Here is a 55,535-nt window from a genome sequence, read left to right as displayed (position 1 = left end):
CCATCCGAGCGGTTCCGGAGGCCCTGTTGTCGTTGTTGTACGTGCCCGAGCCCCTTCACTTCAACTTGCCCGCCGTGTCGTGCGATTGCCTCGCGCACGTGTACGGCAACGCGGCCGACCATCCGGACCGGGTGCGCCGCTATCCGTCGGACATGACGGACGCGGAGTGGGCGGCTGTCCGGCCGTTGCTGCCGGTGCCGACCTGGCTTCAGGGCAGGGGCGGGCGGCCTGAGGGCTACTGCCACCGCCAGCTGCTGGACGCGATCCGCTACCTGGTCGCGGGCGGGATCTCGTGGCGGGCGATGCCCGCGGATTTCCCCGCCTGGGGCCGGGGCTATGCCTTCTTCCGCCGCTGGCGTGAGCACGGGCTGATCACCGAGTTCCACGACCGGCTGCGCGGGAGGGTGCGTGAACGCGAGGGCCGTGAGGCCTCCCCCACGGCGGGGATCATCGACGCGCAGTCGGTGCGGGCCGCCGCGACGGTGCCGGCCGCCTCACGTGGCTACGACGGCGGGAAGAAGGTGCCCGGGCGCAAACGGCACCTCGTGACCGACACACTCGGCCTGCTCCTGGTCGTCGCGGTGACCGCCGCGAACATCGGCGACCGGGACGCCGCAACGGGCCTGCTGAGGCGGCTGCGGCGCCTGCACCGCGACATCACCCTGGTCTGGGCTGACGGCGGCTACACCGGTGGCCTGGTCGACTGGGCACGGGAGAAACTCGCCCTGACCCTGGAGATCGTCAGACGCACCGACGACATGACGGGCTTCGTGGTGCTGCCCAGGCGGTGGGTGGCAGAGCGCACGTTCGCGTGGCTGATGCATTCACGTCGGCTGGCCCGGGACTACGAGACGTTGCCGGCCAGCAGCGAGGCGATGATCCATTGGTCGATGGTCACGCGGATGAGCCGGCGTCTGGCACGGCCACGGGCCGCCGGCCGGCACTGAATGCCCCGGACGCCTCGAGCAGGAGCCACCCGCGCTCGGCCAGCCGCCGGGCTTTCGAGCGCACCCCCTCGACCTTCGCCGACGATGTCTCCAAGCCCAGCCGAGCCGTGATCTCCCTGGCCTTCAGCGGCTGCTGGCCCGCGGACTGCCGCTCCTCCAGCACGCCCAGAATCCCCTGGTAGTCCGGCGCTAGCACCGTCACCGGCAGTCCTTCATGCCAAGGCGGCACGATCGAGCCCGGCACCGGCGCGGGCGCGGATTCCGCCGCGGCCTCGGTCACGGCAGTGGTCTCGGCAGCCGAGGCCGCCAGGGCCTCCATCAGCTCCTCCCGCGCGATCACCCGCCGGTCCAGCTCGATCTCTGCGGCCTCCAGCACCCCAGCCAGCCGGGCGGCTTCCTCCGGCAGTCCCTCCACCCGCACTCGGGCCGCTGTCTCCCGCTCCTCCAGCATTCCCAGCACCGACGCCATCGCGCACCCCTCGATCACGAAGCCAAAACAAAACGCCGCATGCATCCCTCACGCTGAGCTAGACCATGCCTGACCAGCGAAAATCAAGCGATCGCGTTCGGTTGAGATACGGCTTCTAAGGGCTGTCCCGCAAAGATCTTGGATCCGGGTGCGGAGCAGTCTGAAGAGCTGGTGGGTGCTCAGCTGGTGGTTCGTGAAGTGCTCAGGGACCGGGCGAAGTCGGCGAGCGTGCGGAAGTCGTTCTCTCGTAGGCCGATCCGTGGGTTGACGTGGTGCAGGAGCCCGGTCCCTTGGTGGTGGGCGGTCACGTACGTCTGGTCCAGATCGCTCTGCTCGTCGTCCACCCAGGCGAAAGGGCGGCCGTGTGCGTAGTTCACCAGCGGTCCGGTCTTCCAGTGAACTCCATCGGGGCGTTCGTGAAGTAGGACGTCGCCGAAGTCGACGAAGGGCAGTTCCGGAAGACCGAGGACCGGTGCGATCCACCGGTTGGCGTCGTCCATCCATGTGGTGGCCCAGCACAGCTCGAAGCCGAGTTCGAGCAGGATTCGCCCGTGCTCTGGGTTGAGCCAGACCCGCAGGGGGCGCCGTCGGGACGAGAGGCCCCGGTCGTCCTCGTGGGCGTCGTTCCTGGGAACTCGGAGTGTGGTGTAGCCGTCGGGACGTCTCTCCGGCTTGGCTGCGTAGGGGTTGAGTGGCCCATCCACGTCGAGGAACAGCAGCGGTCGGTTCACGGTTTCCCCCGGTCTTGCTCACTGTGGACTGCCCCGATCAGCGTAGCTGTGGGATTGTCGCGGCATGGAACCGGCCTGAGTGATGATCATGAAATGGCGAGTGCGATCACGGCGTCGGAGCCGTCCTGGATAGCCCAGTTCGCGGGGCTGAGCCCGCGCTGCTTCGGCAAGCTGCTGACCGCGCTGCGGCGCGATGGAGCAGATGCGGTTCACCGGGGCCGGCCGTGGAGTCTGCCGCTGGAGGACAGGGTTCTGCTGGTCACGGCATATTGGCGCACCAATCTGACGTTGCGGCAGCTCGCCCCGCTGTTCGGGGTCTCGAAGTCCACGGTCGGCCGAGTCATCGACCACCTCGGACCCCTGCTGGCGCTCCGGCCCCGCGAGCGGTTCGCCAAGGACACCGTGCTCATCGTGGACGGCACCCTGGTCCCCACCCGCGACCACACCATCGCCGAGCGGTCGAAGAACTACCGGTACTCCACCAACCACCAGGTCGTCATCGACGCCGACACCCGCCTGGTCGTCGTGGTCGGCCGGCCGCTTGCCGGGAACCGCAACGACTGCAAGGTATGGGAGGAATCCGGCGCTAAGGCCGCCGTCGGCAAGACCCTCACGATCGCCGACGGCGGCTACCCGGGCACCGGACTCGTCATCCCACACCGTCGCAAGCGCGGCCAGACCGAACTGCCGGCCTGGAAAGAGGAACACAACAAGTCCCACAAGCAGGTCCGAGCCCGCGTCGAGCACGTCTTCGCCCGCATGAAGACCTGGAAGATCCTCCGCGACTACCGCCTCAAGGGCGACGGCGTCCACCACGCCATGCTCGGCATCGACCGGATGCACAACCTCGCCCGCACCGGATAGGTCGCACGTGGCACGGCGGGCCGCTATGCCCGAGGCGACTCCAAGATCTTTACGGGACAACCCTTAGGTGGGTTCCTCGGCTCAGGCTTGGGTGCCGGCGAGGCGGTAGAAGTCGGTGCCGGTCTTGATGATCGTGCCGTTGAACGTGAGCAGCTCCGGGCGCCCAGTCGCGCATGCTGCCGCGGAGATGGGCATATCCCGGCCCACGGCCCACAAATGGCTCCGCCACTGCCACACCGCACTCAACGGACACCCGCCCATCAACCGCGTCAACCACCCTGCGGGTCAATACACCTAGGGGGTGACTTCTGGATCAATTCGGGCGGAGTGATGCACTGGTCTGGGGGAGGCTAAGGGCTGTCCCGTAACTGAATCTTTGGCACGAGAGCGGTCGACTGAGGTCGGATCCTGGGTCCCACCCTTTGGGAGAGGCGCCGACCTCGGTTCAACCCTGTGACCGCACGACACAGCAGCGGATGGCAGGGGCCGTCCTCCCGGCAACGTGTGGATCCACCCGCCCGGGGAGATGGGCAGGGCTCCTGTTATCGTGCGCCGATGTCAATGATCAAGCAGTTCCAAGTGACCTTCGACTGCGCTGAACCTGCGCGTCTCGCCGCCTTCTGGTGCGAGGTGCTGGGGTACGTCGTACCGACAGTCCCGGAGGGCTTTGCCACGTGGGAGGAGTACCACCACTCGCTGCCGCCTGAGGACGAGGTCTACTTCGCGTGCGCTGATCCCTCGGGTGTGGGCCCGCGCGTGCTCTTCCAGCGAGTTCCCGAAGGCAAGGTCGTCAAGAACCGGGTGCATCTTGATGTGCGGGTCGGCACAGGGCTCGTGGGTGACGAGCGCCTGGCCACACTCGAGGCCGAATGCGCACGGCTGATGGCGCTCGGCGCGAAACACGTGCTGACGCAGCGCGCCGATGGCGTCAACGAGTCGTGCATCACGATGCAGGACATCGAGGGCAACGAGTTCTGCCTCGCCTGATTCTCCTCCGAGACTGCGAGGGGGGGAGCCGTCTTCCGGGGCCTCTCACGTCTCGCATGCGGCAGAAGCTATCCCGTGAGAGCGAGGTTGTGCAGTCGGGCGATGCCGAGCATGGCGTGTCGGGCCCCGTCGCCCTTGAGACGCAGTCGCGGAGGATCTTCCAGGTCTTCATGCGGGCGAAGTCGTGCTCGACGCGGGCCCGGACCTGTTTGTGCGAGCGATTGTGCTCGCGCTTCCAGCGCGGCAACTCTTCGCCCGGGGTGCGGCGGTGGGGAATGAGGAGGCCGGTGCCCGGATAGCCACCGTCGGCCATCGTGCGGGTCGTGCCCACGGCGGCCTTCGCGCCAGACTCCTCCCATGCCCGGCAGTCGTTGCGATTGCCGGGCCAAGGCTCACCGACCACAACGACCAGGCGGGTATCCGCGTCAATGACGACCTGGTGGTCGGTGGAGTACCGGTAGTTCTAATAGCTCATCGGTGAGCCCGAGCACGGCAGTGCAAGGGCCCCGATGCGAGGTGGAAGACTGCCGCCGTTCTGGTGCTTCGACCCCTGTGTTCAGACCGGCTCTGCCTCGCCCGCGCCCTGCCGGGCGGAGACCTTCGGTAGTTCCGGGATCTTGATCTGTCGTCAAAGACTGGTCCTGCCCGGCAGGAGCTCGGATCCAGGTTTCATGTCCTCAGCCCGCCGACAGGGGCCACATCTCAGCAGTTCGCGAGCCATGAGCTCTCCAGCAGACCGAGGTCCCTGTCGGTCGCTGGAGACACGAACGGCTCATGAGATGGCGTGCCTTGAGCACTTCTATTAGAGCGCCGCGTGCTCCGCACAGGTCCAACCTGCAGATTCATACGGAGGCACAGGGTTGAACAAGATCTTCTGCGGCATTGACTGGGCGGAAGGGCATCACGACATAGCCCTGGTCGACCAGGACGGAACCCAAGTTGCAAAGCTAGGGATCAGCGACGACAGCGCCGGCTTCCACGCACTGATGGAACTTCCGGTCGCTATCGAGACGCTCCGCGGGCTTCTCGTCGCCGCCTTGCGGGCCACCGGCCGCCAGATCTACGCAATCAATCCATTGGCCGCGGCCCGATATCGCGACCGCGCCAGCGTCTCCCGAGCCAAGTCCGACGCAGCGGACGCCCGGGTTCTGGCCAACATCCTCCGGACCGACCGGCATGCCCACCGGCCTCTGCCCGACGACAGCGAAGCGGGGCAGGCCGTCGCCGTCCTGGCCCGCGCTCACCAGGACGCCATCTGAGACCGGCAACAGATGATCAACGGGCTTCGGTCACGCCTGCGCGAGTACTATCCAGCCGCCCTCACTGCCTTTCACGGCGCTGGAAAACCCGGACTCGACTCGCCGCGCGCTCGCGTGATCTTGACTGCCGCACCCGCGCCGGCCGACGCCGCCAAGCTCACCCGCAGCCAGCTGCGCGCGTTGCTCAAGCGCGGTGAGCGTCCACGTTGTGGGATCGAAGCCGAGGTCGAGCGATTTCGGGCAATCTTCCGCGCGGACTCCCTGCGGCAGCTGCCGCAGGTCGAACAGGCTCTGGGACAGCAGGCAGTGGCACTCATCCGGCAGGTCGACGCCGCTTGCGTCAGCGTGGCCCAGTTGGCGGTGGCGACGGAAGAGGCATTCCTCGCGCACCCGGATGCCGAGAGCATCACCGGTTTCCCAGGGCTCTCCGTGCTCTCTGGAGCACGCGTTCTCGCCGAGATCGGCGACGACCGCGAACGCTTCGCGGACGCCAGAGCCATGAAGGCATACGCCGGCGCGACTCCTGTCACACGGGCCTCCGGCCGCAGCGACGAAGTGGATCTTGGTGGTTAAGCCGCCGCGGGAGCATCCGAGGGCATGATGCTCCGGCTCGCCGGCCGGGGCCCTTTTGACGGGCCCCGGCGGTGCTGATGAGCGCGGACGCTCGTGGAGTCGACCGCGACGACCCAGTCGAGGTCGCCTTCGTCATCGGCCTGGGCAGGCAGGGCGGTGAAGACCTTCTCCCAGGTGCCGTCGGCCGCCCATCTCCGCAGGGGGTTGTGGGCGCCTTTCCACGACCCGAAGTGCTCGGGCAGGTCCATCCACGGCGTCCGTGAACGCGATCGCGTCGATCACCTGTCGGTGATCCCGCCAACGGCCATCCCGCTTCGGCGTCCTGTCCGGCAGCTACGGCTCGATCCTCGCCCACTGGGCATCAGTCAACGACAGACATCAACCAACGATCGGATGATCCGAAGGAAACGACCTAGGCGCTGATGACCGCGAGGAGATACGTCGCGGAGCTCTCCCGTCCGGCGAAGATGGCGGCCAGGTCGTGGTGCAGTGCGCGCCAGGCGCCGTCGGCTTCGAGGCGGGCGCGCTCGGCCTGCAGGTGGCCGGCTGTGCGGACCCAGAACTCGGCGGCGGCCATCGGGGCCGCGAAGACGAAGGGCACCTGCTCGACGGTCGTGGCGACCTCGTGGCCGGCGAACAGCCCGCGTACGTACGCCTCGTCGCCCCACCGGGCCGGCGGCGGGCCGCCGGGCGGCGGGGCCGGCAGATAGGGCGCGGCCGCGCGGTTGGCGGCGGCCATCAGGCCGTCCGGGGTCCAGGCCGCGGACACGATCCGCCCGCCGGGCGCGCAGGCGCGGACGAGAGTGGCGGCGGCCCTGGTGTGGTCGGGGGCGTACATGGCGGCGAAGACGGAGAGGACGCGGTCGTACGTCCCCGAGGCGGTGTCGCCGTCCTGGAAGGTGACGGGCAGGGCCTCCTCGGCCGCGCGGCGTTCGGCGATCGCGAGGAGCTCAGGAGTCGGGTCGACGGCGGTGACGGTCGCGCCGGCACGGGCGGCGGCGAGGGCGGCGTTGCCCGTGCCCGTACCGACGTCCAGGACGGTCGTGCCGGGGCCGGGCGCGGCCGCGGCGACAGCGCGGTCGGCGGCGGGGACGAGGAGGCGGGCCATGGCGGGGTAGTCGCCCGCGGCCCAGGTCGACGTGTTCACGTTATTCACACCGTCGAGCGTCCTATGCTCGGCCGTGCCGGGCCGGTACAGAACCTGGACCGGGGGACTGGGGGACGACGCATGCGGGGGACGGGACAGGGAGTACGGCGGGGGATCGAGTACTGCCCGGTGAACGCGGGCGTGGAGGCTGTCGGCGACCGCTGGACGCTGCTCGTGCTGCGCGAACTGCTGCTCGGCTCCGAGCACTTCAACGACCTCCACCGCGGGCTCCCCGGCATCAGCCGCACCCTCCTCTCCGCCCGCCTGCGCCGCATGCGCGCCCACGGCCTCCTCACCCGCACCCCCGACCCCACCGGCCGCCCCGCCTACCGCCTCACTCCCGCCGGGGCCGCGCTCGAACCCCTCGTCTGGCAGCTCGGCGACTGGGCCCGCCGCTGGTCCTTCGGCGACCCGGAGCCCGGTCAGCTCGACGCGGGGCAGGCGGTGTGGCGGCTCCGCCAGTACGTGCGGACCGAGGCGCTGCCGGAGCGCCGCGTGGTCGTCGAATTCGCGCTGGGCACGGAGCGGGGCTGGCTGGTGCTGCCCGGCCGCGCCTCCGGCGACGACGCCAGCGCGTGCCGGGTGCATCCCGGGTACGAGGTGGACCTGTGGGTGAGCGGGGACCTCGCTGAGCTGCACCGTCTGGTGGCGGGCACGACGACGATCGGGGCGGTGCGCCGTGCGGGGGCGCTGCGGGTGGATGGGGACCCGGAGCTGACGGCGGGGTTCGAGGGGTGGTTCGCGTGGCGGACGTCGGGCGCGGGTGGCGAGGCCCTGCCCGGCGGATCAGGGCCGGACACCCTCTAGGCTGTGCCACGATGGCCGCCAGGAGGCGGGATGCAGTATGTGGGGCTGGGGGCGCTCATCGCGGTTTCTCTGGCGGTGGCGATAAGCGGTGTGGTCGAGCTTCTCACCGGCTGGATTCATCCCTGGGAGCGAGCCCGGGTCCTGCGTCCTGTGCCTCATGCGCTTGGGCAGGTGTTGACGGGGAGCGGTCTCTGCTGTTTCTCCAGTGTTTTCACCTTCACTCCGGCAGGGAACGCCCTCCCCACGCTCATGGCAGTGGGCGCTGGGCTCTTCCTCGCTGGAACCGTCCTGGTCGGTGTGTCCCGTTTTCCAGGCCGCTAGGGCGTGTCCGGCGGATCAAGGCAGAGGCTCATGGCTCCGGCCCGTACTCGACGATCCGGACGTCCTTGGCGATCGGGTCCTCCGCCACCCTGGCCTGGTACTGCTCGGCGCCGGGCAGGTCGTACGTGTCGTACGACGCCATCGCGCTTCCCTCATAGGTCCACTCCACGCGGTATCGCTCGACCACCACATTCCCCTTCCCCTCGCTCCGCCACCGGGGCCTCGTCCGCTCCGGACGGTACCCGTGACCGGCCGGACAGGTCCTAGGGAGCGTCTGTCCGATCATCGGATCGTTGGCCAGGTGGCGAGGGATGGGGAAATCTCTGACGCCGCTTGGGCGGTGATCGCGCCGTTGTTGCCGCCGGTGGGACGGGCTCGTGGCCGGTGGCCCGCGATCACCGGCAGGTCGTTGAGGGCATCGTGTTCAAGTTCCGTACCAGTCTGCCCTGGAGGGACCTGCCCGAGCGGTTCGGCCCGTGGCAGACCGTCCGCGGACGGTTCGCCCGTTGGGCCGCCGACGGTACCTTCGACCGTCTCCTGGCCATGGCCCAGACGCATGCCGACGTGGACCGGCTGGTCGCGATCGATTCCACGATCGTGCGAGCCCACCAGCACGTGGCTGCCAAAGGGGGCTCGAAGAACAGGGCCTCGGAGGCTCCCGAGGCACAGTGGAGGCGCGAGCACGCTCTGGCGGTAGAGGCGCGGCCTGCCCGCGCCTTTCGTACGCCGGAGCGAAGCAGGCACACACGCAGTCGGCAGGGCCGGAGGCCCGCCGCCACTCCAGGCAGCGGGCCTCCGTGATTGATGGCCGGCGGGGGAGTGCGCATCGGCCTGGATGGCTACGCGCCCGGCGCTCGGTACTGGACTCGTTCGGCTTTGCGCAGGGCATCCATGGTTTCATCGACGGTCAGGAGAACCGTCGTCTCGAACGAGCTCAGCGCGCCCCCTCCACTGATCGCCAGCGCAACCGCGGCCATGGACACGTTGTCGGGGGCTTCCCACAGGTTGTAGCCGTCGTGCGTGCCGAAGGCGTACCAGAAGCCGTGGAGCTCCCCGCCGACGGACTCGATGTACGCCTGAGCGGCCTTTGCGCGGTCCTCGGGGTGGACGGTCAGCCTCGCCCACGTCTCCGGTGTGTAGCTGAACCTCGATAGATAGAGCGGCATCATGTCTCCCTTTCGTTCCACCAAGGAATGCCCGACGGGGAGGAAAACGCGTCGGAAGCGGCCCGCGTGTCCCCTAAACGGCTGGGGACAATGACCGGCATGGCCATAGCCAACGGATGGACGACCTGCCCCGGCCCTGCTGATGGTTTGCGAGGAGTCTCAGTGAAGAGTCGTCATCTGGTTGTCAGCGGTGTAGCCCGAGAGCCCTGGTAGTTGGTGCTGACAGACCGTGGCCGAAAGGAGCGCACATGCCCAGTGAGGGCGTCGAGTTCGGGACAGGCAGTCCTTTCGGGTCAGTAGTCCGGCCTTGCGGTTGCGGACACGAGTCCCCTACCGGGTGAGGGGGGTGAGCGCCGCGTTTGCATGACACCCCATCCAAGATTCTTTCTCACCTCCGGCCGCAGGGCCCCAGGAGCAGGGCTCCACACTGAAAGTGCACGGGCCGTGTCATGCAGACGTCGCTCCCGCACCCCTTCCCTGGTGAACAGCTCGCACGGAACCGCCGCGCGAGCCCCACCGGAAGGAACACAATGGAGCTCCTCATCGCCGCGGTCCTGGTCGTCCTCGTCCCCATGACAGACAAACTGATCAAGATCATGCAGGACCGCAACCACACCCGGGGGGAGGCCGAGGTGATCCACGCACACGCCCTCGCCGACCTCGCCCGCGCCCACGGCGAAGCCGAAATCATCCGCGCCCACGGCGAAGCCGAAATCATCCGCGCCCAGGCCACTCTCCCCACCGCCCGCACAGCCCCGAACAAGGGCGTCGGCCGTGCCTGACACCTCCACCCCATTCAACGAACAGCTCCTCGCCGTCCACCACGACAAGGGCCGGGCACTCCTGCGCCTGGCCCGGCGCGAACTCCGGGACGAGGGCCTGCCCTCCTCCCGCGCCGGCGCCGAGGACATCGTCCAGGACGCCCTCGTCACCATCCTCACCAACAGCGAGAAGACGGAGATCGGCGACCTCTACGGCTATCTGTGCGCCGTCATCCGTAACCGGGTCAGGGACGTCGGTCGCCGCAAGGCGGCCGAGCCTGTCGACACCACGGCCTCGACGTCTGAAGGCCACAAGGCTCTGTGGGTCTCCGACCTCGAAGAGGACACCGACGCCGTCCTCGACGCCGGGCGAGCCCTCGGGAAGCTCTCCCCGCAGCAGCGCCGGCTCGTCCTGCTCAACGAGGGCTGGGACTACACCCACGCCGAGATCGCCCAGATCACGGGTATCCACCGGGGAACCGTCGCCACCCACATCCGGCGTGCCAAGGTCGCACTCACCGCGGCATTCGTCGCCGTCATCGCGGCCTTCGTCGGCTGGGCACCGCAGATCACCACCCGGCTCCGCTGGAACGACGCCGCCTCCGGGCGCTGGATCGACGAAGTCTCCCCTGCCTCCCCCGGCCTCGCTATCGGGGTGGCAGCGTTCTCACTCGGCGTCGGCTACTTGTACTTCGCGTTCCAGAAGGCGAGCCCGAAGCTCGCACGCGCCACCCAGGTACTCCACGCCATGATCGACGCATCCCCCGAACTCTCGGATGGCGGGGACCTGCCCACCCCCTCCGACTACGCCGCCCACCTGGGAATCCCCGAGGAATGGATCACCCTGGACACGCTCCGGCTCGGACGCGTACCCGAACCAGTCGGCACAAGGAGGCTCGTGAACTGCGAGTTCGACACGCAGACGGTCAACGCCATCATCGTCAGCCGCGGGGACAACGAGATCGTCTCCGGAACCCGCACCTACTTCCCCTCGAACCGGAACGCAGACCAGCCGGACTCCGGTCGGGGCTACGCCGGCGACAGCGGCGAAGGAGCACCATAGGAACAGGGCCGGATGGCCTTGGGCGAGGATCGCAACGGCCAGGAGCGGCGGCGGTCGGCTAGCGGCGAGCGGTTCGGAACGCGGGCCGGAGGCGAGCGGGTGTCTCTGGGCGTGCCACCAGGCCGTGGATCGAGCGGGTCGTGTCGGACGGCCAAGGGTGCCATCAGGACGCACCTCAGCAGCCGTCTACGCTCTCGCCATGCAGCGCAGCGATGTCACGAGGGACGACGGCACGTGGGTGGGCCTGTCCCTGGACGTACAGGACCGCCACCAGCCGGGGCTGCGCGTGCGCAGTGCCGGTCCGCACCTGCTGGTCTCCCAGCTGTCGCGGCTCGTAGTGCTCGCCGTTGTCGACGAGCAACTCCAGGGCGTGGACTTCTGGCGCACCGATGAGTACCGCTCCTTCGTCCCGCCGTTGCGCGCCGATGCCGGGCGCGCCCTGGCAGGCAGCCCGGAACGATGGGCTCACCGCTTTGCGCAGTACCTCGCCGACTCGCCGGACGGCCCCCTGCATGAGGGTCGGTGGCTGCTCTCGTGCGACAGTCCGCTCCGGCGTTGGCGCTACGCCGACACCTCGCATGCCGAGTACTGGCGCTCGATGCTCGTCGACGGGCATCCGGACGGATACATCGACTGGTTCCTCCATTCTCATTCGTGGGAGGTCTTTCCGCTGCGGCCCATGCCCGATGCCGACGACAGCCGGGTCAAGGCGTACCGCAAGCAGGCCCGTGAAGGGACGCTCCCACCCGTCCTGTTGTGGTGGGTCAGTGGCCTGGACTGCCATCTGATCCTGGACGGTCACGCGCGGCTCGCCGCGGCGATCGCCGAATCCGTCGAGCCTCCGCTGCTGCAGTTGCACCGCACGGTGCCGCGCGATGACCTGGCCGCGCGCATCAATGAGGCCGTGGGCTTCTACGAGGGCGAACTGGCACGCTTCGCCGAACTCCGCACCGTTCACGGCCCCACCGTCCCGGATGGTGCCGCCAGCGCAGGCCCGCAGCTCGTCCGCCTCCTTCACGACCTGAACACCGCGGAACGGCTGACCTGGGCATGGCCCCTGCCCGGGGGAGAGGACCAGTGGCGTCGCATCGCACGCGAGGTGACAGCCAGCCAGGACTGGCCCCGTATCTGAGCCCTGCTCCATGTCGCCCACTGGCCGTTACGTGCGGGAGTACCGCCGTACCGCCAAGATCGCGCGCACCGCGGTGAAGGACCACCTCCGAGGTGCGAGCTCTCACGCTGACGCGGACTCTGGCGCAAGCCGTCTTCAGCAGGGGTCAGCGGCCGAGGCCCGCCCCGCCCCTGGCACCGGCTGGCTATCACGCGATGAGGGGAGTGTGTGGACGAAGTGGTGGTGCTGGCCGATGCCGGGGACGGTGTACTGGTCGCCGACCGCTGTGAAGCCGTGGTGCCGGTAGAAGCCGGCTGCGGCGAGCCGGCCGCTGCACCAGACGAGCCGGCCTCCACGTGCGGCGCACGCGTCGAGGCCCGCGGCCAGTACGGCCTTGCCAAAGCCCTGCCCGCGTACCGTCGGGTCACTGGCCAGTTTCCGCAGCCGCCACACTCCCTCGGCGGGGAAGGGGGCCAATGCGGGGGTGTCGGGCAGGGGTTCGGTGCTGAAGGTGGCGCAGGCCCCGAGTTCGCCGCTGTCGGTGCGGGCGGCGAGGTGGAAGGTGTCCGGGAGCAGGTCGACGTCGGTGAGGGCGCTCTCGCGGGGCTGCCCGGGACGCAGGACCCGCTGGCGAAGGTCCAGGATCTCCTCGACCGAGGCGAAGGCGACGAACACGGTGCTCCCTCTCGTGGCATGGTGTGCGGCGCCCCACCCGGCCGGGCGCAATCCGTACGTGCTGAGTCTCTCAGCAAGGAGGCCGGAACGGACTGCCATCCGCAGGCGCCCGGGATCTTACAGCGTCGTCCATGGCCATGCTTCCGCCACCGGATCCTGCGGCCCCGGACGCGTCTACGGCGGTGGGGGTTTGGCGTGTCGGGCAAGGTGTCTGCTGCCGCGTCGGGCCAGACCTGCTGAACTGCTGACTCTCGGCATTCGGCGTCCCCACGTACGGTGGCGAAGACGGAGGACCTCACCGGGCCCCATAGCACCAAAGGGTGCCGGCGCTGCTGCTCCATCCCCGGCTTACCAGCAGGACGTGTTCCGCCGACTGGTCGTAGCCACCGTTGTGGACGAGAGCAGCCGTGGGCCGGGCATGCGCCCACCTTGGTGTGGGGCGGCCGCGGGACCGATCACGGAGGGCGGATCCGCCGGCGCGGCTCATATCAACGACCTCGTCGGCGGTCAGCCGCTCGCGGAGTGTCGTCAAGACGCGCCGCACATCGTCGACGCTGATGAAACCATCGCTGTCCTTGTCGTGCTCCTTGAACGCCGTCGCCATCGAGATCGGCGTGCTTGAGCAAGCCCTGGAGTTCAGCCCCTGTCGAGTTGTGGCCCAGCGCTCTCAGGGCGCTCACCAGTTCCTGAGGAGAGAGAGCTTCTCGTCGTTGTCGCGGTCAAAGAGCCTGAACGCCTCGTCGATCTCGGCCAGCCCCTAAAACCAGGTGCCCCAGCCGCGGCCCCTTCCTATGCTCCCCGCCATGGACAGCACCTGGCCCGAGCACCTCGTCAACGTCGTGGACGTCGAAGCGACCTGCTGGGCTGGTTCCCAGCCGCCTGGCGCGGTGAGTGAGATCATCGAGATCGGACTGACCGTCATCGACCTGGACGCCGGTAAGCGCCTCGCCCGGCACCGAATCCTGGTGAGGCCCGCCCGGTCCACCGTCAGCGACTTCTGCACGGAGCTGACCAGCCTCACCCAACACGAAGTCGATCAGGGGGTCAGCTTCGCCGAGGCGTGCCGGCTGCTGGCGACCGAGCACCGCGCAGGGACCCGGCCGTGGGTCAGTTGGGGCGACTACGACCGCCACCAGTTCACCCGGCAGTGCCGGGCCACACGGACGCCCTACCCCTTCGGCCGCCACCACACCAACGCCAAGGCGGTCTTCACCGAGGCATACGGCCTGCGCAAACGCCCCGGCATGGCACAGGCCCTGGAGACGGCCGGGCTGCGCCTTGAAGGCCGTCACCACCGGGGCGAGGACGACGCCTGGAACATCGCGGCTCTCGTGCTCCACCTGTCCGAACGGGGCGCCTGGCCGGCCACGGCCGGACACCCCGCCTGACGCACCGGCCTGGGCCGAAAATGCGATGACCGGCGGTGATGGACCGTGGCACAGTCCCCTCATGTCCAACGACATCGCCTATCCCGTCTTCCGTAGCCCCGACCCCGTACTCGCCCTGAGCCTCGCGCGCCGCCTCATGGAGTTCGGCCGCTGCGAGTACACCAACGTCTCCCTCTACGCGGAGCTCCGCTCGGTCGACGAGGTGCGGCGGGGTGCGAAGGAGCTACCTGAGGGGTGGTTCCGGGGACAGGAGCACTACGGGGAGTTCGACGACCGGGTGCCGTTCGAGGACCTCCCCGCATGGCTCGTAGGCGTCCGCGGGGCAGGCCTGCCGACCGACCCGACCGCGTACGAAGGGCGGCTACCGGTGGACTACGAGTTGCTCGACCAGGCGGTCGGCAGCGTCGAGGACGCTTTCACGGCGGCGATCGGCCCTAGCGTGGGCGAGATCAACTGGCAGGACCTGTGCTGGCCGGACGCGCCCGAGGTGGGTTTTCGCGGCGAGTCCAAGCACGCAGAGGTCACGCTCCTCCTCAACACCAGCACCCGCGAGTGCGACCAGCCTGCCGACGACCACACCGTCCTCGTCCACGTTCGCAGCGTCGACGTCGACGGCCGTCAGATGAGGGAGCCGTACGCGCACTGGCTCGCCGGGCAGGTGGGACTCACGGTCATCGGGCCCGGGCAACGGTGCTGAAGCCCGGCGGCCGCCTCGATGCAACGGCAACGCCCCCCCGCAGGCCGGCATGAGAACGTCCGGAGTCACGCGGCCTGTGCCCGGCGCCCGGGGTTACGTGGCTGCACCCTGGTCGTCCGTTGGTTCGCACCCCACTGAGCCGCCAGGCCTACGCCCCGCCGGTGCCGTTCCCCGCGGCCTGTCGTAGCGGTGCCCAGCCACGGTGCTCTCCTTCAGCGCCGCAGAGCCGCGAAGGCTCGCTCCGCTGCGGCGCAGTCCTGCCCGGGAAGGGACAACGCGATGTCCTGACGAGTAGCACGCCGGCCGCCGTCACGGTTGTGCTGGAGCTGGGTGCGGATCGTGGATGGCATGGAGCCGGTGATGCTGGTGCAGGGGGTGGTCGCGTGCGGCTGGTAGAGGTGAACGAAGCTGCAGAAGGCGCCTGGTCCGTAGGTGTCGGCGATCTGTTTGTAGTCCGTCGGCAGCGACATGCCGAGGGACTGCTCAGCCGAGGGCCAGTCCGTCGACGGGGCGGTGAGCGGCGGGGGCAGAGGTTGGTGAGGCGGTCGATGCTGGTCATGGGAGCAGTTGGATGTTCGCGGCGACGGGCACGGGCTTGGCCAGGTCCGCGCGGGCGCAGACCTCGGCGCCCTGCCCGGAGGTGGGGCGTCCCTCTGAGTTTTGCTCAGGTCGACGAGCAGTTCGTGGTCCGCACATCAGAACCTCGCGCTGCTCATTCACGACGGCGGCCACGGCCAGGTGCCGCAGCTTGACGACGTGGTGCTCCCCGGCGGCCGGCGCTCAGGTTCGTGCCCAGTGCCCTTCGCTCTCGCGGTGGGTCCCCTGATGGGACGAGCAGGAGACCACCGGCCGCGGGCGATCTGTCCCGCACGCCTGATGGCGACCGCTGCCGGTGCTCGCCTAAACCGAAGGCGTCGCAGCGCCCCTACGTCTTTACATCGAAGGTAGACAAGGAATTCTGGTACGGAATTTCAGGCAACGACTCTGGTTTCCTGCTCCGCTGAGGGCGGCTGCGGCGATCTTGTGAAGTCGGGGGATGAGGAAACAACAGGCCCACGACGTCAGGAGTGTGGGTCCCGGTGGATCAGGTTGATAAGGCGGAGCCAGAAACCGCCGAGGGTGTTGCCACGTTGACAGCGTCGCTCCCCCAGGCGAGATCGACGTCGGCGTCCGTTGTACGCGAAGGACGTGCCCGAGCGCGCCGCCACGGCCGACCAGCCGACCGGCTCGCCCCGTCATAGACGATCGCAGCGCGGGCGAGCTTCGATGGTCACGGGGCGCTGCGATGTCACGCGCACGCGGCGACGCGCCGCGCCAGAGGCGATCGTGGTCCGGGAGAGGCCCGCGGCCCCTGGCATGTCACGTTCCAGGGGCACCGATTCGTCCATGTGGTGAACACCCAGCAGTCGTTTCGCGCGCAGAATGAAGGAGACCCACGTGTTCGCCACCTACCTCGTCGCCACCCTCCTCGCTTCGGTCGTCAATGGCGCGGCCGCCGTCGCCAACCTCATCGGACACGACTACCCGAAGAGCCAGGCGGACAAGTTGGGCGTGCCCCACTCCTGGATGCGACCGCTCGGGACACTGCTGGGGGCGGGCGCCCTGGGGCTGCTGGCCGGGTTTGCCGTGCCGGTGCTGGGGGTGCTCGCCGCTGCCGGTCTCGTGTTGTACTTCATCGGCGCCCTCTGGGCCCATCTCCGGGTCCGCGACTATGTGTTGGGCCCCTGGTTCGTGTTCTTCTGCCTGCCCACGGCCGCTCTGGCCGCGAACCTGGCCTATCACGGCCACCGGTGACCGGTCGCGTCGGCGGGTCAACCGCCATACGGCTGCCCGGCACACCTACTGCCGCCCCTCGCTGCAAAGCAGGAGCCGCTCGGCGTCGACGCCGCGAACGTGATGAAGCCGCCGACGTCTCTGACGGCGAACCGATGACGCCAGCGTCGCCAGACCCGACGCCACTCGCACCCATGGAGGTCCGGAACTGCCCGCACTGCGACAAGCCCGTCACCATCGTCGCTCTGCTGGCCACTCCCGAGGCCGCGCGACCCACTATCCCAGCAGCAAGCCGGGACGTGATCCCCATGCGTAGAAGCTGACACCGTCCGAGGAAATCGGCAGGGCACGATCAGCGGCCGTTCACTCATGGCACATGGGAAAGGATGTGAACATGGCACTGGTCAAAAAGGGATCGCGGCTCATCACCGTCGACGGCACCACCTACCGGTGGCGACTTCGCGGACGGCCGACCTACGACCAGGGCCTGGTCTGGCCACCCCTCACCTACGCGGTCGAACACGTCGGCACTCCCGGCACCACACAGGTGGTCACTACCAACCAGCCGCACCCGAGCAACTGGTTCGGAATACAAGGCAGCCCGATCCTGCCTGGCCAGGTGGCTGACAGCATCCGCACCGCTCTCCACGACGGCTGGACGCCCGAGAGCCCCGGCTCACCATTCCACCTCGACCAGTCAGCGGGCTTCGTCTCGTCACACTGATTCGCCACATGCTCAAGGACTCACCGCTCCAGCGATCGGTGAGTCCTTCTGCTTCCCGCCCCCCACGGGGGAAGATTCGGGCTCTGACCGGACTTCCGTGATGTCCCGGTTCGCCCAGCCCTGGCCACAGCAGATCCCCGGTTTGCATCACCGGTGCGCCTATACGGGTCACTTCCGGGCGTCCCCCGAGCGAAAGCCGCTCGGTGGGGGTAGGTCGCTTCGCACAAGGTGACCTTGGAATCCGTGAGGAGATCAGCTGTGTACGCAGTAATTCGGCGTTACGAAGGAGTGACTGACTCTGCCGAGGCGGGACGCCGAGTGGATGAGGGATTCGTGCCTCTCCTCCGCCGAGTCCCCGGCTTCGTGGCCTACTACTGGGTGGACGCCGGGGACGGAGTGATGGTCTCTACCAGCGTCTTTGAAGACCAGTCCGGGGCCGAAGAGTCGATCGAGCGAGCGGCGGACTTCGTGAGGGACAACCTCGCGTCGCTGCTCCCCAACCGTCCTCAGGTCACGGCCGGCATGGTTGTGGCTGCTGGGTAGCGACCCACGAAGGGGGCCGCTGGATCCCAGCCACCTCCACTCCGACGACCTGGCGCTTCACGAAACTTCGGCCCGAGCCAAAATTCGAGATCGGCATCATGGTCGACGGATGGCACGTGGGACCGGACCTTCTAGGGCCCACCGGGGAGGGGATACGGGGATACCGCCACGTCTCGGTGCGGCGGTGCTTACGGTTTGTGGGTTACCCAGAGCATTTCTGCCGGCCAGCGGTGTGCCCAGTCAGGCGGTTCGGTTTGGTTGTAGCCGTTGACTGTTCCGGGTTCGGGCCGTGGCTCGATGAGGTCGTCGATGACGAGACCTGCGCCGCGCAGGACCTTGATCCAGTTGCCGTAGGTGCGCTGATAGCTGACCGCGCCCTGACCTTCGGCGATGGTGTCCAGCCCGAAGTAGTCCTGGTGCAGCGTCGTGGTTACGCGGCCGGCGGCTTCGTCGTAGCAGGCTTCGAACCATGGGCTGGCGACGTTGAACACCAGGCGCCCACCGCGGCGCAGGATGCGTGCGGCCTGCGGGACGGCCAGGTGCGGGGGCGCCCAGCTAAGTCCGCCGTAGTCACAGAACACCAGGTCGAAGCTGTCGGCGGCGAACGGGAGGTGTTCGGCGGAGCCTTGTACCAGCGGGTAGCGGGTCGCTCCCATCGCGCGAGCTGCAGCGGCGAGCTGGGCTTCGGACAGGTCGAGCCCGACCACGGTGGCGCCGTCAGCGGCGAGCGCCCTGGACCACTGGCCGGCGCCGCAGCCGAGCTCGAGGACGCGCTTGCCGGTGACGTCGCCCAGGGCGTGCAGGTGCGCGTCGGGGATGGCGTACGTGCCCCACAGCCGGGGCGCTGCGCCGATCTGCGGGTCATGCTCGTGCTGGTAGGCGCTGCTGATCTGGTTCCAGAACCGCCGGTTGGCAGAAATGCTGTCCACGCGCCGACTCAAGCACTGCCTGCCGGGGCGGTCAACACGATTGTGCTGCGCCCGGGAAGGTTCACCGGTTCACGGGTGTCCTGTCTGGCCGCTCATGCCATCGAGTGGGATCGACCGACCCGATCCAGCGTCAGGAAAGGTGGTGACACGACGGGTTCAAGTCCGCAGGATCGCCGACTACGAGGGGCAGTAGCTGCAGCAGATCGTCCGGCGGGGCAGCACGAACAGCGTGAGCTACCGGCGGGCGATGATCCTGCTGACCTCTGCGGGCGGCAACACCGTCCCGGTCATCGCCCGTCTCGTGGCCGCCGGCGAGGACACCGTCCGCGATGTCATCCACCGCTTCGAACGAGATCGGCCTGGCCTGCCTGGCCCCTCGGTGGGCGGGAGGCCATCCCCCCCCGCCTGCTCAGTGATGACGACGAAGCCTTCGTCGCCGCCAAGCTCGAGAGCGCACCGGGCCACCCGTCTCAACCGGCAACCCAGCGAACCTATGCGGTCACGGCACTAGCTCCCGCCACGACAGTCGGCCACCTCACCAGGACTCACCGGGAGCCGTCCGACGGCCCATCAGGTCGCAGTGCGGACCACACCTCATCGAGAGCCGGGGCCCCGGGATCACGAACGGGCTGACCCACCTCGGATGGCCAATTGGGACGGAAACGTCCCATGAAGTCTGTGAAGTCGTTCCGGAGATACCGAGAATCGGACGGCTTCAGCCGGATCTGCTGACGGCTGCCTGCCCACCAGATCTCGAAATCCGCAACCGTGCCCTCCGTCGGCCAGTCATCGCTTTGTTCCGGAAGCAACAGGACGTCGACGAAGCCTCCGACGCTCAGGCCGATGTTCACGAAGATCCCGATCGCCCCGGGTCGGGGAGCTTCACGACGGTGCCCTCGAAAACTTGCCCGAAGCGCAGCCTCCTCCGAATCCGAGCCCACTCGGCATCTGTCACCACGAACGCATCTTCGCACCCTCGTCCCGGTCATGAGCAGCTGCACTCGGGCGGCGGAGTCCCGTCACGGACGTCGATCGCCCCGCCCGTCTGGGCGACACAGCACTGCCGTCATTTCTCGGGTTCTGGCTCACTTTCCGTGGAGCTTGCACGCTGAGTGACGGTTGTCGGGTGAGTGGACCGTGGGGAAGTTGCCTGGAATTGACCCGTACCGGGTGGGGTGTGGCTGACAGTTCGGCCCGTGGAAGCGGGGGTGCTTCGGCTGGAGGAGCGGAGTCAGAGCCGACGTGGCCCTCACCCCCGACGCGGTTCAGGGTCACACCGTCCATGTTGCTGGTGGCCACGATCGTCGTGGTGGGAGTGGCGGGGCCGTTGACGTCGTTCGTCGCAAGGATGGTCGCCATGGTCGCGCCGTCCTTCTTGAGGAGGCCGGGATGTTCTCGAAGGAGGTCCGCTCTTCGGTCGCGTAGCCGGCCTTCGGGTCACGCGAGACGACGGGGTCGTTCGACTCGAAGCCATGGGGCTGCTCCGCGTACCAGATCCGAGGCGGCACCCGTCTTCTTCACGCGCTCGGTGAAGGCGTCCGGGTCGGGCGGCGCGATCTCCTGGCCCGTGCCGAGCTGTTCACCGGACGGGCCCCAGACACTGGATTCGGTAGCGCCGACCCGGCCTGTTTTAATGATCGTCTGCTTCAGCCTATTGATAAGACACTGTCAACGGCGGCGGGCGTTCCCCGAGTTCGACTGCGAGGCCGGGTCCGACCCGGCGCCGCGATCTGCACGGGGGTTCCTGACATGGGACGACGTATTGCCAAGGCCGGACTCGCGGCGAGTGCCGCGCTGCTGCTCGCCGCCTGCGGTGGAGGCACGGACCCGACCACGGTCGGAAGTTCCGGTTCCGGCGGCGCCGGGGGCGGGAAGGGCGAGGCCGGGGGCGGCGACGTCAAGACGGCGTCGCTGGCGCAGCCGAACACCGTCACCCTCTCCTTCTGCCACAAGATCGAGTATGGCGGCGGCGGGTGGGACTACGCGCTGACCGTGGAGTCGCTCTCCCTCAAGGACGGCTCGATCGTGGCCACGCGCAGCACCGTCCTGCCGAACGGCGTGGAGCCGGCGCGTGGCTGCCCCACCAGCGAGAGCGGGGGTCCGCAGCACCAGGTCGCCCTCGCCTTCAACAAGGACTACACGCTCGTCGCCGGCATGAAGGGCATGTCGCGGGCCGGCGCCTGGGACGTCGCCACCGGCAAGGAGGTCGGCGCGCCCGACCCGGACGCCTTCAGCAAGCGCCCGAAGAACCGGGGGGTGGCCTTCCACCCGGTCACCGGCCGGCTCTGGTACGACATGGGGGAGCACGACTTCCAGTCCAGCGACGACGTCGCCTCCCGCGACCCGAAGGCGGGCCTGACGTCCGAGGAGAGGGTCGCCTACGAGAAGCTCGGCGATCTGATGAAGCAGGACGGGCCCACCGCGACGACCGTGCTGGCCACCGATGACGGCGACTACGTGGCCGCCCCGGACGGGGGGATCGTGGCCGGGGGCGACAGCATGTGGCTCTCCCGCGTCAAGGCCGAGGGCCGCGTCGGCGCGGGCGACTTCCTGGAACCGATCGAGACGGCGGGCCTCGACGCCCCGGAGCTCGACTGCACGCCGGTCTTCTGGCGGGACGCCACCACCCTGGTCTGTGACGAGTTCCAGCAGATCACCTTCTCGGCCGACTACAAGAAGGTCGTGAAGACCGAGGAGCTGATCCCGGCGAACGACCGCTCCAACTCGGACCCGGTCCTCGCCCCGGACGGCAAGAGCTTCGCGTTCCTCTCCGAGGGCGAGAACGGCAAGACGGGACTGTTCCGTGCCGACTTCGTCCCCGGCGGCGAGCCGGTGAAGATCGCCGACGTGGAGGAGCCCGCCGACGCTCCGCATCACCTGACGTACCTGCTGCGCTGGAACTGACTGTCAGGCTGTTCGCGCGAACGCCCGCGCCGACGGGCCCGGATTCGGGCCCGCGGCGCGGGAGCCGCCGCTGGAGCGGTTTCGCGGCCGTCTGCTCGTCGTGCTCCCGCAGCATCCGCATGGCGGTCGCGGGCGAGGGGTCCTGTCCCTTCTTCCTGCCCGTGGTGATGACACGAGCCGGATGGCGATGTCACGCAGGCTCATCTCCCGGTCGCGCAGGTGGAGGGCCATGGAGAGCATGGACTCGTCGGTGACGCCGGCGCCGCCGAGGTGCCATCCTGCGCCCGGCAACGGGCCACCGCCCCGCCTTCCAGGCTTAGCGTCGCTTTTTCCGCGAGAACTACCGGAACCCCCATTTCGGGCGTCACTGACCTAGGTCGGTTCGTTTGGATCACTTCCGCTGGCCGGGGTTGTCGTTGATGATGTCCGTGTGACTCACCGCATCAGTGCTCTGATCTCGGCCTTCGGCGTCCTTGCCAGCGTGATGCTGCTCGTTCTTGCCGTTCGTGAGTACCGCTCTGGGGCATCGGTTCTCTGGCTCGTGGCTGGAGCCGTGATCTTCCTCAGCGCTTCGTACACGCTCGTGCGGGACGCGCGGCGACTCCGCACTGGGCCGACCGCCTGACAGCGGCACCGTTCCAACCAGCCCCGCCAGTCGTTGTTCGTGTGTGCCGTTGACTGACGCGCAGTGGGCGCGAATCGAGCCGTTACTCCCAGATCGGACACCACGGCGGGGTGGCCGGTGGCGGGATCATCGAGAAGTGATCGACGCGATCGCCTGGAAGTTCCAGACGGGATCGCAGTGGATCCACCTCCCCGAGAATTACGGCAACTGGCGAGGCGTCTACAACCGGCTGCGAATGTGGGCCATCGACGGCACGTGGGAGCGGGTGTTCACCGCGCTGGTCGCACAGGCCGACGCCGACGACGACCTCAACTGGGCCGTCTCGGTGGACTCGACCATCGTGCGCGCACACCAACATGCGGCCGGGGCCCGCAAAAAGGGGCCCCAGCCGGCGAACCGGCAGACCACGCCATCGGCCGGTCCCGCGGCGGACTGACCACAAAGATCCACCTGGCCTCCGATGCCCACTGCCGGCCACTGGCCTTCGTGCTCACCGCCGGACAGGCCGGTGACGCACCCGCCTTCGCTCACGTCATGGCCCGCCTTCGCGTTCCTCGACGGCGAGGACGGCCCCGCACCAGGCCGGACGTGGTCCTGGCCGATAAGGCGTACTCCTCCCGCGTGATCCGCGAGCACCTGCGCAAGCGCGGTATCCGGGCGGTCATCCCCGTTCCGGCCGATCAACGCGGCCACCGGCTGCGGCGCGGCAGCCGGGGCGCAGGCACCCGCCTTCGACCGCGAGGCATACAAGCAGCGCAACACCGTCGAGCGCTGCATCAACCGTTTGAAGCAGTGGCGGGGCATCGCCACCGGCTACGAGAAGACAGCGACTGTCTACTTGGCTGGACTGCACGTCGCGGGCATCTTCCTCTGGTCCGCCAGGTGATCCAAACGAAACGGCCTAGTCGTGGACGTGCCACCTGACCTGGGCGGACTTGGCGGTTTCTTTTGGATCATCTCGCCGACCAGATGAAGAGGGCGGCGATGTGAAGTCCGGCGAGGTAGATGGTGGCGGTCTTGTCGTAGCGGGTGGCGAGGCCGCGCCACCGCTTGAGCTTGTTGATGCAGCGCTCGACGGTGCGGCGCTGCTTGTAGGCCTCGCGGTCGAAGGCCGGCGGACGGCCGCTGTGGCTGCCGCGGGGTTCGCGGTTCGCGGCCTGGTCGGCGGGTTGCGGGATCACTGCCCGGATCCCGCGCCGGCGGAGATGGGTGCGGATCGCGGGACGAGTAGGCCTTGTCGGCCAGGACGGCATCCGGTGTGGTCCTGGGGCCGGCCGGTCGGCCGCGGCACCCGCAGGCGGGTCATCACCTTGGGAACGCGGGCGCGTCACCTGCCTGGCCAGGCGTGATGACGAACGCCAGCGGGCGGCAGCGGCTGTCCGCGGCGGGGGGACCTTGGTGGTCAGTCCGCCACGGGACCGTCCGAGGGCATGATGCTCCGGCTCGCTGGCCGGGGCCCTTTTGACGGGCCCCGGCGGCGTGCTGATGAGCGCGGACGCTCGTGGAGTCGACCGCGACGACCCAGTCGAGGTCGCCTTCGTCATCGGCCTGGGCAGGCAGGGCGGTGAAGACCTTCTCCCAGGTGCCGTCGGCCGCCCATCTCCGCAGGGGGTTGTGGGCGCCTTTCCACGACCCGAAGTGCTCGGGCAGGTCCATCCACGGCGTCCCAGTGCGGTACGTGAACGCGATCGCGTCGATCACCTGTCGGTGATCCCGCCAACGGCCATCCCGCTTCGGCGTCCTGTCCGGCAGCAACGGCTCGATCCTCGCCACTGGGCGTCAGCCAACGACACACATCAACCAGTGGTCAGACGACCCGAAGGAAACGCCCTAGTCGGCCGAGCCCTGGTTCGGGCACGATGAGCCTGTCGTGACCGTGCTGCACGCGCGACCGGGGGACTGTTGTTCGAGAACCGGGGGAGTGACTGTGGGCAGGTTCAGGCGGGGCAGGCCGGCAAACGAGATGGAAGCTCAACGACGGGTGCGACGCAGCCCGGTGCTCTTCACGGTGCCGATCGTACTGCTCGTCCTACTGACGGCGGTCCTTGGTTGGGAGGCCGTCCGGGCCAACATGACGGTGGCGGCCCGCGCCGAATGGCCATGGCGGCTGGAGCTCCTCGACATGGAGCCACTGGGCAGCCTGCTCGCGGTCGCGGTCGGCGCGGTCCTCGCCAGAGCGCAGTACGCCCGCACCGTACGCCCGGCGCTGGGCTGGCGCGCCGACTGGACCACCGGCCACCTGCGGGGCGGCATATCCGAATGGCAGGTCGGGCTGCTCAACGGAGGCGCCCACACCGTGGTGATCGAGACCTACGAATGCCGAGCCGTCCTGCGCGGCCACGACCCGCAGCACGCCGCCCCGTGGACCGACGTCGAGGGCGTGGCGGAGATACTGACCGAGGCCGGGCTCACCGTCGGAGAGGACTTCCAGCTGATCACCATGGGCAACTTCCCCCTGGTGGGCACCGGCTCCTACGAGACGACGATGCTCGGCGCCTTCTCCCAGCGCTTCGTCGACCAGGTCGAAGCCCTCCACCTCAAAGTCCGCGTCTGCGATGTCGTCGGGGACAGCCACGAGCGGATCCTCGACGCACTGAAGGGCTCCCGCTCGACCTCGTATCAGCGCCCGGCACCCTGACGCTCCAGCCAGCGCAGCACGTCCGGCAGCGCCAACTGCGCGGCGAAGTGACCGGCGTCCGGCGCGAGGACAAGCTCGGCGCCGGGAATGCGACCGGCCAGCCAACGGGTGTGCGCCACGGGCGAGAACGCGTCGTCGAGACCATGCCACAGCAGAACGGGCGCAGCGACCGAGGCGACGTCGAAACCCCACGGGCGGACGAAGGCCAGACAGTCGTCGAGCCAGCCGTGATGCGAGACCCGCAGAGCCTCCCGGTAGGTACGCAGCAGCACCGCCCGCACCCGGCGGTCCTCGACCACCGGCAGGTCATGCGGGGAGAGATCAGCACGCAACTCGTCGAGGAGGCGTACCGGGTCACGCCTAAGGACGACGGCCCGGGCGGCCAGGTCCCCTTCGAGCCCACCGGGATTCCGCCCGTCCAGATGGGCGCGGGCCAGACCGTACTCGCGCACGTTGAACGGCGTCATACCCGCGAACCAGTCCAGACCAGCCGCGTCCGGCGGAGCGAGCCCGACCAGCACGGCGGCCGCCTGGACCCGCTCCGGCAGCAGCGCCGCGCACGCGAGCGCGTGCGGCCCCCCACCGGACCGGCCGACCACCGCGAACTGCTCGACGCCGAAGGCATCGGCGACAGCCGCCGCATCCCGAGCTGCATCGGCGACCCGACGGCCCGCAGTGCGCCCGGACTCACCGTAGCCAGGACGGTCGTAGGCGAGGAAACGGAAACCCGGATGCTGCGCCGCGACCCCGGGCAGCAGGGTGCCCAGACGGGTACCGGGCGTCCCATGGAAAAGAACCACCGCAGTCCCCGAAGGGCTGCCCCACTCCTCAGCCACCAGGACCCGACCGTCATCGGTGCGCACAAGGTGTCCCATGAGAGAGAGCCTAGGCCCGAGCGGGCCCTGGCGGCAGACAGCGTCGGCGCACTGCAATCCTGGTTACGTCCTCCCCATGTGCTGGCAGTGGTCTCCTGAGTTCCACGCCTCTGCCCTGTGATGCTTCACAGGCTGCGCCCGCTGCCACAGGGCATCGCCTGATGAGGACGACCCCGTCTGGCTCTCCTCAGTGCTGTCCTGGGCGACGGCGGCTACGAAGTCGTCCGCCGCGACACCACGCGCAACGAGCATGAAGTCACCACCTCGACCAGCATCAACGACATCACCATCTGGATGGCCGCCCGCAGTATCAGCGCTCGCTAGCCCCAAATCTCGCGTCGGCGTCGAAGCTCTGCGGCCTGTTCCAGCGCCGCTGCTGCCTCTGCTCTGGCCCTGGCACGGTCCTCTTCGAACACGAGCACGCAGGCCAACGCGTCCAAGGCCCCCGCAATCCTCTCCCGCCAGTCAGCGAACTCGACAGAGTCGACATCGGGCGGCTGCTGCGACTTCACAAAGCGGAGATGGCGCAAGGCGCTTCAGCAAGGGTTCAACCACGAGACTTCTTTCGATCGGTACGCGGTCGACCCCATCGTGCACCACTTTCAAACACGGCCTAGACCCGGCGACCTTGGCCCGGGCACGCGGCCGCTATCGCGGCGGGGGAGCGGCCCGCAGCCGTGGTCCTCGGCTGGATCGGCGACCGGTACGTGGAGGCCCGGCATGACGAGCGGTGGCTGGTCGGCGCGGTACTGGACGCCATCACAGCTCGCCGCGTACGCGGTCGCCGGCGTGCCGGCCCGGGTGCTTCTGCTCGCCCGCGTGGGCGAGGGCGGTGGCGCCGACGGCGGCCTGGAGGACTGGCGGAGGTGGCCGCGGCGTACGGCTGCCGGGGCTGACGCCGGCGCCGCAGGTGGAGGGGGCGGGCAGGTGGTGGCGCCGTCCCCTTTGCCGTTCAGAAGCGTGCGTACGCGGCGTCGGTGCAGTCGCTGCACATTCCGATGCCGAGAGCGAAGTCGGCCGCCCTCTGGCAGCCGTCGCGCACTCTGCGATGTGCCGGGACGGCCCGCCCCCAATACGGCGTTCCGGCGCACAGCGTGACTGCCGCCGCTGGGACGTCTCACCCGGTCCCGGAGGCCACCAACGAAACGCCGACCTTGGGAAGCGCTACGACGCTGCGGTGAGAGCTCCCGCTGATGAGGACCTCTGAAAATTGGCGCTGTCCGGGGCTCCGTGAATCATCTTGCGGTCAGGCGGGTTCGCCAGGGCAAGTCATGCCGGCGTTTTTCTGGGTCTGGACGTCCCAGAATCTCGGCCAATGGCGTGCCGGTTCGTGCGGCTTCGATGCGACGTGCCCGCAGTTGGGCTCGGGTACGGGGGCGGAACTTGGGTTCCTTTCCGCAGCCGCATGGCCTCCGGCCTTCATAGCGCAGTCCGGCATTCAGGACCGCTGCGACGACGCTCCATGCCTTGATGTCGCGGCGTCGTGGTGCCGCGAAGTCACGGCCGGCACAGACCATCGGCAGGGAGCATCGGGAGCATCGGGGGCAGCGGTGCTCGCCGAGGTCCGGGTGCTGTTTGAACGCGACGCGGCACGTTACGCAGACGTAGTGCAGTTTGTAGGGCTTCTCGGCGTAGTAGCACACAAGGGGCGACCGTACCGGGCAGTGCGGCGGCTGACGAGACGGTTTCAACCCCCCCGGCTCGCGGACGGGGCCTGGATCCCGAAAGCTTCGACCTGTAGTGCCCCAAGCCTGCTGAGAATGCCGCAACTGCATAATCACAGAGGCCCGGATCCTGTGGATCCGGGCCTCATGTCATTCAGTAGCGGGGACAGGATTTGAACCTGCGACCTCTGGGTTATGAGCCCAGCGAGCTACCGAGCTGCTCCACCCCGCGTCGGTAGGCGCAACAGTACGCCATCCTTGGCACCACCCATGACCGGCGGGGACGATCGGCTGGTCGTCGATGCCGAGAGCGCGGTCGCGGGCCTGGGGGCCGGGTGGCGACGCCGAGGATCCGCTGGAGAGTGGCGAGCGGGGTGTCGGCGACGGCGCCGACGGTGGTGATGCCGAGCCGGCCGGGCGAGCGTGAGGCGGCGGCGCCGATGCCGGGGAGCGCGGCGGCTGGCTGGGGCCGGAGGAACGCCGCGATGTGCCGCTGCCCGTGCGCCTTGCACGCGCTGAGAACTGCCCCGGAACGCTCCGGCCGGTAGGAGGAATCGGTGACCGTCACGGATTGGAGAACCGGCGCCGCAGGAAGCCTGCCCCCCTGACACTGCTCCGGAAGGCGTCACATGCTCCGTCGCTCGGTTGCCCTCGCTGCCATGGCCATGGCCATGGCCGGGCCCATGGCCACTCCCGTCTCGGCCCAGGCTGCGAAGGCGAAATTGACCGCCCGTACGAGTTGCCACGAATGGCAACTCAGCGACGGATACCAAGTTCTCTGCCACTTCTGGGACGAGCCGTACACCTACCGGGCGTATGCCAGTTGCGGTTACCCAGGCGGAGCGGTCTACCGCATGTTTGGACCCACACGGCAGGCAGCCCGTGAAGGAGAGGGCGCCCAGGCATCCATCCCCGAATGCGGCTCCTTCGGGCCGGCCGTCGGAGGAGGACTGGACATCAACCCCTGAGTACACATCGGCCCCGGCTGTTGGTCGGCCCGAGCCGGGCGGGTACCGGAGCCGGTGTCGTGACCGGACCAGTCGCCCGCCGGATTCCCCCGTCGTCCGGGAAGCGGGCTCGGAAACGGGGAAGCCCCGGAGCGCACGCTCCGGGGCTTTTTCAGCGCGCCATGGTCAGGACAGCGACAGCGGCGGCAGCATCTGCCATTGGTACGAGCTGCAAGAGGAACCTAGGGGTGGGGCGGACTGGGCTTTGAAGACCTTCTTGGTCGCCTTCGCTTCGACGGCTAAAGCGTGTTGCAGAAGGTTGTGTCCGGGCAGGTCAGGGCCAGGCTTGTGGCCGTTCTGGTCATGTGGCGAGTGCGATGATGTGCATGTGGGCGACGGCCTGGACCGCGTGGTGGAGGCCGTTGCCGCGCTGTCGGCGGTCGCGGAGGATCTTGTAGTGCTTCATGCGGGCGAAGGCGTGCTCGACGAGGGCCCGGACCTTGCGGTGTTCGGCGTTGTCTTCCTCCTCGCCGGGCAGCAGGGCACGTCCTTGGCGTTTGCGGTGCGGGACGACGAGCCCGGTGTTGATGCAGGCGCCGTCGGCCAGCACGGTTACGCCCGCGCATTGGTCGGCCAGGCCGGAGTCGCGCCAGGCCCTCGCGTCGGCGGTTTGCCGGGCACCGGCCGGGCCGCGGCGACCACCAGCTTGGTGTCGGCGTCGATGATGACCTGCACGTTCGAGGAGAACCGGTAGTTGCGTGAGGACGCACCGGCCTTCCGGTCACGCACCGGGATCAGGGTGCCGTCCACGATCCACAGCCGCTCGACCGCGTCGGCCGGACGGGTGGCCGGCTCGATGGCCAGCAGCGGCCGCAGCCGCTTAGACCGTGTCCCGCCTCAAGGATCCGGCCTACCCATCCCCGGTGGTCTGACCTGGGTCTCGCTGTGCCGCGCACCGCCCACGTGACTGCCCCGCCCTCACTCCAGGAGGGCCGGGCAGTTTCCGTCACCCCGCGTCGAGCCTCTACCTTGAACTCCGACGGAAATTACAAGTAACGTCAAGCGCAAGTGAGTTGGGGAAATGGCGACAGATCCGGCGGATGCGGTGTCCGTCAGCGGGGTCGGGTTCGGGGACTACTACCGGGCGCATGCGGGGTCGCTCGTCGCCCTGTCGCTGCTGCGGGGCGCGGACCTGGTGGAGGCGGCGCGACTCGCCCAGGACTCGATGGCAGTGGCCCGACGGTGGATGGACCTGCTGGCCGCGAACGTGGTCGGGGCCGCGAAGGACACCAGGACCCCCGTGGTCACCGCGCAGGCGCTGCGGTCCTGGACGTGCCGGATGACCGTCGGCGGCGGCGTCGGAGCGCTCCGCCCAGCGCACGGGACGGTGCCCGCCCTCCTGGGGAAGGGCAGCACCGACGCCCTGGTGCAGGCCCGGACGGTGGTGGCGCTCGCCCCGCTGAGAGAGTTGAACGAGCGCCAACTCAACGTCACTGCCTTCCGGTTGGCCGGCTGCGCTCCGGGAGCGATCGCGTACGAGCTGGGCCTGTCGATGCCGAAGGCGCACCGCACCCTGCGCCACGTCGGCAAGCTGCTCGAAGCGGAGACAGGGATACGGCAGGCCACAGATGCCGAGGCACCGGAGGAGGCCGAGGGGTCTGCGGCGGCCGAGGGGACCGCGGAGGCAGACGTCAGGTTTGCGGAGCTGCTGGGCGAGCTGGCCGCCGCGCTGGACCCCGTACTCGACCTGCCGGCCGGGCTGGACGAGGTCAGCGGCTCCTTTGGTGCAGACGGGACCACCGCTCGCCGCGCCCCCGTACCGCCGCTGTGGAACCTCGGCCCTTCGCTCCCCGTGCCGCCCTTCGGCGCACCAGCGCCGCACTCGTTCGCCGAGCCCGCGCCAACTGGAGTGCGGGCATACGCGGCCGGCCTCGCCCGGTGCGAAGCGCAGGGCCGCGAGGCTGTGCTCGGCGGGTTTCCCGCGGTCGAGCTGGCGGCCGTGCGGCTCGGAGCGGTGCTCGCCCTTCAGGTAGAGCGATTCCGGCGGGAGGCCGAGAGGTCCGGGACACGGGCCACCAGGGACGAGTTCCGGAGGGAGGACGCCCGGGCGTTCGCGGTCGCACTGGCACAGGACGCCGCGCTCGCCGCGCCGATGTTCGACGCCGTGAAGGACCTCGACGTCCCGCGCCGCGTCGGCTTCCTGGCGGCGGGCCTCGCCCATGACGACCCCTGGACGAACGAGGTCTCCTACGACGGGATCGAAGCGTCCCTATCCCTGGCCCAGTTCCGGCGCGCGGCGGTGCGGGCGGCGCTGCGCGCGTTGCACCGGCCCGGGGCCGACACCTCTCCTCAGTCCGGCGGCTCGCTCGCCGAGGCCCTCACGCAGTCCCTGAGCGACACCCACCGGATGATCCACCAGCTCGACGAACTGAACAGCGACCTTTCGCGTGCCGAGTCGACACTGCCGGACGGCTACTACGTCGACATGACCCGGGACTTCGACCTGCACCAGAGTTTCCACGCGGACCTGGCCCTCGGCATCGACGATGTCCGGGAGGCCCTGTCGCAGCCCTGAAGCGTGTCTCCTCGATCTGCTTGTCGGTTGATCGGATGTGCCTGTGCGGTTGGTGATCACTGATGCGATGTGGGACCGGATCGAGCCGTTGATCCCGGCCGATCCGGTCCGTGTTCGGCGATGGGCCGACCATCGTCGAACTCTTGAGGCCATCGCGTGGAAGTGCCGCACCGGCTCGCCTTGGCGGGATGGATCCACCAGGCAACACCCGCGGCCTCACCTGGGCTTGTCCGACATCAAGGACGGCCTTCGGGCGGCTCAAGAAAACGATCGTTTGCCGACAGGGTGGGAACGTGTCGCTGCAGCCCGGCCTGCGGACGGGTGCTACACCCGGCAGATGCGCGTGAGTCGGCGAGGCCGGGGGCGGTGGTCAGCGGTAGGCGGCGAGGAAGACGCGGGCGCCGGCGGCGGCGTAGCGGTCGAGGTCGGCCTCGGTGTGCTGGACGGTGCCGGTGAACATGGCCTTGTTCACCGGGATCCACAGCAGCAGGCCGGAGAAGTGGTTCGCGGCCAGGAGTGTGTCGTCGATGCGGAGGAGCCCCTGGTCGGCCAGGCGCTGGAAGGTTGCCGCCAGCGTGGTGAGCCCTCGTTGGAAGCCTCGCTCGTACCACTCGGTTCCCAGGTCGGGGAAGACGTCGGCGTTGGCGATGATCAGGCGCCGCAGCTGGATCACTCGGGGGTCGGTGAGGGCGGTCAGGAACTGACGGGCGAGCCGGGTCAGGTTCTCTTCCAGGTTGGCATCGTCGGTGGGGAGGTCGGCCAGCAGGTCGATCGTGGTGTCGAGCCGGTCGGTGGTGGCCAGGACGATGTCGGCGAAGAGCTTCTCCTTGTCGGAGAAGTGCTTGTAGACGGTCTGTTTGGACACCGCGGCCAGCTTCGCGATGTCGTCCATGCTCGTTCCCGCGTATCCCTTGTCCAGGAAAACGCTGGTCGCTGCCTCCAGGATCGCCTCGTGCTTGCGCGCTGAACGGCTGTCCATCATCGGCTCCTTCTCCATGCGTCTGCCCCTCCCGCGAAGAGTACTGGACTGACCAGTACCCGCGTGGGTACTGTACCGTCCAGTTCCGAAGTGCGGGGCTTCCGGCCCTGCACACCCCGCAGATATGCAGAATGGAGTGGTTCCTCATGGACAAGGTCTTCTCTGCCGACGGCACGGCCATCGCCTACGAGCGGCAGGGCTCAGGCCCCGCGGTGGTGCTCGTCGGCGGCGCTTTCATGACGCGCGGCGATTCCGCCGCACTGGCCGGCCTGCTGGCCGAGCACTGCACCGTCATCACGTACGACCGCCGGGGCCGCGGCGACAGCGGGGACAGCCCGGAGTACGACGTACAGCGCGAGGTCGAGGACCTGGACGCCCTGATCGAGCGCGCGGGCGGCGAGGCGATGGTCTTCGGCATGTCATCCGGCGCCGTACTGGCGCTGGAGGCCGTCGCCCGGGGCAGCGCCGTCTCCAGGCTGGCCATGTACGAGCCGCCCTTCATCACCGACTCCAGCCGCCCACCGTTGCCCGCCGACTACGTCGCCCACCTGACGGACCTCGTGAAGCAGGGGGCGTACGGCGACGCCGTGGCCTACTTCATGACCGCAGCCGTGGGCATGCCCTCCGAGGCCGTCGCCGGGATGCGGCAGGCCTCCTTCTGGGCAGGTATGGAAGCCACCGCCCGCACCCTGCCTTATGACGGCCAGGTCATGGGTGACACCATCCGGCCGGCCGCTGCCCGCCGACCGCTGGCGGTCTGTGACGGTGCCCGTCCTCGTCGGCAGCGGGGACGCGGGCGCCCCGCACATGCTCACCGGCGCGCGGGAACTCGCCGCCCTGGCTGACAACTTCACCCTGCAAGTCTTCCCCGGCCAGGAGCACAACATCGGCCCAGAGCTCCTCGCCCCCGCCCTGACCGGCTTCTTCAGCACCGGGGAGCAGGCATGAGCAAGGTCTTCGCCAGTCTGGGCATGTCCCTGGACGGGCTTCATCGCCGGCCCCCATTCCCGTCCCGACAACCCGCTCGGTGACGGCGGAATGCGCATCCACGAATAGGTCTTCGGTGTCGAACTCCGGCGGGAGCGCCAGAGCATCGGCGGCGGGCAGACAATCAGGACGACGACATCGTCCAGGAGAACTTCTCCCGCGCCGGCGCCTACATCATGGGGCGGCAGATGTTTGCCGAAGGAGAGGTCGGCTGGCCGGACCCGCCGCCCTTCCGCGCCCCCGTCTTCGTCCTCACCCACATCCCGCGGGAACCATGGGTACGGCAGGGTGGCACTACCTTCACCTTGTGACCGAAGGGCTTGGCAGCGCACTGGCCCAGGCTCGCCAGGCCGCAGGGGACAGAGACGTCCAGATCTCCGGAGGTGCGGACACCGTACGACAGTTCGGCGACGCCGGACTGCTGGACGAACTCCAGATCCACCTCGCGCCCCGCGTACTCGGCTCGGGCGTCCGGCTCTTCGACGGCGTCTCACCTGGTCTCGGCCTCGAACCCACCCGGGTGGTCGACTTCCCCCAGGTCACTCACCTCACGTACCGGATCACATCGTCCTAGGCTCCTCCTGGAGCCATGACGATCCTGGAGCGGCGGCCATCGACCGCCTGCCGCTACACCTCAGCGTGCCCGTGGCCCCGGAGCTCGACGAGCGGCTGCGCGGTCGTGGCTGGTCACCCGGTACGCCGACTGCACAGCGGTACTGCGCGACCACAGCGTCTTCGCCCGCGACCGGCGCCGCACCGGCGCCTCTCTTGCGAGAAGGGGGTTGTTGTCGGTAGCTGCTGGCAGAGTGCGGGCATGACGGACGACGAGAGTGCCCGTATGACGCGGATCCTGAGCGGGTTGCCGGCGGAGGCCCGCGAACTGCTGTCGGGGACGGAATGGGGTTCCCTCCACCACGCCTACGGCCCCGCTGTGGACATACCCGTCTCTCTGTGCTCCCTCGTGGACGCGGATCCCGGAGTGCGGTCGGAGGCGTTGGCCGCGTTGGACATGGCCGTACTGCACCAGGGCTCGCTGTACACCGTCACCGCGCCCGCGGCGCTGTTCGTCGCCGCGATCCTCAGCCACCCCATGGGCTTTGCCGAGCACGAGGGCCATTTCCCATGGGACAACGGGCCGCCTCGCAGCCTACGGGCCGAGCTGCTCGTCTGGCTGAGGCAGGTGGCCGAGGCAGCCGCCTATGGGGAAGATCCGGCAAAGGACCGCACCGACTGGCAGTGGGAGCCCTGGCACGACGCGACGCGACGCGAGCACGACCCGGACGAGCTCGCCGCACTGCACGCGTGCCGCGACATACGCCCCACCCTGTACAACGCTGTCGAGCCGTTCCTCACCTCTGCCGATCCCCACGTCCGTGAGGCCGCGCTCGGCGCCGCACTGCCGCTCCTCGCCGCCCGAGGGCTCGTCGACCGGATACCGCGGGCCGCCGCCCTGCTACGGGCGCGTCCGGGCGAGGCCCGACGGGAGCGAGCAGGGGTGGCGCGGGCGCTCGCCGTGTGGGGGATGGACACCTCGGATCTGCTCGCCGATTCCGACCCGGCCGTGCGGGTCTGCGCCGCGCTCGGTCCCGCCCATGTCGATCGGCCACGCGCTCTCGCCGTCCTCCTCGACGCGCTGCGGGACCCGCGAACGACGGACGGCTGGTTCCCCGAGCCGCTGCCCGGGCTAGACGGGTGGTTCCGGTTCACCGTGCTGCGCGCCGCACTCGCCCTGGCCGAATCGTTCGATGAGGTGGCGCCGGTGGCCGTCGCCATCGTGGCCGCCGCCGGTGCGTCATTCACCGACCACGAACGCGGGCCGATTCTGTTCAGAGCCTTCCCCGGCGGCTACGACCCGTCCCACCCGCTCACCTCCGCCCAACGCGATCTGCTGCGGGCCTTCGTGGACACCGACGAGGCGACAGGCGGCATCGCCGGCAACGGGTCGTGGTTCCGCGCGGCCGGGCTTCCCGAGGACCGGGACAGCATCGCGGCGTTGCTGTGACACTGTCCGCCCCCGCATCATGCCTCGCCTGAGGTCGAGCATCGAAGCTGTCCACCCAGGCCATCCATCGCGCACAGTCACAATGCGTGACCGGGGGTTGCAATTGGCGCGTGAGCCCTACAGATCGCCGCGGTACAGCGGCTTCCCGCAGCGCTCGCCCGGGACGCCGCCGCGCACCTCATGGCCGTCCGCCCAGGCCCACAGGGCAACCACGCGCCGGGCGGCCGCGTCCAGGGCTCCTCGCAGGGGAGCCCTGGACGCGGCCGTCGGAGCGTGGGGTGCCGTCCTTCGCTCTGGGAGCAGTACCGGCGGGCCGCCCCACCCTCTTCTCGGGCCAGGTCGTTCAAGACCGTTGACGCGAACGCCTGACGGCGAGGTAGCCGCCCGCCACGGCTGCCCCGGCGGCCAAGGCCAGGCCTGCGCCCATGCTGAGACCGGACGGGCCGGATGCTCCGCCGACTCCGGCCCGGGTGCCGCGACTCGGAACGACGGGGTCCGGAACGACGGGGGCCACCGGCTGAATGGTGGCGGCACTCGGATTCACCGGCTGGACGGCGGTAGAGCTCGGGCTCACTGGCGGCACCGTGCCCGCGCTGCGCCTAGGCAGTACTTCGCAGGCGATGCCGTCATCGGGGCCCTGGTCTTCATCGAGCCGGTTCGGGTCGCTCGTGTCCCGGTTGAACTCCGCCTGGGCGTCTTCCTGGAAGCGGAAGTCCCGGCAGTCGAGATCCTGAGCATGAGCGACGCCGGACAACGGGGCGACAGAAGCGATCGCCAGAGCTATGCCGGCGACCACGCTGCGACTGCTCATCAGAAGACCTCCTCAGTGCCCTGCAAGCGTCACCCCACGCTAAGAACGGCCCACGACCAGAGCGCGTGATGCTAGGCCGAACGAGCATCGCTCCGTTGGCTCCCAGTCTGTTTTGCCTGGTAGCGGACATGCTGTTGGCTGTCAGGCGTCCCCTGGCAGGCGATCTTGCCCGTTTGCCAAGTGATCTTGATGGCCAGCAGGTTTCTGTCACGTCTTCTTGCCCCCGACGGACAGCCTGTACGGGCGGCTACGGTCTCGGTCCTCTCCACTGGAAGGGGCTGAGCTGTGCAGGCGAGTAGCCGCGTTACGACCGGCCACCAGTAAGGCGCTGATTCTGGTGGAGGCGCAGAGGACGTGGCCCGCGCCGCCCACCAAGCGGTGCGCGCGATGACCGCCTGGGCATCAGGTTCGGGATCAGCGCTGGTGGTAGAGCTCGTGATAGGTGTGGAAGCCGAAGAAGCAAAGGCCGTCGAACTCGGCCCCGGACTCGATCTCCTGCAGAGTCCAGGGACGGTCGGAGTAATCGTCAGTCGCGACGCCTCCGTGCTCAAGCAGCAGTGCGACCAGGTGGTGGACCTCTGCGGTTCCATCGATCCGCCCGGAGATGTCAATCCGGACTGCCCAGGTGGGGTGGTGACCGATGGCCGCTTCGACGGCCGCCACGTCGTCAGGATCCCAGTCAGAGAAGAGGCGGCCGCTCTGCTCATCGTCGATGTCGATGGAGAGGCTGCCTGCCAGAACCCACGGCTCGCGCTGCTGAGGCAGATGCCGATCGAGTGAGGCGACGGGCTCAGCTCGCTCACCTGCAGGAAACACGAACACGGTGCGCATGGGCGGAGCGTAGGTGGTGCGGCTTCTCGGAATCCACGGAGATTCGGAGATTCAGGGCTGTCGCGGGTTCGTCGCCGCCGTGGTGGTGCGCGTGGCGATGTCGGCGAAGGCAGGCGTGCCCCCTCGGGCGGTACCGGCCCCGTACCTACGCGGCGTCCGCGCTCGCGGTCCCGTCGGCGACGGGCGGCCTTCCGGTCCGACGCTTCGGGTCTGAGCCGCCCCAGGTATTCCGGTGCGCATCCCCGGACGTCCGCATAGCCTCCCCACCATGCCCCTTGAGATGAACACCACGATGAACGACGCCGTACGCGACCTGCTCGACGCCCCGCACATGGCCGTGCTCGCCACCCTCAACCCCGACGGCGCCCCGCAGAGTTCGGTGGTGTGGGTCAGTCGCGACGGCGGCGAGTTGCTGATCTCCACCACACAAGGCCGGCGCAAGGCGCTGAACATGCTCCGGGACCCGCGCGTCGGCCTGACGATCTTCGACCCCGCCGACCCCGACCTGTACGTCGAAATACGCGGCACGGCCACCCTCACCGAGGACACCGGCCGGGCGGTGGCCGTCCGCATCGCCGAGGAGTACCTCGGTCCGGGCGGCGGCAAGGAGTACGCGGAGGCTCCGGCGGAAGAGGTCCGCGTGGTCGTCCGCATCACGCCGACGAGGATCCTCGGCAGTGCCACGAGGGCTACTGCCCGGACGCCGAAGGCTGCCGCCGACCGGCGGGACGACCGGCGGGACGACCGGCGGAACGACCTGCCCGTGGTCCTCGAGGAGATCACGGACGAGAACTGGCGGGGCGTCGCCGACGTCGCCCCCGCCGACGACCAGCGCAGGTTCGTCGCCGCGCTCGGCGCGCGCTATCTGCTGCTCTCCCAGCGGGGCGGGCTCTGGAACTCCCTTGCGGTCCGTGCCGGGGAAGAGGTCGTGGGCCACATCATGTGGGCGTACGACGACGAGGACGGCACCCACTGGATCGGCGGCATGGTCGTCGACGCCGCCGAACAGGGCAAGGGCATCGGCCGCGCCGCGCTGCGGACCCTGCTGGGTCGCCTCGCCGCGCTCCCGGACTGTCGGGAGATACGGCTCTCGTACCACCCGGCGAACACCCCGGCCGCGCGCCTCTACGCGGACCTCGGCTTCACGCCCACCGGTGATTTCGAGGACGAGGAGATCGTGGCGGCGCTGAGCGCGGAAGCCGCCGCCGCTGTCGCTGCCGCCGCCTAGGCCTGGCCCGGGGCGGTGGCGCTGTACTGAGCGCCCCGCCGCCGGCCGCGTGACGACAAACCCGCGTGGGAGAGCACCACGGCCCACGACGAGACCGTGCGTGGGCACGCCCAAAGACGATTAGTCAGGTCATTCGCACGCCGACCATCAATCAACCCATGGCTGTATCCGGCACGTTCACCACACGCCCTAGCTGTATTGGTCACGAGCGTTGTTGACACTGGTCTGGCCTTGAACATGGCGAAGACCTCCGGTGTGGTGGGAGCTGTCTAGGAACTCACCTCACGGAGGTCTTCGTGGCCGGGGCCGCGGCGGGTACGGGGCCGGTGTCGCCGTCCCCTGTCCCGGCCCCGGATCGGGTGCGCAGGCGGCCCACCGTAATGCCCGGCTGACCGTCTTCGGTGGGAGACTGTTGGTCGAACGTGTCTGCTCAGGCCGTCCGGTCGCTCATGTGGCCGCGGAGATGGGCATTTCCAGGGCTACGGCCCACAAATGGATCCGCCGGTGGCAGGCCGAGGGCGACGAGGGCCTGGCCGATCGGCCGAGCCGGCCTCGCACGACGCCGCACCGGACAGCGGCCGCCCTGGAAGAACGGGTCTGCAGCCTGCGGCGGACGCGCAAGCTCGGGCCTGCCCGGATCGGTCCGATCGTGGGACTGCCCGCATCCACCGTGCACCGGATCCTGACCCGGCACCGGCTGAACCGGCTGGCCTGGCTCGACCGCCCGACCGGCGTCGTCATCCGCCGCTACGAACGCGAACGTCCCGGCGAACTCCTCCACGTCGATGTGAAGAAGCTCGGCCGGATCCCTGACGGCGGCGGCCACAAGGTCCTGGGCCGCCAGGCCGGCCGGACCACCCGCAGCCAGATGGGTTTCGACTACGTCCACTCCGCCGTGGACGACCACTCCCGCCTGGCCTACAGCGAGATCCACCCCGATGAGAAGGTCGCGACCTGCGCGGCCTTCCTGACCCGCGCGGCCACGTTCTTCCACACCCACGGCATCACCCGCATCGAACGCGTTCTCACCGACAACGCCTGGGCCTACCGCAAGGGCCTCGCCTGGAAAGCCGCCCTGGCCGACCTCGGCGCAACCGGCAAACTCACCCGCGCCTACCGGCCCCAGACCAACGGCAAGGTCGAACGCTTCAACCGCACCCTGCTCGACGAATGGGCCTACCAACGGCCCTACACCTCGAACACCGAGCGGACCGAAGCCCTGACAGACTTCCTCCACACCTACAACCACCACCGTTGCCACACCGCACTCGACGGACACCCACCCATCAGCCGCGTCAACAACGCTGCGAGCCAATACAACTAGCGCCTGCCCGGCGACGGCCAGTGGACGACGTCGACCACGATTGCGTCTAATGAATCCGATCAGTGTGCGGTCCGGCAGGAATTCGGCTGCGCAGCAAGCCGATTGGCATGACGAGGGGTTCCACGTGCGAGGCACCGTCGAACCTTCGGCGGCGACGCGATGAGGCCGCTCAAGGCTTCCGATCCGGCCTCGTCCGGTCCGTACCGGCTGTTGGCCGAGCTGGGCAGCGGCGGCATGGGACGGGTGCTGCTGGGGGCAGCGCCTGACGGGCGGCTCGTCGCGGTGAAGCAGGTGCACGCTGGCCTGGCCGACGACGACGGGTTCCGAGCCCGCTTCCAACGGGAGGTGGCCGCCTCACAGAAGGTCTCGGGGGCCTACACGGCGCCCGTGATGGACTCCGATGCGGACGCTCCGACACCGTGGCTGGCCTCGGTATACGTGGCCGGCCCCTCACTGGGCGCCGCGGTGGCGGAGGTCGGGACGTTGTCCGAGGACCTGGTACGCCGACTCGCGGCCGGTCTGGCTTCGGCGCTCGCCGAGATCCACCGAGTGGGGCTCATCCACCGTGACCTCAAGCCCGACAACGTCCTCCTGTCCGAAGACGGCGTCCGCGTCATCGACTTCGGCATCGCGCGGGCGGCGGAGACGGGAGCGGAGCACCTGGGGGACCTCGGGCTGACCCGGACCGGCCTGGTGATCGGCTCGCCGCCCTTCATGTCGCCGGAGCAGGCCGAGGGGAAGAGGCTCACGGCGGCCAGTGACATGTTCTCGCTCGGCTCGGTGCTGGTCATGGCGGCGACGGGCCGTAGCCCGTTCGTGGGATCGTCGACCCTCCAGACGCTCTACGACGTGGTCCACGCGGAGCCGGACCTGAGCGGTCTTCCGGCCGGGCTGCGCGGGATCGTGGCACAGTGCCTGGCCAAGGACCCGGAAGCCCGGCCGACCCCGGCGGGGTTGCTCGGGCTGCTGGGACCCGTCGCGCCGGTGGGACGGCAATGGCCGCCCGCCGTCTACCGGATGATCGCCTCACAACGGGCCGCCATCGACCGACTGCTCGATGGCCCGCACGACACCGTCGTGGACGCCCCCGGGCGGACGGAGCAGCCGGATCGGGCGGAGGAGCCGGATCGGGCGGAGGAGCCGGATCGGGCCGGATCGGCCGAAGCGTCGGACCGGGGAGAGTCGACTGAGACCGAGGGCTCGGGGCCACCCCCCAGGCCCCCGGTTCCGCCCCGTTCCGTGTCGGCCCCGACGGCAGCGGAGCGGCGGGCAAATCTGCCCACGGAGGCGGCCGTTGCCCGGGTGGACCCCGCGCCGCCGAGCCGCGCACCCCGCCAAGTCCTGGCCGTGGCCGTCTGCGTACTGGCAGCAGCTGCGCTCGGTGGGACGGCGTACGGTCTGTGGCCCGATGGGGGCACGAGCGCGCCGGAGAAGTACAGGGCTCTCCAGGAATGCGACGGACTGGCGGTGGCGCTGCCCCTCCCACCGCGGGACCGGGGCAGCGACCGTCACTCCTCGGCAGGCGATGAGACTCGGACCGGCTGCACGTGGTTCGGAAGCAGGGACGGTGGGGCACAAAGTGCCCGGGTGCTGTGGAACCTGCGCCACGACGACGGTGCTCGCGACGGCGCGGCGGTCCAGAGCGAGGCCTTCCGTGCTCTGGCGGCCGGCGGGAGGGCGGTGGGCGATCTCGGGTTCGGTGACGAGGCCTTCCGGGGCGCGTCGGACACCACTACCGCCTGCTCCCTCTCCGTCCGGGATGGCAACCTCACCATTCAGGTCGACCTCGGCAGTGAGGATTTTCCCGCGCCGACGTGCAACACCTCCACCGTGGACATCGCCCGCGCCGCACTGAACGCCGTACCTCACTGAGCCCACCACCCACCCCGGCTCGGGGCCGCCTCGGCCCCAGTCCTCCCCGTTCCAGCGGCGGCGTGCGGGGCGCGTACGCGCTGCGGACGGGCATCACCCGGCGCGAGACCGCGCAGGCCTGGTGGGAACTCAACCAGAAGCTCGACATCGCATACGGCCTACCCCGCGATCCCGCACCGGACGGGACCCGGGAGCAGACCCTCGCCCGCTGGACCCGCCGTGGCCGGCCGGCGCCGAACTCGCCGCCCTGCGCAACAGCGCACTGCCTGGCCCTCTCCTCGCTCAACGCCTCACCTCGTTGAAGCCGCTCCAGACGGCGGTCGAGCTGCTCATCGCCCAGCTGCCTCCCGTTTCGGCGGTGGGCCTGGCCGAGCGGGCGGGCATGGTCGACGCCGCGCTCGCCACGCTTCTTCCCTCGTCCAGCATCCAGCTGGTGCACGAGGCCGTCCGGTTCAGACCCAGTAGGGGAATGACCGGAGCGAGGGGCATGAAGCACCTGAAGGATGGCGCCGAGCTCGTCGGGAAGGGGACGAAAGTAGTCCTCACGGAACTCGACCTCAGGGGCCTTCCTCGTGAACTACGTGTCCACCGCGAAGGACATCTACGATGCCGTCCAGTGGCTCTGGTCCCGAGACGTGAGCTTACGAGTACCTGCCCACTCGCGAGTACCAGCTCGCGGGTGAGCAGTGGATCTACGAGTGGCCCAACGGCGACAAGGCGGCAGCCTCGGCCGTGGCGAGCACACCGTCGCGGTCGAGGAGGCTGCTGACTCCGTGGTGGGGGCCGAGTGAGCAGCCGCCCCGGTGGGGCATCGGGTGTCCCTCGACGGCCCGGGAGGCCTGAAGCACCCACCCGTGCTCCCGGCGCGCGACGTCCCGGCGCCGCGGGTCTTCCGTCTCCTGGTGCTCCAGGTCATCGGCACGGTTCGCCGGGCCACGGCCCCCCGCCACGACTGCCCCTGCGCCGGGCCGGCTCGGTGTGGCCGGCAACGCGAGGCGGCCTCGCCGGTGGAATCCGGGGGAGGGGGCTACTCGCCGCCGTCCGGCGGAACTCGGTCGGCCGCGTATCCGCCGAGGGCCGGCTCCAGCAGTTCGAAGACGTGATCCGCCTCTGCGGACACGATCGAGGTGATCCGCCCGTTGTCGTGCCCGGCGAGGGTCAGTTCCTGAATGCGCTGGAACAGGAGGCGGTGCGCGGCGCCCAGCAGGGCGGCGGCCATGCGGGGGGTGAGGTCTTTCCCTGTCTCCCCGGTAGCCTCGGCAAGAGCCTCGGCCAGCGCTTCCTCCCGCAGGTCGTGAAGGTCGCGCAGGCGGTTGGTCAGGGTGGGGCTTTCGCTGATCATGCGGGAGAAGTCGGGGCCTGCGAACCCGGCGACCGGGTTGTGAGCCTCGACGGAAGCCTGGAAGGCGCGCCGGAGCGCGGTCAGCGCCGCCTCTCCTGCGGCGCGGGCCCGGACGGCGTCGGCGAGGCTTGCGACGAACTCCTCGTGGTGGTCGAAGGCCAGGTCTTCCTTGCGCGGGTAGTAGTTCGTGACCGTCTTCTTGGCGACCCGGGCCGCCGCCGCGATGTCGGCGATCGTCGTGACCTCGAAGCCCTTGGTGAGGAACAGCCGTGTCGCGTGGTCGGAGATCGACTGGCGAGTCTCGCGCTTCTTGGACTCTCGCAGCCCCATCGTTTCGATGCTCATGGAGTCAATCTTACCTTCATAGTAAGAATATGTTGACATCACTGCGCGCCCCGACCTAAATTTACGTCCGTACGAAGTTTGAGTCCTGGTTCGAAACGAAGCAGACCAGACCGGGACCGGATCAGCAGCACAGGAGAGCCACTTGAAGATCAACGCCACCACCGTCTCGCTCACCGTCCCCGACGTGACCGCCTCCGCGGAGTTCTTCACCGGCCACCTCGGCTTCACGAAAACGGCCGCCGCCGACGGGTTCGCCTCGCTGAGCAGGCAGGACGGCGCCTGCGACCTCGTCCTGCTGCAACGAGGCACCGAGGTCCTGCCCGCCGACCAGCGCGACCAGCGTGCCGCCGGCCTCATCCTCGCCTTCACCCTCACCGGAATCGAAGCGGCAGAGCGGAAGCTGCGCGATCAGGGCGTGGAGATCACCATGCCGCTGCGCGAGGAGCCGTGGGGCGAACGGCTCTTCCAGATCACCGACCCCAACGGGATCGTCGTTCAGTTCGTCGAGTGGACCACGCCGGCCCACGCCTGACGGGCCCCCGGCCGAGCCCCCGCCCCCTCACCAAGGAGACACACCCATAGGACACCTCGTATCCCCTCGCCGCCCGCGCCGCACTGGGCGCCCGCGCTGCTCACGGACCCGTCAGCGAACCACCACGACCGGCTCGGCCGAGAGCAGGGGAACAGCCCTATGTGCACCTCACAACTCACTCTCCACGACGTCACCAAGACCTACGGCGACCAAGTCGTCCTCGACGGGGCGTCGCTGACGATCAGCCCCGGCGAGAAGGTCGGCATCGTCGGGGACGACGGCTCGGGCAAGTCCACGCTCCTCAAGCTCATCGCCGGACAGGAGCGCCTCGGCTCCGGCGACGTCACGGTGCAGGCGCCTGGCGGCATCGGCTACCTGACCCAGACACTGGACCTGCCGCCCGACGCCACCGTCCAGGACGCCAGCGACCTGGCCCTGACGGACCTCAGGCAACTCGAAGAGGCGATGCGCGCCACCGAGGCCACCCTGGCACGCGGTGCACAACTACCGCGCGACACCTCCCACGCGACCGAAACCTACGCCGCGCTGATCGAGCGGTACGAAGCACGCGGCGGCTACGAGGCCGACACCCGCGTGGGCATCGCGCTCCACGGCCTCGGCCTGCCGTACTTGGACCCGGCCCGCCCGCTCGCCACTCTGTCCGGCGGAGAACGAGCCCGCCTGGCGCTGGCCGCCACGCTGGCGTCCCAGCCGGAACTGCTGCTCCTGGACGAGCCGACCAACGACCTGGACGACCAGGCCGTCGGCTGGCTGGAATCCCACCTGCGCACGCACCGGGGAACGGTGGTCGCGGTCACCCACGACCGGGTCTTCCTGGAGCGGCTCACCACCACGATCGTCGAGGTCGACGGCGCGCGGCTGACCCGGTACGGCAACGGATACGACGGCTACCTCGTAGCAAAAGCCGCCGAGCGCCGACGACGGGTGAGCCTGTACAAGGAATGGAGCCAGGAAATCGCCCGCAGCCAGCGCCTCGCCGCATCCAACGTTGCCCGACTGGACGCCATCCCGCGCAAGATGCCGCTGAGCGCCTTCGGCCACGGCGGGTTCCGCGCGCGCGGCCGCGGGCACGGCGCGATGGTCCGTATCCGCAACGCCAAGGAACGCGTCGAGCGGCTGACCGCCGCCATTGCCCAGCCTGGAGATCGCCCCCGGGGAGCGACTGTTGGTGACCGGCGCCAACGGAGCAGGCAAGAGCACCCTCGTACGGATCCTCGCCGGTGAACTGCGCCCGCACACCGGTACCGTGCGCACTCCCGCCCGCGTCGGCCACCTGCGCCAGAACGAGACACCGTGGGCGCCCGCCCTGTCCGTCGTCGAGGCGTTCGGCCGGGGACGGGCAGGCGACGCGGACGAGCACGCCGAGACGCTGCTCTCCCTCGACCCGTTCCACCCCGCCGATCTGCGCAGACGCGTGGGCAACCTGTCCTACGGGCAGCGCCGCCGGATCGAGCTGGCGCGCCTGGTCAGCGAGCCGGTCGACCTGCTCCCCGCGACTTGGACCGCCTACACGCAGAGCCGGACGCCACCTGCACCGACGAGCTTGATTGCGGTGCCGATGTGAACGGTTGTCAGCGGTATAGCACCAAGCTCGGCGAACGGGTCGCGGCCGTCGATGAGAGCCGGTGAAGCCGGACCGCTCGGCCTCGGCCCGGTCGGCGATCACACGCGTTGCAATGTCGGCGGCGGCCAGGCAGGCGGCTCCATCACCTGCCGCAGCCGCTCCTCGGCGCGCCGCTGGTGGGGGTACCGGGCACGCCCAGGATCTCGATTTCCATGTCCCAACCTGGCTTGCCCAGGCCCGAGCCGTGGACGACTCCGCGGCAGGCGATGAGCGGCTTGATCCCATGCTTCCACGCGACGTTCGCCGAGATGGCGCGGGTGGCCGGCCGGACGGCCTGCTCACCGCGTACGTGTGGCGCTACGCCTCTCACCGACTGTGTAAGGGGGATCTGATCTCGGGGAGCGGTCACGGGGCCTCACTGGACCAGGATCGCCAGGCCCTGGACGACGCGCTCGGCCCATATCGGCCCAGCAGGCTGGCCGGGAGGAGACTACGAGGGGCACCCGGGGGCCCACTAGGCTGCCGATCTTCGGCGAATGGGGGGCATGGCATGTGGCAGCGGGGCATACGGATGGTCGTGCTCGGCGCGGTCCTGGTGATCCTCGCCGGATGCGGTTCCAAGACCGTTGAGACCGCCGAGGAGGCGACAGACGCGGACACAGCGTGGACGCTCGCCGCTCCGATCCGCATCGACGGCGTCCGCACCGCCGACGGAGGCCGGTCTCTGGTGGTCGGCGCCGAAGTACCCGACGGCGCACGCGACTGCGTGCGCAGCCTGCGCGGTGAACTCGACACTGTCGAGCACCGCACGGTACACGTGAGGGTCACGTACGAGACCCGCTCCCTGGACCGGGACTCCGGCTGCACCGGGACGCAGCGGGTCGAAGCGACGGTGAAGCTGGGCGAGCCTCTGAGCGCCCGCAGGGTCATGGTGAACAGCCAGGATGTGTACACCCCCGCCGGTGCCACCCCGCCTGTCCTGCGGCACTGTGATGAGAACGGCTGCGACCCCCCGCCCCCGCGTTGCACCTCGTCCTCGTACCAGCAGGCAGTCAACGATACGGACATCCCCAAGCACACGAGTTGGGAGGAACGCGGCTGCGACGACACCTGGCTGGTGCTGGACCTGTCGACTCGGATGGGGCCGGCTTGCGGTCACGCCGGCGACGGCTGCTCCTCCTCAGGCGGCTCCCAGCGCTGGTTCTACCGGGCCGAGACCTCGGGCTGGCGGTCGGTCGCCACGAACGGCGATGCGGGTTGCGTGGGCATCCACATAGTCCTGCCGGAGTTGCCCGTGCGCCTCTGTGCGTCGCTGCCGCGACTCGACCGCGGCTGATCCGCCGAACACGCGGCCATCTGGCGACATGAACAGAATCAGTCCGCGGAGCAGTTCGAATCCGGCCCACCCGTAGAGATAGGCGTGGGGCGGCTGGTGCGCTCGCAGCGTCTGGTGACCGTGTCCTGCCAACGGGCCGCACGGACGTAACGCGGTGCGAGAACCTCTAGCCCCGTGGGCCTCGACAGGTGGAACTGCGTCGCCAGCAGCGGGTCGGCCGGCCACCCGATGGCCTCGACGGCAGCCCCGATCGGAGGGCGGGCCTCAGTCGTAGAGGAGGGAGGCGGTCGAGGTGGTCGCGCCTTGGCGATCGGGCGTGGTGTAGGCGAAGTTGAGCACGCTGCGCCGCAGTCCTGGACGCTCGAGCGGGGTGACACGATGGGCGGTGACGTCGCTGTGCAGGAGGTACCCGTCGGATGGCTGGTGATGCACGCGCCGGGCGCCGGGCGCGTCGAGGGCGTCGAGGTCGCCGCGGCCGGGGTGGAACTCCAGCAGTCCGCCGTCCGTGTGGTGCGGTGGGGCTTCCAGGAAGAGGACCAGGGCGAGCGGGTAGTCGTCGGTGTGCGCGCCGTGGGTGTCCCCGGGGCGGTGCAGGACGTTCAGGACGTGCCGCTCGACGGGGTCGTGCACGGTGACGACCGTCTCGCCCAGGAGCGAGGAGAGCAGACGCCTCAGGTCCCGGTCCTCGTAGAGCCGCGTGATCACCGGTGAGGCGCGGGCGATCTGGTGTCCGCCGAGCGTGGTCATGTGACGGGGGCTGTCCGCCATGCCCGGCATGCGGAAGTCCCGCCGTACCGCGTCGGCCTCCAGCCTCCGTGCTTCCCGTCCGAGCTCCGCGAGCCCGGACGGGCTGATGAGCCCGGGTAGGGCGACGTAGCCGTCGGCGGAGAACCGTCGGCGCAGGGACTCCCAGCGCGTGGCCACAGGCAACGAGAACACGGCCGATGCATGCCGCATGCCCGCAGATGACAAACCCACGTCGACCACCTGCACCCCGTCTGTCGCACACGCAAGATCCTGCCGCGTCCATCAGCACGCGGCTGGGGCCCGTAAGAAGGCAGAAGCTACGCAGCCCGAAAGTGGAACGACGCCCCTGCACCACCACGCCGACGAAGGGCTCGGACGGTCCGGCTCCCCCCCCACAATCTCCGCCTCCGGAGGGTCCGCGCCGGGGCACGACAGCGGGGGAGCGGTCGAGGTCGCAACCGATGCCCGGGACGAAGACAGTCCGCCGCTACCTGCGAAGTCGCCAGATGAAGCACACCATCCTCGAGCCGAAGGACTGGCGGGCCAACCGCACGGCGCGGGAGCAATGGCGGTCGGCCCACCGGCTTCGACAGCGAGATCTTGCAAACGCTGCACCGAGGCCGAGCGCATGATCAATCGGCTTAAGAACTCCCGCGCCGTCGCCACCCGCTACGACGTGATCACCGACTCCTGCAAAGCAGCCGTTGCCCTCGCGTCACTCCATTCGACCGGATGCTGAGTGCCGCGCGGGCGAAGACGGACGCGGCGGGCGACATCGAGTGGCGGGGACTCCGTAACCCCGGACGAAGTGCGCGTCTCGACAGTAGGGACACCCCTGCCGCGTGCTCGACGGAGGCCGGCCGCCAGTGCCGGCGATCCACCAACGAGCCCACGTTGTCGGTGACGGGATCCACCGCGGCATCGTGGCCGAGGTCCGGCTCAGTAGGTGTTTTGAAGGCCCAGGGCCCTGCTGTTTGGTGATGTGCTCCGCCTGCTTGAATGCGACAGTGATCGAACTAATGATTGGTGTGGTCGCTGCAGCCCTCGTTGGATGGCTGATGCGCCGGAAGCAGCAGCAGAGGTCGACCGCGATAGCCGCCGGGGAGCCGACCGGGGTGCCCTGCATGCTCAAGTGGTCTGCCCAGGGCTCTCGCTGGAGGCCGGGACGTCTGCTGATCGCTACTGGTTCCCTCGTCTGGAAGCCTTCGTTCGGTAAGCAGCAAGCCGTACTGCCAGCCGATCTGCGTCAGGCCGGGATGCGCTCGCCCTCACTGCGCGAGGCCGTGGCGGTCAACCCGGGATCCCGGATCGTGGAATGCGATTCGTCCGACGGAGAGGTCCTGATCGCGGTCATGCCGCCGGAACTGGACCACGTGATCAAGGCTCTGGGGAGCGCGTAGCCAGCTGATCACGCTCTTGGCTGAGGAGCAGTAAGCCGACGGGCCGGTTCTTCTTCTTCCGCCACCGCCTCGACCTGCACCGACCCGACACCTTCAATCGCCTGATCGGCCAGCTCTACTACTGCCTCCGGCACGGCCGCCGCTGTGACGAGTCGATGGCCTTCCCCGTTCCGCCAGAGCAGCTGGGCATCGCTGCGGCACGGGTCAGACGGTCCTCAGCGGCTGGGGGGCCGCACCCACGGCGCGAAACGCTGTCCAGGGGCCAGGTCCTCGCGCCAGTGCCGCGCGACGATGCCCTCGACGACATCCAAGCCTTCCGCGGCGATCAGGCAGGAGGACGGCTCTGGCCCGTGGGCATCGGCTTCGAAGGCGACCAGCACTGGCGGTTTCTCACCCACCCGGCGCGTGATCATCAGCGTTTCATCGGGCGTCGGCGCACGGAAGACGGGATCCTGGAAAGCCGTGGGGCAGATGACGAAGAGAGGATCGCTGAAGACCAGTTCGAGGTTGTGGTAATAGGTGATGTCGTGTCCGGCCCCGAGACGGAATTCACCGCCGTTCCAGGCAACGACATCCCAGTCCCACCACGGGCCGTCCGGGAGTTTGATCGCGGCGTGCCGTGACTCCTGCGGCACGGCCGTCATTCGGGGATCACCAAGCCGAGCTCGCGCAGTCGAGGCAGGCCGGCCGCCAGGCAGGCTTCCACGGAGTGGGCCTCGGCACGCACCAGGAGATCCTCGTGGAACGGCTGTCCACTGGCGACGAACGTCCACGGCTTCGCTCCGTCGCGCAAGCGCTCGGCATCGGCCTTGATCAGGACGGTCACTCCCTGATCAGCCAGTGCTTCCATGACCCGCACCACGTCCACCGAACGGTCCGCCCCTCACCCGCAATCGAACAGGCAGACACGCTACACGGCACCCACGGCCCTCGGCTTGACGGCTTAAGACCGTGAGGACAAGGCCAAGGAGTTGCGCGGCGAGACGGGGGAGTACGCCCCCGTCCACGAGATGCCCGCGCCGACGAAGAAGGCCGCGGCCAAAACGATTGCCGCGACGAAGACGGCCGCAAAGAAGGCGACCTGTCCCGGCGCCGGAAGTCGGCCGCTTCCGGTCGTTCATGGAGGGGTGCGCCCCTGTACGGGCCGACGGCCGACCATTCACCGCGCCCGGCACCGACGAGTTCAGGCAGCGTGACCCGGGCCGCCCGGCCCGCCCGCGGTCGTCTCCCAGGACGGATGCCACCACAGCCGTACGGACAGCCGCAGCCGCCGCCGAAGGGTCGTCGTACTGCCGGTGCCCACGCGCTCGCGAGCTTGGCGTACGTGTCGGCCAGCCCCGCCTGAGTACGGACGAGGTCGCGGGGGAAGGCTCTCGCCCCACCACGGGCCAGTGGCTGACCATGACACACCGTCGCGACATGTCCCACCCCGGCGCCCAGTGGCTCGCCAGGGCGGACCGCGACCCCGACCAGGTAGGGCGGGAAGGGGACTTCTCCTTGGTCGTTGCCCTGCTTCCGATTGGCAGGGAGTGGGACGCCGTCGTCATGCCGTACGACCGGGTGCTCGCCGTGGACGATGACATGGGCCCGCTCGCATCGGAGTACTGCCCGATTCTCGGTGACCTGACCTGCGGACGGGTCTCCATGCTTGTTCCCGACGGCACCGCCAGGGCCTGGCGTCCGAGCCCGTGGGCGGCGGCGGGCGGGCGACGGGGCGGTGTCGGACCTGGGTGCTCGGCCGCGTTCAGACGATGTCCAGGACCGCCTTGCCATGGACGGTGCGGTCGAGGAGGGCGGTGACCGCTTCGGCGGCTTTGTCCCAGGTGGCGCGCCAGGTGATCTGAGGGCTCAGGTCGCCCTGGGCGACGAGGCCGGCGAGGAGGCTCAGGTCCGGGCCGACGTCGGTGCAGCGCAGGAGGAAGAAGCTCGTGATCGAGCGGTCGTGTGCTTCGGGGGCGCCGGAGAAGGCACCGTACGGGAACTGCTCAGGGGTGTCGGTGGCCCGGCCGACGGAGACGAGGGTGCCGTGTTCGGCCAGTCGCGTGTACGCCTCGACCAGCTGAAGGCCGCCGACCATGTCCACGACACCATCGACGGGCGCGGTCAACTCCTCTGGCCCGCCGACGACTTCGTGCGCGCCAAGGGTGCGCAGTCCGGCTCCGTGGGCGGCCGGGTCACCGGTCGAGGCGATGACGTGTGCGCCGGCGCGGCGGGCGAGTTGCACCGCGTACCGGCCCACTCCGCCGGTGGCGCCGGTGATCAGGACGCGGCGTCCGAGGAGAGGGCCCAGGCGTCGCAGGGCGCGCAGCGCGCTCGCGCCCGCGACCGGAATGGTGGCGATCGCACCGAGGTCTGCACCGGCAGGAACGGTTCCGAGCCAGGCGGTGTCCACGGCCCGGAGCTCCGCCCAGGCGCCATCCGGGGCGAGGGTAACGACCGGAGTGCCGATCGGCGGGCCGGATCCGTCCGCGGCAGCGCGCTCGACCACGCCGGCCGCGTCCCAGCCCGGCACGGACCCTTCGGGAGCCTCGGCCAGGACATGCTTGGCCTCACCGAAGTTGAGGGATGTGGCGTGGACGCGGACGAGCGCCTGATGGGGCGCCGGTTCCGGATCGGCGACGTCGCCGAGTCGCAGGTTGCCGGGGCGGGAGCGGTCGACGAGGAGTGCGCGCATGGCGGCAGGCCTTTCGTGAGAACGATTGTGCCACTCAGTGGCAAAAACCTATCAGGGGCGTTTGCTCCCTCGCTACACTCGACGCACGATGACTGCCACCCATGCCCCCGACCCGGGCCTCTCCCTCCGCGAACGCAAGAAGCTGCGCACCCGTGAGGCGCTGATCGGTACCGCCCTCGACCTGTTCAGCGAACGCGGCTTCGACGGCGCGACGTTGGACGACCTGTGCGACGCGGTCGAGGTCTCCAAACGCACCTTCTTCCGCAACTTCACGAGCAAGGAAGACGTGGTGATGGCGCCGACCCAGGACATGTGGATGGCGTTCACCGAGGAACTCGACCGCCGCGCCCCCGACGGCGGCACGCTCTTGGAGTTCCTGCAGGACGCCCTGCTCGCCGCGGTGGACCGCATGAACGACCAGGACTGGCCCACGCGGGTCCGGCTCAGCCGTCGCCTCGCCGCCAAGACACCGTCGATGGACGCACACGGCCTGCACTTCTGCGACGGCACCATCCGCGCATCGCTCGCCACGCTGCACCACAGGCTGGCCTTCGACGAGCCGCGCGACCCCCGCCCCCGGCTGGCACTCGACCTCCTGGTCGCGGCCACCCGCTGCGCGATGGAGACCTGGGTCGACCTGCCGCGCGAACCGGGCCGCAAGGCCTTCGCCGACGAACTGCGCACCGCCTTCGCCGCGATCCCAGGCACCGTGACACTGCCGGCCGTACCGCGCGGGACCGCCCCGGGCGGATCCGACTGACACGAGGGAACGCACTGTGCGGGCAGCAGGTCTCGGCCCGTCAGCTACGACGCGAAGAGCGCCGAGCTCTACAAGGAGCGGAAGGCCGCCGAGGGCTGCGTCAGCGACGTCGAGATCGTCCCGATGAATCTTGCCGGTAGCCCGTCTGGCCCCGGCGGTGTCAGACCGGCCTCGTAGCGTCGTGAGCGGGAAGGCCGGGATCTGCCCGGCCGGGAGACGCAGGGAGCGGTCATGGGCGAGATCACGGTCAGCACGCAGGACATGGACCACCTCCTGCGCGACCCCAAGGGCTCGTACGGTGCCCCGTACCAGCAGGCCTACGCCGAGCTGGCCACCACACACCGCGGCCGGCCGAGCGTCGAGATCGTGCCGCTGCTCCGTGCGGCCGCCGACAAGGCGCTCCTCGGGTTCATCGCCGCCGACCTCGCCGAGCAGGCGGAGGCGATCAGCGGTGGCGCACGGTACGAGCTCCGGGTCCGTGTGGCCGGCCGCTGACAATCCCGGTGCACCGTAGCCCCGCGCCGGCTCGTACGATCGGGCCGCAGCCCTCGTCGTCCAGCGGCCGAGGACACCGGCCGCCGGTTCGCCCGGAGTCGGAAACCCGGATTCGAATCCCGGCGACTGCTGCCATGGGCGGCCCGTCGCGAGCGCTGGAGCGCGTCGAGCTCTACCGTCTCCCGGACCCGGGCAGCGGGCCTGCTGGATCGTCCGGGTCAGAGCGTGACGCGGATGACGTCGGTGATGCGGCAGGTGAGGGGGTCGTTGACCTGCGCAAGACTCCCGGCCCGGTCGTGGGCGACCTGCCCGGGTGCCAGGTGGGTGATGCGGCACGCCTGGGTGGTTCAGTCGGCGCGAAGGGATGTCCGGGCGCACCTTCGCGATGGCGGTGAAGCCGTCATCCGAGGACGGGCTTGACTCTCGGGTTACGCGAGACGGCACAGTCGGTGCCGTGGACAGGAGAAACATGCTGCCGATCGGGCAGTTCTCGCAGGCCAGCGGCCTCTCGGTCACCGCGCTTCGGCACTACGACGCCAGTGGTGTGCTGGTGCCGGCGTTCGTCGATCCGGTAAGCGGCTACAGGTACTTCCGGCGTGACCAGGTGCGTACGGCGCAGTCGATCAGGGCGCTGCGGCAGCTCGACATCCCAGTCGACGAGGTGCGCCGGCTGCTCGACGGCGGCGAGGAAGATCTCGCCACCGCCCTGCAGGCGCACCTGCGGGCGGCCGAGCGGCGGCTGGAAGTACAGCGCTCCGTGGTCCACGGCCTGTTGAGCCGACTCACCGAAGGAGCAGAGATGACCCACCGCGTCATCGTCCGCAAGGGCGCCGCCGAACGGATCCTCGTCTGCGGGGCGACCCTGGACAACTCCGGGCTCGATGCCTTTCTCCGCGGCGCCTACCAGGAGATGTACGAGGTCGCCGGCCGCGGCCCGCTCACCTTCACCGGGCCCGCTTTCGTCCGCTTCCACGGGGTCTGCGACGACGAGAACGAGACGCTCGTCGAGGCGTGCCTGCCGTTCTGGGAGGAGGGCGCGCAGCCCACGGACCTGCCCGACGGTATGACCGTGCGCGACCTGCCCGAGAGCACCCTCGCCTGCACCGAGGTCGAAGGCGCGGCTGCGGCGTTCCCCCAGATCTTCGGCGCGTACGACGCCGTCGCCGACTGGATCACCGAGCACGGCTTCGCCTTCGCGGGCCCGACCCGGATGGTGTACCGCCGGTGGACCGGGGCACCGGACCACCCGGACAACCGCCTGGAGATCGCCTGGCCGATCGACGAGCCTGCCGACGATTAGGCCGTTCCTTGTGGATCACATTGCTGACCAGATGAAGATGGCGGCAACGCGCAGCCAGGCGAGGTAGATGGTGGCGGTCTTGTCGTAGCGGGTGGCGAGACCGCGCCATTGCTTGAGCTTGTTGATGCACCGCGCTCGACGGTGTTTCGCTGCTTGTAAGACTCGCGATCGAAAGCTGGAGGATGACCGCCGAGGCTGCCTCTGTGCTTGCGGTTGGCGGCCTGGTCAGCCGGTTGCGGGATCACCGCCCGGATCCCGCGACGCCGCAGGTGATCACGGATCGCGCGCGGTGAGTAGGCCTTGCCGGCCAGGACTACATCCGGGTCCGTTCGCGGTCTGCCGACCGGTCTGGGTACCCGGATCCGTGCCCTGAGCGACTCGAGGGCGGGTGCGTCACCTGCCTGGCCCGCAGTGAGGACGAAGGCGAGCGGTCGGCAGCGACTGTCGGCGGCGAGGTGGACTTTTGTTGTCACGCCGCCGCGAGACCGTCCAAGGGCATTGTCCGGCTCGCCACCAGGAGCTTTCTCCAAGGTGCCGTCGGCGGCCCAGGTCCGCAGTCGGTTGTGGACGCCCTTCCACGACCCAAAGTGCTTGGGCAGGTCCACCCACGGTGTCCCGGTGCGGTACTTGAACGCGATCGCATCAAGCACCTGTCGGTGATGCCGCCACCGCCACCCCGCCTCGATGACCGGTCCGGTAGCAGCGGTTCGATCCTCGCCCACTGGGCGTCAGTCAACGACACACATCAACAAACGATCAGATGATCCAGCGGCAACGACCAGGGGAACCTCATTCGGGTCAGCGTGCGCCGCCACGGCATCTCACCGGGGAGGCAAGTTGTGCCATGCGTGTCCGCAAGTGCCTTTGCAGTACGTCTGCCTGCGGCGGGTGTCGGCGACGGAGAACACCGACACGAGGACACGGAACGCTTTGACGTGTTCGTCGGCCGGGAGGGCTGCGAACCCGTAGCGAGGCGGGTCCATGCAAATCATCACCGAAGGGTTGGCCGTGGGCTTCACGCCGGACCGTGCAACTCCTTCACGCCCGTCTGCCGCTGTGATGTGGGCCTGCATCGCGTAGCCGTCGACTTCCTGCAGTACAGCCTGCCGTTCTACGGGGGAAAGGGCGGAGAACCAGGATGTCCCCTCGTCCAACGTGCGGAGCTCTTGGGCGACCTCGTTGACGACTCGCTCGGCTTCACGCCGAAGCTCTCGCCCATCCTGACTGCTCGTCCCCAACATCTGCCGATCCTTCCACAGCGCCTCGGTCGAGAACGAGCCAGAGGCGGGCGGAGCGACTCTTCCACTGACTCACGCCATGATCCACAGCAAACGGCCTAGTGACCTGAGTCGGAGGTTTGGCGTTAGTTCGGCATGAGCCGTCCTGGTCCGAAGATTCCGCCGTTGTCCGTGACTGATGCCCAGCGGGCCGTGCTGGAGGGCTGGCTCCGTCGTCGCACGACGGCCCAGGCTTTGGCTCAGCGGTCGCGAATCGTGCTGGAGTGCGCGGACGGGCACTCGGTCATGGAGGTGTCCCGCCGGTTGCGGATCGCTCCGGACACGGTCCGCACCTGGCGGCGGCGTTTCCTTGAGCACGGCCTGGACGGGCTGGGCGACGAACCCCGTCCGGGTGTCCCGCGGAAAATCACCGACGCCGACGTCGAGCGGGTGATCGTCAAGACGCTCGAGGAGAAGCCGAAGAACGCGACGCACTGGTCGACCCGGTCGATGGCCGCGGCGACGGGGATGTCGCAGTCGACGGTCTCGAGGATCTGGCGGGCGTTCGCCCTGGCACCGCACCGGTCGCAGACCTTCAAGCTGTC

At 69.3% G+C, this 55,535-nt stretch carries 50 protein-coding genes, 2 tRNA genes and 12 pseudogenes; 38 read left to right on the top strand and 26 right to left on the bottom strand.

The features are described from left to right. Positions 1-152: 152 nt before the first annotated feature. Entirely contained in the window at positions 153-947 is a 795-nt protein-coding gene (locus ACIBG6_RS38085; RefSeq protein ID WP_399227363.1) for an IS5 family transposase, read from the top strand. Here ACIBG6_RS38085 and ACIBG6_RS38080 read toward each other — a convergent pair. Together ACIBG6_RS38080 and ACIBG6_RS38075 are read right to left on the bottom strand one after the other, a co-directional pair. After that, entirely contained in the window at positions 895-1,416 is a 522-nt protein-coding gene (locus ACIBG6_RS38080; protein WP_399227347.1) for a hypothetical protein, read from the bottom strand. The genes ACIBG6_RS38085 and ACIBG6_RS38080 overlap by 53 nt on opposite strands. A gap of 179 nt (positions 1,417-1,595) precedes the next feature. Continuing rightward, positions 1,596-2,147, bottom strand: coding sequence for a hypothetical protein (locus ACIBG6_RS38075; RefSeq protein ID WP_399227346.1), 552 nt, complete (start codon positions 2,145-2,147; stop codon positions 1,596-1,598). Between the two features lie 93 nt (positions 2,148-2,240). Between ACIBG6_RS38075 and ACIBG6_RS38070 the strand changes: the two genes are divergently transcribed. Both ACIBG6_RS38070 and ACIBG6_RS38065 read left to right on the top strand, forming a co-directional pair. Further along, positions 2,241-3,011: a transposase gene (locus ACIBG6_RS38070; RefSeq protein ID WP_399227345.1), complete on the top strand. Its 771-nt coding sequence runs from the start codon at positions 2,241-2,243 to the stop codon at positions 3,009-3,011. A gap of 555 nt (positions 3,012-3,566) precedes the next feature. After that, positions 3,567-3,998: a VOC family protein gene (locus tag ACIBG6_RS38065; protein WP_399227344.1), complete on the top strand. Its 432-nt coding sequence runs from the start codon at positions 3,567-3,569 to the stop codon at positions 3,996-3,998. A gap of 68 nt (positions 3,999-4,066) precedes the next feature. Here the strand turns inward: ACIBG6_RS38065 and ACIBG6_RS38060 are convergent. Next, a pseudogene (locus ACIBG6_RS38060) lies at positions 4,067-4,461 on the bottom strand (transposase family protein); the annotation flags it as partial. Between the two features lie 397 nt (positions 4,462-4,858). Here ACIBG6_RS38060 and ACIBG6_RS38055 point away from each other — a divergent pair. After that, positions 4,859-5,803 (top strand): annotated as a pseudogene (locus ACIBG6_RS38055) (transposase); the annotation flags it as partial. 23 nt (positions 5,804-5,826) lie between these two features. On the opposite strand, the pseudogene ACIBG6_RS38050 reads toward ACIBG6_RS38055, so the two are convergent. Both ACIBG6_RS38050 and ACIBG6_RS38045 read right to left on the bottom strand, forming a co-directional pair. Further along, positions 5,827-6,087, bottom strand: a pseudogene (locus tag ACIBG6_RS38050) (transposase); the annotation flags it as partial. 155 nt (positions 6,088-6,242) lie between these two features. After that, entirely contained in the window at positions 6,243-6,977 is a 735-nt protein-coding gene (locus ACIBG6_RS38045; protein ID WP_399227343.1) for a class I SAM-dependent methyltransferase, read from the bottom strand. 81 nt (positions 6,978-7,058) lie between these two features. On the opposite strand from ACIBG6_RS38045, the gene ACIBG6_RS38040 reads away from it, so the two are divergent. Further along, complete coding sequence (locus ACIBG6_RS38040; RefSeq protein ID WP_399227342.1) at positions 7,059-7,784, top strand: winged helix-turn-helix transcriptional regulator; 726 nt, start codon at positions 7,059-7,061, stop codon at positions 7,782-7,784. Positions 7,785-8,133: 349 nt separating this feature from the next. On the opposite strand, the gene ACIBG6_RS38035 is transcribed toward ACIBG6_RS38040, so the two are convergent. Then, the gene (locus tag ACIBG6_RS38035; RefSeq protein WP_399227341.1) at positions 8,134-8,292 is read right to left on the bottom strand and encodes a hypothetical protein; all 159 of its coding nucleotides are present in this window, start codon (positions 8,290-8,292) and stop codon (positions 8,134-8,136) included. 153 nt (positions 8,293-8,445) lie between these two features. On the opposite strand from ACIBG6_RS38035, the pseudogene ACIBG6_RS38030 reads away from it, so the two are divergent. After that, positions 8,446-8,720: pseudogene (locus tag ACIBG6_RS38030) on the top strand (transposase); the annotation flags it as partial. 224 nt (positions 8,721-8,944) lie between these two features. Here the strand turns inward: ACIBG6_RS38030 and ACIBG6_RS38025 are convergent. Beyond that, entirely contained in the window at positions 8,945-9,271 is a 327-nt protein-coding gene (locus ACIBG6_RS38025) for a GYD domain-containing protein (RefSeq protein WP_399227362.1), read from the bottom strand. 530 nt (positions 9,272-9,801) lie between these two features. On the opposite strand from ACIBG6_RS38025, the gene ACIBG6_RS38020 reads away from it, so the two are divergent. From ACIBG6_RS38020 to ACIBG6_RS38010, 3 genes are all read left to right on the top strand, one after another. Continuing rightward, complete coding sequence (locus ACIBG6_RS38020) at positions 9,802-10,053, top strand: hypothetical protein (RefSeq protein ID WP_399227340.1); 252 nt, start codon at positions 9,802-9,804, stop codon at positions 10,051-10,053. Continuing rightward, positions 10,046-11,095, top strand: coding sequence for an RNA polymerase sigma factor (locus ACIBG6_RS38015; RefSeq protein WP_399227339.1), 1,050 nt, complete (start codon positions 10,046-10,048; stop codon positions 11,093-11,095). The genes ACIBG6_RS38020 and ACIBG6_RS38015 overlap by 8 nt, the downstream gene beginning before the upstream one ends. Before the next feature lie 199 nt (positions 11,096-11,294). Further along, a complete protein-coding gene (locus tag ACIBG6_RS38010) occupies positions 11,295-12,227 on the top strand; it encodes a hypothetical protein (protein ID WP_399227338.1) in 933 nt (310 codons plus the stop codon). 135 nt (positions 12,228-12,362) lie between these two features. Here ACIBG6_RS38010 and ACIBG6_RS38005 read toward each other — a convergent pair whose 3' ends face one another. Beyond that, complete coding sequence (locus ACIBG6_RS38005) at positions 12,363-12,881, bottom strand: GNAT family N-acetyltransferase (RefSeq protein ID WP_399227337.1); 519 nt, start codon at positions 12,879-12,881, stop codon at positions 12,363-12,365. Positions 12,882-13,176: 295 nt separating this feature from the next. Then, positions 13,177-13,485 carry a hypothetical protein gene (locus tag ACIBG6_RS38000; protein WP_399227336.1) on the bottom strand — a complete coding sequence of 103 codons (309 nt, stop codon included), beginning with the start codon at positions 13,483-13,485 and terminating at the stop codon, positions 13,177-13,179. A gap of 199 nt (positions 13,486-13,684) precedes the next feature. Here ACIBG6_RS38000 and ACIBG6_RS37995 point away from each other — a divergent pair, with 199 nt between their 5' ends. Both ACIBG6_RS37995 and ACIBG6_RS37990 read left to right on the top strand, forming a co-directional pair. Then, entirely contained in the window at positions 13,685-14,269 is a 585-nt protein-coding gene (locus ACIBG6_RS37995; protein ID WP_399227335.1) for an exonuclease domain-containing protein, read from the top strand. A gap of 61 nt (positions 14,270-14,330) precedes the next feature. Continuing rightward, the gene (locus ACIBG6_RS37990) at positions 14,331-14,966 is read left to right on the top strand and encodes a hypothetical protein (protein WP_399227334.1); all 636 of its coding nucleotides are present in this window, start codon (positions 14,331-14,333) and stop codon (positions 14,964-14,966) included. 212 nt (positions 14,967-15,178) lie between these two features. Here the strand turns inward: ACIBG6_RS37990 and ACIBG6_RS37985 are convergent, their stop codons facing one another. After that, positions 15,179-15,436, bottom strand: coding sequence for a hypothetical protein (locus ACIBG6_RS37985; protein WP_399227333.1), 258 nt, complete (start codon positions 15,434-15,436; stop codon positions 15,179-15,181). Between the two features lie 967 nt (positions 15,437-16,403). Here ACIBG6_RS37985 and ACIBG6_RS37980 point away from each other — a divergent pair. The 3 genes from ACIBG6_RS37980 (at position 16,404) to ACIBG6_RS37970 (ending at position 18,006) form a co-directional block, all read left to right on the top strand. Further along, complete coding sequence (locus tag ACIBG6_RS37980; RefSeq protein WP_399227332.1) at positions 16,404-16,760, top strand: DoxX family protein; 357 nt, start codon at positions 16,404-16,406, stop codon at positions 16,758-16,760. A gap of 373 nt (positions 16,761-17,133) precedes the next feature. Next, complete coding sequence (locus ACIBG6_RS37975) at positions 17,134-17,463, top strand: hypothetical protein (protein ID WP_399227331.1); 330 nt, start codon at positions 17,134-17,136, stop codon at positions 17,461-17,463. Positions 17,464-17,781: 318 nt separating this feature from the next. Next, the gene (locus ACIBG6_RS37970; RefSeq protein ID WP_267047436.1) at positions 17,782-18,006 is read left to right on the top strand and encodes a hypothetical protein; all 225 of its coding nucleotides are present in this window, start codon (positions 17,782-17,784) and stop codon (positions 18,004-18,006) included. A 188-nt stretch (positions 18,007-18,194) separates the two neighbouring features. Here ACIBG6_RS37970 and ACIBG6_RS37965 read toward each other — a convergent pair whose 3' ends face one another. Further along, on the bottom strand, positions 18,195-18,935 hold the full coding sequence (locus ACIBG6_RS37965) for a class I SAM-dependent methyltransferase (RefSeq protein WP_399227329.1): 741 nt from the start codon (positions 18,933-18,935) through the stop codon (positions 18,195-18,197). Between the two features lie 193 nt (positions 18,936-19,128). Here ACIBG6_RS37965 and ACIBG6_RS37960 point away from each other — a divergent pair. The 3 genes and pseudogenes from ACIBG6_RS37960 to ACIBG6_RS37950 all read left to right on the top strand — a co-directional run. Continuing rightward, positions 19,129-19,371, top strand: a pseudogene (locus tag ACIBG6_RS37960) (transposase); the annotation flags it as partial. Positions 19,372-20,684: 1,313 nt separating this feature from the next. Next, positions 20,685-21,839 carry a hypothetical protein gene (locus ACIBG6_RS37955; RefSeq protein ID WP_399227328.1) on the top strand — a complete coding sequence of 385 codons (1,155 nt, stop codon included), beginning with the start codon at positions 20,685-20,687 and terminating at the stop codon, positions 21,837-21,839. Positions 21,840-22,507: 668 nt separating this feature from the next. After that, positions 22,508-23,350, top strand: a pseudogene (locus ACIBG6_RS37950) (IS5 family transposase). Positions 23,351-23,417: 67 nt separating this feature from the next. Here the strand turns inward: ACIBG6_RS37950 and ACIBG6_RS37945 are convergent. Together ACIBG6_RS37945 and ACIBG6_RS37940 are read right to left on the bottom strand one after the other, a co-directional pair. Beyond that, a complete protein-coding gene (locus ACIBG6_RS37945) occupies positions 23,418-23,645 on the bottom strand; it encodes a hypothetical protein (protein ID WP_399227327.1) in 228 nt (75 codons plus the stop codon). Between the two features lie 124 nt (positions 23,646-23,769). Next, the gene (locus tag ACIBG6_RS37940; RefSeq protein WP_399227326.1) at positions 23,770-24,237 is read right to left on the bottom strand and encodes an IS5 family transposase; all 468 of its coding nucleotides are present in this window, start codon (positions 24,235-24,237) and stop codon (positions 23,770-23,772) included. A gap of 208 nt (positions 24,238-24,445) precedes the next feature. On the opposite strand from ACIBG6_RS37940, the gene ACIBG6_RS37935 reads away from it, so the two are divergent. After that, a complete protein-coding gene (locus tag ACIBG6_RS37935; RefSeq protein ID WP_399227325.1) occupies positions 24,446-25,102 on the top strand; it encodes a hypothetical protein in 657 nt (218 codons plus the stop codon). Here the strand turns inward: ACIBG6_RS37935 and ACIBG6_RS37930 are convergent. The 3 genes and pseudogenes from ACIBG6_RS37930 to ACIBG6_RS37920 all read right to left on the bottom strand — a co-directional run. Next, positions 25,084-25,977 carry an alpha/beta fold hydrolase gene (locus tag ACIBG6_RS37930; protein WP_399227324.1) on the bottom strand — a complete coding sequence of 298 codons (894 nt, stop codon included), beginning with the start codon at positions 25,975-25,977 and terminating at the stop codon, positions 25,084-25,086. The genes ACIBG6_RS37935 and ACIBG6_RS37930 overlap by 19 nt on opposite strands. Before the next feature lie 1,822 nt (positions 25,978-27,799). After that, positions 27,800-27,873: transfer RNA gene (locus ACIBG6_RS37925), tRNA-Met, on the bottom strand. A gap of 1,076 nt (positions 27,874-28,949) precedes the next feature. After that, positions 28,950-29,470 (bottom strand): annotated as a pseudogene (locus ACIBG6_RS37920) (transposase family protein); the annotation flags it as partial. 199 nt (positions 29,471-29,669) lie between these two features. Between ACIBG6_RS37920 and ACIBG6_RS37915 the strand changes: the two are divergent. Continuing rightward, positions 29,670-31,163, top strand: a complete 1,494-nt coding sequence (locus ACIBG6_RS37915) for a hypothetical protein (RefSeq protein WP_399227322.1) — start codon at positions 29,670-29,672, stop codon at positions 31,161-31,163. Between the two features lie 37 nt (positions 31,164-31,200). Further along, positions 31,201-31,353 (top strand): annotated as a pseudogene (locus ACIBG6_RS37910) (transposase); the annotation flags it as partial. 180 nt (positions 31,354-31,533) lie between these two features. On the opposite strand, the gene ACIBG6_RS37905 reads toward ACIBG6_RS37910, so the two are convergent. Continuing rightward, positions 31,534-32,160 (bottom strand): TetR/AcrR family transcriptional regulator, encoded by a 627-nt coding sequence (locus ACIBG6_RS37905; RefSeq protein ID WP_399227321.1) that lies wholly within the window; start codon positions 32,158-32,160, stop codon positions 31,534-31,536. Between the two features lie 113 nt (positions 32,161-32,273). Between ACIBG6_RS37905 and ACIBG6_RS37900 the strand changes: the two genes are divergently transcribed. The 4 genes from ACIBG6_RS37900 to ACIBG6_RS37885 all read left to right on the top strand — a co-directional run bounded on the left by ACIBG6_RS37900 (position 32,274) and on the right by ACIBG6_RS37885 (position 35,131). Then, positions 32,274-32,987 (top strand): alpha/beta fold hydrolase, encoded by a 714-nt coding sequence (locus tag ACIBG6_RS37900; RefSeq protein ID WP_399227320.1) that lies wholly within the window; start codon positions 32,274-32,276, stop codon positions 32,985-32,987. Then, complete coding sequence (locus ACIBG6_RS37895; protein WP_399227319.1) at positions 32,950-33,090, top strand: hypothetical protein; 141 nt, start codon at positions 32,950-32,952, stop codon at positions 33,088-33,090. Before ACIBG6_RS37900 ends, ACIBG6_RS37895 begins: the two co-directional genes overlap by 38 nt. Before the next feature lie 346 nt (positions 33,091-33,436). Next, a complete protein-coding gene (locus ACIBG6_RS37890; RefSeq protein ID WP_399227318.1) occupies positions 33,437-33,703 on the top strand; it encodes a dihydrofolate reductase family protein in 267 nt (88 codons plus the stop codon). Positions 33,704-33,943: 240 nt separating this feature from the next. Further along, a complete protein-coding gene (locus tag ACIBG6_RS37885; RefSeq protein WP_399227317.1) occupies positions 33,944-35,131 on the top strand; it encodes a HEAT repeat domain-containing protein in 1,188 nt (395 codons plus the stop codon). A gap of 343 nt (positions 35,132-35,474) precedes the next feature. On the opposite strand, the gene ACIBG6_RS37880 is transcribed toward ACIBG6_RS37885, so the two are convergent. Both ACIBG6_RS37880 and ACIBG6_RS37875 read right to left on the bottom strand, forming a co-directional pair. After that, a complete protein-coding gene (locus ACIBG6_RS37880; protein WP_399227316.1) occupies positions 35,475-35,942 on the bottom strand; it encodes an excalibur calcium-binding protein in 468 nt (155 codons plus the stop codon). Between the two features lie 414 nt (positions 35,943-36,356). Next, positions 36,357-36,773: a hypothetical protein gene (locus tag ACIBG6_RS37875; RefSeq protein WP_399227315.1), complete on the bottom strand. Its 417-nt coding sequence runs from the start codon at positions 36,771-36,773 to the stop codon at positions 36,357-36,359. Between the two features lie 268 nt (positions 36,774-37,041). On the opposite strand from ACIBG6_RS37875, the pseudogene ACIBG6_RS37870 reads away from it, so the two are divergent. The 5 genes and pseudogenes from ACIBG6_RS37870 to ACIBG6_RS37850 all read left to right on the top strand — a co-directional run. Next, positions 37,042-37,437: pseudogene (locus ACIBG6_RS37870) on the top strand (PPOX class F420-dependent oxidoreductase); the annotation flags it as partial. Between the two features lie 93 nt (positions 37,438-37,530). Continuing rightward, the gene (locus ACIBG6_RS37865; RefSeq protein WP_399227361.1) at positions 37,531-38,001 is read left to right on the top strand and encodes a GNAT family N-acetyltransferase; all 471 of its coding nucleotides are present in this window, start codon (positions 37,531-37,533) and stop codon (positions 37,999-38,001) included. 367 nt (positions 38,002-38,368) lie between these two features. Next, a pseudogene (locus ACIBG6_RS37860) lies at positions 38,369-39,325 on the top strand (IS481 family transposase); the annotation flags it as partial. 159 nt (positions 39,326-39,484) lie between these two features. Further along, entirely contained in the window at positions 39,485-41,197 is a 1,713-nt protein-coding gene (locus ACIBG6_RS37855; protein WP_399227314.1) for a protein kinase, read from the top strand. A gap of 62 nt (positions 41,198-41,259) precedes the next feature. Beyond that, positions 41,260-41,499 (top strand): hypothetical protein, encoded by a 240-nt coding sequence (locus ACIBG6_RS37850; protein WP_399227313.1) that lies wholly within the window; start codon positions 41,260-41,262, stop codon positions 41,497-41,499. Positions 41,500-42,224: 725 nt separating this feature from the next. Here ACIBG6_RS37850 and ACIBG6_RS37845 read toward each other — a convergent pair. Next, positions 42,225-42,884 carry a TetR/AcrR family transcriptional regulator gene (locus ACIBG6_RS37845; protein WP_399227312.1) on the bottom strand — a complete coding sequence of 220 codons (660 nt, stop codon included), beginning with the start codon at positions 42,882-42,884 and terminating at the stop codon, positions 42,225-42,227. A 142-nt stretch (positions 42,885-43,026) separates the two neighbouring features. Here ACIBG6_RS37845 and ACIBG6_RS37840 point away from each other — a divergent pair, with 142 nt between their 5' ends. The 3 genes and pseudogenes from ACIBG6_RS37840 (at position 43,027) to ACIBG6_RS37830 (ending at position 46,337) form a co-directional block, all read left to right on the top strand. Beyond that, a complete protein-coding gene (locus ACIBG6_RS37840; protein WP_399227310.1) occupies positions 43,027-43,416 on the top strand; it encodes a VOC family protein in 390 nt (129 codons plus the stop codon). A 159-nt stretch (positions 43,417-43,575) separates the two neighbouring features. Further along, positions 43,576-44,926, top strand: a pseudogene (locus ACIBG6_RS37835) (ABC-F family ATP-binding cassette domain-containing protein); the annotation flags it as partial. Between the two features lie 625 nt (positions 44,927-45,551). After that, entirely contained in the window at positions 45,552-46,337 is a 786-nt protein-coding gene (locus tag ACIBG6_RS37830; RefSeq protein ID WP_399227308.1) for a hypothetical protein, read from the top strand. Positions 46,338-46,601: 264 nt separating this feature from the next. Here ACIBG6_RS37830 and ACIBG6_RS37825 read toward each other — a convergent pair whose 3' ends face one another. Beyond that, on the bottom strand, positions 46,602-47,276 hold the full coding sequence (locus ACIBG6_RS37825) for a hypothetical protein (RefSeq protein WP_399227307.1): 675 nt from the start codon (positions 47,274-47,276) through the stop codon (positions 46,602-46,604). Positions 47,277-48,091: 815 nt separating this feature from the next. Here ACIBG6_RS37825 and ACIBG6_RS37820 point away from each other — a divergent pair. Continuing rightward, a complete protein-coding gene (locus ACIBG6_RS37820; RefSeq protein ID WP_399227306.1) occupies positions 48,092-48,484 on the top strand; it encodes a hypothetical protein in 393 nt (130 codons plus the stop codon). Positions 48,485-48,699: 215 nt separating this feature from the next. Here the strand turns inward: ACIBG6_RS37820 and ACIBG6_RS37815 are convergent, their stop codons facing one another. The 3 genes from ACIBG6_RS37815 to ACIBG6_RS37805 form a co-directional block, all read right to left on the bottom strand. Beyond that, positions 48,700-49,128, bottom strand: a complete 429-nt coding sequence (locus tag ACIBG6_RS37815) for a hypothetical protein (protein WP_399227305.1) — start codon at positions 49,126-49,128, stop codon at positions 48,700-48,702. Further along, positions 49,125-49,334: a hypothetical protein gene (locus ACIBG6_RS37810; RefSeq protein ID WP_399227304.1), complete on the bottom strand. Its 210-nt coding sequence runs from the start codon at positions 49,332-49,334 to the stop codon at positions 49,125-49,127. Before ACIBG6_RS37810 ends, ACIBG6_RS37815 begins: the two co-directional genes overlap by 4 nt. A gap of 894 nt (positions 49,335-50,228) precedes the next feature. Then, positions 50,229-51,158 carry a zinc-binding dehydrogenase gene (locus ACIBG6_RS37805; protein ID WP_399227303.1) on the bottom strand — a complete coding sequence of 310 codons (930 nt, stop codon included), beginning with the start codon at positions 51,156-51,158 and terminating at the stop codon, positions 50,229-50,231. Positions 51,159-51,246: 88 nt separating this feature from the next. Here ACIBG6_RS37805 and ACIBG6_RS37800 point away from each other — a divergent pair, with 88 nt between their 5' ends. The 4 genes from ACIBG6_RS37800 to ACIBG6_RS37785 all read left to right on the top strand — a co-directional run bounded on the left by ACIBG6_RS37800 (position 51,247) and on the right by ACIBG6_RS37785 (position 53,713). Then, positions 51,247-51,918, top strand: a complete 672-nt coding sequence (locus ACIBG6_RS37800; protein ID WP_399227302.1) for a TetR/AcrR family transcriptional regulator — start codon at positions 51,247-51,249, stop codon at positions 51,916-51,918. A gap of 231 nt (positions 51,919-52,149) precedes the next feature. Continuing rightward, a complete protein-coding gene (locus ACIBG6_RS37795) occupies positions 52,150-52,413 on the top strand; it encodes a hypothetical protein (RefSeq protein WP_399227301.1) in 264 nt (87 codons plus the stop codon). A 46-nt stretch (positions 52,414-52,459) separates the two neighbouring features. Further along, positions 52,460-52,544, top strand: a tRNA-OTHER gene (locus ACIBG6_RS37790). 323 nt (positions 52,545-52,867) lie between these two features. Then, positions 52,868-53,713: a MerR family transcriptional regulator gene (locus ACIBG6_RS37785; RefSeq protein WP_399227300.1), complete on the top strand. Its 846-nt coding sequence runs from the start codon at positions 52,868-52,870 to the stop codon at positions 53,711-53,713. A gap of 15 nt (positions 53,714-53,728) precedes the next feature. Here the strand turns inward: ACIBG6_RS37785 and ACIBG6_RS37780 are convergent. Both ACIBG6_RS37780 and ACIBG6_RS37775 read right to left on the bottom strand, forming a co-directional pair. Continuing rightward, a pseudogene (locus tag ACIBG6_RS37780) lies at positions 53,729-54,455 on the bottom strand (IS5 family transposase). Positions 54,456-54,534: 79 nt separating this feature from the next. Next, a complete protein-coding gene (locus ACIBG6_RS37775) occupies positions 54,535-54,954 on the bottom strand; it encodes a DUF5958 family protein (protein WP_399227299.1) in 420 nt (139 codons plus the stop codon). 168 nt (positions 54,955-55,122) lie between these two features. Between ACIBG6_RS37775 and ACIBG6_RS37770 the strand changes: the two genes are divergently transcribed. Further along, on the top strand, positions 55,123-55,535 hold a 413-nt coding region (locus ACIBG6_RS37770), incomplete at its 3' end, for a helix-turn-helix domain-containing protein (protein WP_399227360.1).

The organism is Streptomyces sp. NPDC050842 (assembly GCF_044456565.1).
Taxonomy (GTDB): Bacteria; Actinomycetota; Actinomycetes; order Streptomycetales; family Streptomycetaceae; genus Streptomyces.
This window is presented reverse-complemented; position numbering and strand designations above follow the sequence as displayed.

Coding starts and splice junctions, on each gene's coding strand:
- ACIBG6_RS37900 (WP_399227320.1), top strand. CDS start 32,274: ATGGAGTGGTTCCTCATGGACAAGGTCTTCTCTGCCGACGGCACGGCC.
- ACIBG6_RS37875 (WP_399227315.1), bottom strand. CDS start 36,773: ATGCGCACCGTGTTCGTGTTTCCTGCAGGTGAGCGAGCTGAGCCCGTC.
- ACIBG6_RS37855 (WP_399227314.1), top strand. CDS start 39,485: ATGAGGCCGCTCAAGGCTTCCGATCCGGCCTCGTCCGGTCCGTACCGG.
- ACIBG6_RS37810 (WP_399227304.1), bottom strand. CDS start 49,334: ATGGAAGCACTGGCTGATCAGGGAGTGACCGTCCTGATCAAGGCCGAT.
- ACIBG6_RS38065 (WP_399227344.1), top strand. CDS start 3,567: ATGTCAATGATCAAGCAGTTCCAAGTGACCTTCGACTGCGCTGAACCT.
- ACIBG6_RS37805 (WP_399227303.1), bottom strand. CDS start 51,158: ATGCGCGCACTCCTCGTCGACCGCTCCCGCCCCGGCAACCTGCGACTC.
- ACIBG6_RS37895 (WP_399227319.1), top strand. CDS start 32,950: ATGCTCACCGGCGCGCGGGAACTCGCCGCCCTGGCTGACAACTTCACC.
- ACIBG6_RS38040 (WP_399227342.1), top strand. CDS start 7,059: ATGCGGGGGACGGGACAGGGAGTACGGCGGGGGATCGAGTACTGCCCG.
- ACIBG6_RS38070 (WP_399227345.1), top strand. CDS start 2,241: ATGGCGAGTGCGATCACGGCGTCGGAGCCGTCCTGGATAGCCCAGTTC.
- ACIBG6_RS37905 (WP_399227321.1), bottom strand. CDS start 32,160: ATGGAGAAGGAGCCGATGATGGACAGCCGTTCAGCGCGCAAGCACGAG.
- ACIBG6_RS37915 (WP_399227322.1), top strand. CDS start 29,670: ATGGCGACAGATCCGGCGGATGCGGTGTCCGTCAGCGGGGTCGGGTTC.
- ACIBG6_RS37930 (WP_399227324.1), bottom strand. CDS start 25,977: ATGGGACACCTTGTGCGCACCGATGACGGTCGGGTCCTGGTGGCTGAG.
- ACIBG6_RS37975 (WP_399227331.1), top strand. CDS start 17,134: ATGGCACTGGTCAAAAAGGGATCGCGGCTCATCACCGTCGACGGCACC.
- ACIBG6_RS37815 (WP_399227305.1), bottom strand. CDS start 49,128: ATGACGGCCGTGCCGCAGGAGTCACGGCACGCCGCGATCAAACTCCCG.
- ACIBG6_RS37885 (WP_399227317.1), top strand. CDS start 33,944: ATGACGGACGACGAGAGTGCCCGTATGACGCGGATCCTGAGCGGGTTG.
- ACIBG6_RS37800 (WP_399227302.1), top strand. CDS start 51,247: ATGACTGCCACCCATGCCCCCGACCCGGGCCTCTCCCTCCGCGAACGC.
- ACIBG6_RS37955 (WP_399227328.1), top strand. CDS start 20,685: ATGGGACGACGTATTGCCAAGGCCGGACTCGCGGCGAGTGCCGCGCTG.
- ACIBG6_RS38010 (WP_399227338.1), top strand. CDS start 11,295: ATGCAGCGCAGCGATGTCACGAGGGACGACGGCACGTGGGTGGGCCTG.
- ACIBG6_RS38020 (WP_399227340.1), top strand. CDS start 9,802: ATGGAGCTCCTCATCGCCGCGGTCCTGGTCGTCCTCGTCCCCATGACA.
- ACIBG6_RS37985 (WP_399227333.1), bottom strand. CDS start 15,436: ATGTCGCTGCCGACGGACTACAAACAGATCGCCGACACCTACGGACCA.
- ACIBG6_RS38085 (WP_399227363.1), top strand. CDS start 153: ATGACGGACGCGGAGTGGGCGGCTGTCCGGCCGTTGCTGCCGGTGCCG.
- ACIBG6_RS38080 (WP_399227347.1), bottom strand. CDS start 1,416: ATGGCGTCGGTGCTGGGAATGCTGGAGGAGCGGGAGACAGCGGCCCGA.
- ACIBG6_RS37830 (WP_399227308.1), top strand. CDS start 45,552: ATGTGGCAGCGGGGCATACGGATGGTCGTGCTCGGCGCGGTCCTGGTG.
- ACIBG6_RS37845 (WP_399227312.1), bottom strand. CDS start 42,884: ATGAGCATCGAAACGATGGGGCTGCGAGAGTCCAAGAAGCGCGAGACT.
- ACIBG6_RS37990 (WP_399227334.1), top strand. CDS start 14,331: ATGTCCAACGACATCGCCTATCCCGTCTTCCGTAGCCCCGACCCCGTA.
- ACIBG6_RS38000 (WP_399227336.1), bottom strand. CDS start 13,485: ATGGCGACGGCGTTCAAGGAGCACGACAAGGACAGCGATGGTTTCATC.
- ACIBG6_RS38025 (WP_399227362.1), bottom strand. CDS start 9,271: ATGCCGCTCTATCTATCGAGGTTCAGCTACACACCGGAGACGTGGGCG.
- ACIBG6_RS37995 (WP_399227335.1), top strand. CDS start 13,685: ATGGACAGCACCTGGCCCGAGCACCTCGTCAACGTCGTGGACGTCGAA.
- ACIBG6_RS37880 (WP_399227316.1), bottom strand. CDS start 35,942: ATGAGCAGTCGCAGCGTGGTCGCCGGCATAGCTCTGGCGATCGCTTCT.
- ACIBG6_RS37795 (WP_399227301.1), top strand. CDS start 52,150: ATGGGCGAGATCACGGTCAGCACGCAGGACATGGACCACCTCCTGCGC.
- ACIBG6_RS37775 (WP_399227299.1), bottom strand. CDS start 54,954: ATGTTGGGGACGAGCAGTCAGGATGGGCGAGAGCTTCGGCGTGAAGCC.